Annotated in this window: 53 protein-coding genes (2 of these 53 running past the window's edge); 23 read left to right on the forward strand and 30 right to left on the reverse strand. The window is 71.5% G+C overall.

What is annotated here, in order from left to right; all coding sequences use genetic code 11:
- Positions 1-635 carry the 5' portion of a D-alanyl-D-alanine carboxypeptidase family protein gene (locus tag F7R91_RS06580; RefSeq protein ID WP_150945420.1) on the reverse strand. It extends 268 nt beyond the left edge of the window, so 635 of the gene's 903 nt are visible here — the first part of the coding sequence; the start codon lies at positions 633-635; its stop codon lies off the left edge, out of view.
- Between the two features lie 233 nt (positions 636-868).
- On the opposite strand from F7R91_RS06580, the gene F7R91_RS06585 reads away from it, so the two are divergent.
- Both F7R91_RS06585 and F7R91_RS06590 read left to right on the forward strand, forming a co-directional pair.
- Positions 869-1,531 (forward strand): GntR family transcriptional regulator, encoded by a 663-nt coding sequence (locus tag F7R91_RS06585; protein ID WP_150945422.1) that lies wholly within the window; start codon positions 869-871, stop codon positions 1,529-1,531.
- Positions 1,528-2,832 (forward strand): MFS transporter, encoded by a 1,305-nt coding sequence (locus F7R91_RS06590; protein ID WP_150945424.1) that lies wholly within the window; start codon positions 1,528-1,530, stop codon positions 2,830-2,832. The genes F7R91_RS06585 and F7R91_RS06590 overlap by 4 nt, the downstream gene beginning before the upstream one ends.
- A 244-nt stretch (positions 2,833-3,076) precedes the next feature.
- On the opposite strand, the gene F7R91_RS06595 is transcribed toward F7R91_RS06590, so the two are convergent.
- On the reverse strand, positions 3,077-3,901 hold the full coding sequence (locus F7R91_RS06595; RefSeq protein WP_150945426.1) for a maleylpyruvate isomerase family mycothiol-dependent enzyme: 825 nt from the start codon (positions 3,899-3,901) through the stop codon (positions 3,077-3,079).
- A gap of 182 nt (positions 3,902-4,083) precedes the next feature.
- On the opposite strand from F7R91_RS06595, the gene F7R91_RS06600 reads away from it, so the two are divergent.
- The gene (locus F7R91_RS06600) at positions 4,084-4,857 is read left to right on the forward strand and encodes a carbon-nitrogen family hydrolase (protein WP_150945428.1); all 774 of its coding nucleotides are present in this window, start codon (positions 4,084-4,086) and stop codon (positions 4,855-4,857) included.
- 59 nt (positions 4,858-4,916) lie between these two features.
- Here F7R91_RS06600 and F7R91_RS06605 read toward each other — a convergent pair whose 3' ends face one another.
- Positions 4,917-5,414 carry an LURP-one-related/scramblase family protein gene (locus tag F7R91_RS06605; protein WP_150945430.1) on the reverse strand — a complete coding sequence of 166 codons (498 nt, stop codon included), beginning with the start codon at positions 5,412-5,414 and terminating at the stop codon, positions 4,917-4,919.
- Positions 5,415-5,540: 126 nt separating this feature from the next.
- Between F7R91_RS06605 and F7R91_RS06610 the strand changes: the two genes are divergently transcribed.
- Positions 5,541-7,379 (forward strand): NHL domain-containing thioredoxin family protein, encoded by a 1,839-nt coding sequence (locus F7R91_RS06610; RefSeq protein ID WP_150945432.1) that lies wholly within the window; start codon positions 5,541-5,543, stop codon positions 7,377-7,379.
- A gap of 12 nt (positions 7,380-7,391) precedes the next feature.
- On the opposite strand, the gene F7R91_RS06615 is transcribed toward F7R91_RS06610, so the two are convergent.
- The 3 genes from F7R91_RS06615 to F7R91_RS06625 form a co-directional block, all read right to left on the reverse strand.
- Complete coding sequence (locus F7R91_RS06615) at positions 7,392-7,643, reverse strand: DUF6458 family protein (RefSeq protein ID WP_150945434.1); 252 nt, start codon at positions 7,641-7,643, stop codon at positions 7,392-7,394.
- An 86-nt stretch (positions 7,644-7,729) separates the two neighbouring features.
- Positions 7,730-9,025, reverse strand: coding sequence for a M18 family aminopeptidase (locus tag F7R91_RS06620; RefSeq protein ID WP_150945436.1), 1,296 nt, complete (start codon positions 9,023-9,025; stop codon positions 7,730-7,732).
- Positions 9,026-9,134: 109 nt separating this feature from the next.
- Positions 9,135-10,961 (reverse strand): acyl-CoA dehydrogenase, encoded by a 1,827-nt coding sequence (locus F7R91_RS06625; protein WP_150945438.1) that lies wholly within the window; start codon positions 10,959-10,961, stop codon positions 9,135-9,137.
- 249 nt (positions 10,962-11,210) lie between these two features.
- On the opposite strand from F7R91_RS06625, the gene F7R91_RS06630 reads away from it, so the two are divergent.
- The 3 genes from F7R91_RS06630 (at position 11,211) to F7R91_RS06640 (ending at position 13,992) form a co-directional block, all read left to right on the forward strand.
- Positions 11,211-11,684, forward strand: coding sequence for an SseB family protein (locus tag F7R91_RS06630; protein WP_150945440.1), 474 nt, complete (start codon positions 11,211-11,213; stop codon positions 11,682-11,684).
- Positions 11,685-11,852: 168 nt separating this feature from the next.
- Entirely contained in the window at positions 11,853-12,824 is a 972-nt protein-coding gene (locus F7R91_RS06635; RefSeq protein ID WP_150945442.1) for a pirin family protein, read from the forward strand.
- Between the two features lie 121 nt (positions 12,825-12,945).
- Positions 12,946-13,992 carry an AI-2E family transporter gene (locus F7R91_RS06640; RefSeq protein WP_150945444.1) on the forward strand — a complete coding sequence of 349 codons (1,047 nt, stop codon included), beginning with the start codon at positions 12,946-12,948 and terminating at the stop codon, positions 13,990-13,992.
- Here the strand turns inward: F7R91_RS06640 and F7R91_RS06645 are convergent.
- Complete coding sequence (locus F7R91_RS06645; protein WP_150945446.1) at positions 13,962-16,097, reverse strand: SpoIIE family protein phosphatase; 2,136 nt, start codon at positions 16,095-16,097, stop codon at positions 13,962-13,964. The two genes, F7R91_RS06640 and F7R91_RS06645, sit on opposite strands and share 31 nt — an antisense overlap.
- Before the next feature lie 175 nt (positions 16,098-16,272).
- Here F7R91_RS06645 and aspS point away from each other — a divergent pair, with 175 nt between their 5' ends.
- Entirely contained in the window at positions 16,273-18,036 is a 1,764-nt protein-coding gene (aspS, locus tag F7R91_RS06650; protein ID WP_150945448.1) for an aspartate--tRNA ligase, read from the forward strand.
- A 74-nt stretch (positions 18,037-18,110) separates the two neighbouring features.
- Here the strand turns inward: aspS and F7R91_RS06655 are convergent, their stop codons facing one another.
- From F7R91_RS06655 to F7R91_RS06670, 4 genes are all read right to left on the reverse strand, one after another.
- A complete protein-coding gene (locus F7R91_RS06655; RefSeq protein ID WP_150945612.1) occupies positions 18,111-19,256 on the reverse strand; it encodes an RNA polymerase sigma factor in 1,146 nt (381 codons plus the stop codon).
- A gap of 8 nt (positions 19,257-19,264) precedes the next feature.
- Positions 19,265-19,672: a YciI family protein gene (locus F7R91_RS06660; RefSeq protein WP_150945450.1), complete on the reverse strand. Its 408-nt coding sequence runs from the start codon at positions 19,670-19,672 to the stop codon at positions 19,265-19,267.
- Positions 19,673-19,793: 121 nt separating this feature from the next.
- Entirely contained in the window at positions 19,794-21,512 is a 1,719-nt protein-coding gene (gene metG, locus F7R91_RS06665) for a methionine--tRNA ligase (protein ID WP_150945452.1), read from the reverse strand.
- 185 nt (positions 21,513-21,697) lie between these two features.
- A complete protein-coding gene (locus tag F7R91_RS06670) occupies positions 21,698-23,293 on the reverse strand; it encodes a VWA domain-containing protein (RefSeq protein ID WP_150945454.1) in 1,596 nt (531 codons plus the stop codon).
- Positions 23,294-23,524: 231 nt separating this feature from the next.
- On the opposite strand from F7R91_RS06670, the gene F7R91_RS06675 reads away from it, so the two are divergent.
- Positions 23,525-25,615, forward strand: coding sequence for a PhoX family protein (locus F7R91_RS06675; protein WP_150945614.1), 2,091 nt, complete (start codon positions 23,525-23,527; stop codon positions 25,613-25,615).
- 140 nt (positions 25,616-25,755) lie between these two features.
- Here the strand turns inward: F7R91_RS06675 and F7R91_RS06680 are convergent, their stop codons facing one another.
- From F7R91_RS06680 to F7R91_RS06690, 3 genes are read right to left on the reverse strand one after another with little or no spacing between them, the layout of a single operon-like run.
- Positions 25,756-27,714 (reverse strand): FUSC family protein, encoded by a 1,959-nt coding sequence (locus F7R91_RS06680; RefSeq protein ID WP_150945457.1) that lies wholly within the window; start codon positions 27,712-27,714, stop codon positions 25,756-25,758.
- A gap of 39 nt (positions 27,715-27,753) precedes the next feature.
- On the reverse strand, positions 27,754-28,749 hold the full coding sequence (locus F7R91_RS06685) for an endonuclease/exonuclease/phosphatase family protein (RefSeq protein ID WP_150945459.1): 996 nt from the start codon (positions 28,747-28,749) through the stop codon (positions 27,754-27,756).
- A gap of 41 nt (positions 28,750-28,790) precedes the next feature.
- Positions 28,791-29,726, reverse strand: a complete 936-nt coding sequence (locus tag F7R91_RS06690) for a hypothetical protein (RefSeq protein WP_150945461.1) — start codon at positions 29,724-29,726, stop codon at positions 28,791-28,793.
- 178 nt (positions 29,727-29,904) lie between these two features.
- Here F7R91_RS06690 and F7R91_RS06695 point away from each other — a divergent pair, with 178 nt between their 5' ends.
- Positions 29,905-30,402, forward strand: coding sequence for an SH3 domain-containing protein (locus F7R91_RS06695; RefSeq protein ID WP_150945463.1), 498 nt, complete (start codon positions 29,905-29,907; stop codon positions 30,400-30,402).
- Between the two features lie 128 nt (positions 30,403-30,530).
- On the opposite strand, the gene F7R91_RS06700 is transcribed toward F7R91_RS06695, so the two are convergent.
- Entirely contained in the window at positions 30,531-30,968 is a 438-nt protein-coding gene (locus F7R91_RS06700) for a hypothetical protein (RefSeq protein WP_150945465.1), read from the reverse strand.
- Positions 30,969-31,191: 223 nt separating this feature from the next.
- On the opposite strand from F7R91_RS06700, the gene F7R91_RS06705 reads away from it, so the two are divergent.
- Positions 31,192-32,310, forward strand: a complete 1,119-nt coding sequence (locus F7R91_RS06705; RefSeq protein WP_150945616.1) for a PP2C family protein-serine/threonine phosphatase — start codon at positions 31,192-31,194, stop codon at positions 32,308-32,310.
- A gap of 69 nt (positions 32,311-32,379) precedes the next feature.
- Entirely contained in the window at positions 32,380-33,480 is a 1,101-nt protein-coding gene (locus F7R91_RS06710; protein ID WP_150945467.1) for a hypothetical protein, read from the forward strand.
- 13 nt (positions 33,481-33,493) lie between these two features.
- On the opposite strand, the gene F7R91_RS06715 is transcribed toward F7R91_RS06710, so the two are convergent.
- The 3 genes from F7R91_RS06715 to F7R91_RS41880 form a co-directional block, all read right to left on the reverse strand.
- Positions 33,494-35,485: an Ig-like domain repeat protein gene (locus tag F7R91_RS06715; RefSeq protein WP_150945469.1), complete on the reverse strand. Its 1,992-nt coding sequence runs from the start codon at positions 35,483-35,485 to the stop codon at positions 33,494-33,496.
- A gap of 99 nt (positions 35,486-35,584) precedes the next feature.
- A complete protein-coding gene (locus F7R91_RS06720) occupies positions 35,585-36,826 on the reverse strand; it encodes an amidohydrolase (RefSeq protein ID WP_150945471.1) in 1,242 nt (413 codons plus the stop codon).
- Between the two features lie 40 nt (positions 36,827-36,866).
- Positions 36,867-37,043 (reverse strand): hypothetical protein, encoded by a 177-nt coding sequence (locus F7R91_RS41880; protein WP_191971374.1) that lies wholly within the window; start codon positions 37,041-37,043, stop codon positions 36,867-36,869.
- A gap of 117 nt (positions 37,044-37,160) precedes the next feature.
- Here F7R91_RS41880 and F7R91_RS06725 point away from each other — a divergent pair, with 117 nt between their 5' ends.
- Complete coding sequence (locus tag F7R91_RS06725; RefSeq protein WP_150945473.1) at positions 37,161-38,504, forward strand: helix-turn-helix domain-containing protein; 1,344 nt, start codon at positions 37,161-37,163, stop codon at positions 38,502-38,504.
- Positions 38,505-38,573: 69 nt separating this feature from the next.
- Positions 38,574-38,849, forward strand: coding sequence for a hypothetical protein (locus tag F7R91_RS06730; RefSeq protein ID WP_150945474.1), 276 nt, complete (start codon positions 38,574-38,576; stop codon positions 38,847-38,849).
- A gap of 15 nt (positions 38,850-38,864) precedes the next feature.
- Here F7R91_RS06730 and F7R91_RS06735 read toward each other — a convergent pair whose 3' ends face one another.
- Positions 38,865-39,638, reverse strand: coding sequence for a hypothetical protein (locus tag F7R91_RS06735; protein ID WP_150945476.1), 774 nt, complete (start codon positions 39,636-39,638; stop codon positions 38,865-38,867).
- A gap of 613 nt (positions 39,639-40,251) precedes the next feature.
- On the opposite strand from F7R91_RS06735, the gene F7R91_RS06740 reads away from it, so the two are divergent.
- Positions 40,252-41,229: a nucleoside hydrolase gene (locus F7R91_RS06740; RefSeq protein WP_150945478.1), complete on the forward strand. Its 978-nt coding sequence runs from the start codon at positions 40,252-40,254 to the stop codon at positions 41,227-41,229.
- Between the two features lie 479 nt (positions 41,230-41,708).
- Here the strand turns inward: F7R91_RS06740 and F7R91_RS06750 are convergent, their stop codons facing one another.
- The 3 genes from F7R91_RS06750 to F7R91_RS06760 all read right to left on the reverse strand — a co-directional run bounded on the left by F7R91_RS06750 (position 41,709) and on the right by F7R91_RS06760 (position 44,210).
- Positions 41,709-42,413 (reverse strand): DUF4142 domain-containing protein, encoded by a 705-nt coding sequence (locus F7R91_RS06750; RefSeq protein WP_150945483.1) that lies wholly within the window; start codon positions 42,411-42,413, stop codon positions 41,709-41,711.
- A gap of 187 nt (positions 42,414-42,600) precedes the next feature.
- Positions 42,601-43,725, reverse strand: a complete 1,125-nt coding sequence (locus tag F7R91_RS06755; protein ID WP_150945484.1) for an aminopeptidase P family protein — start codon at positions 43,723-43,725, stop codon at positions 42,601-42,603.
- Positions 43,726-43,736: 11 nt separating this feature from the next.
- Positions 43,737-44,210: an FxLYD domain-containing protein gene (locus F7R91_RS06760; RefSeq protein ID WP_150945486.1), complete on the reverse strand. Its 474-nt coding sequence runs from the start codon at positions 44,208-44,210 to the stop codon at positions 43,737-43,739.
- A gap of 266 nt (positions 44,211-44,476) precedes the next feature.
- Between F7R91_RS06760 and F7R91_RS06765 the strand changes: the two genes are divergently transcribed.
- The gene (locus F7R91_RS06765) at positions 44,477-45,016 is read left to right on the forward strand and encodes a DUF7144 family membrane protein (protein ID WP_150945488.1); all 540 of its coding nucleotides are present in this window, start codon (positions 44,477-44,479) and stop codon (positions 45,014-45,016) included.
- Positions 45,017-45,018: 2 nt separating this feature from the next.
- Here the strand turns inward: F7R91_RS06765 and F7R91_RS06770 are convergent, their stop codons facing one another.
- Entirely contained in the window at positions 45,019-45,207 is a 189-nt protein-coding gene (locus F7R91_RS06770; RefSeq protein ID WP_191971375.1) for a hypothetical protein, read from the reverse strand.
- An 82-nt stretch (positions 45,208-45,289) separates the two neighbouring features.
- Positions 45,290-45,661: a DUF6479 family protein gene (locus F7R91_RS06775; protein ID WP_150945491.1), complete on the reverse strand. Its 372-nt coding sequence runs from the start codon at positions 45,659-45,661 to the stop codon at positions 45,290-45,292.
- A 145-nt stretch (positions 45,662-45,806) separates the two neighbouring features.
- On the opposite strand from F7R91_RS06775, the gene F7R91_RS06780 reads away from it, so the two are divergent.
- Positions 45,807-46,406 carry a TIGR03086 family metal-binding protein gene (locus F7R91_RS06780; RefSeq protein ID WP_150945493.1) on the forward strand — a complete coding sequence of 200 codons (600 nt, stop codon included), beginning with the start codon at positions 45,807-45,809 and terminating at the stop codon, positions 46,404-46,406.
- A gap of 90 nt (positions 46,407-46,496) precedes the next feature.
- On the opposite strand, the gene F7R91_RS06785 is transcribed toward F7R91_RS06780, so the two are convergent.
- On the reverse strand, positions 46,497-46,895 hold the full coding sequence (locus F7R91_RS06785) for a luciferase domain-containing protein (protein ID WP_150945501.1): 399 nt from the start codon (positions 46,893-46,895) through the stop codon (positions 46,497-46,499).
- Between the two features lie 209 nt (positions 46,896-47,104).
- Between F7R91_RS06785 and F7R91_RS06790 the strand changes: the two genes are divergently transcribed.
- Positions 47,105-48,019, forward strand: coding sequence for a hypothetical protein (locus F7R91_RS06790; protein ID WP_225320543.1), 915 nt, complete (start codon positions 47,105-47,107; stop codon positions 48,017-48,019).
- Positions 48,020-48,091: 72 nt separating this feature from the next.
- Here F7R91_RS06790 and F7R91_RS06795 read toward each other — a convergent pair whose 3' ends face one another.
- Complete coding sequence (locus tag F7R91_RS06795) at positions 48,092-48,808, reverse strand: hypothetical protein (protein ID WP_150945503.1); 717 nt, start codon at positions 48,806-48,808, stop codon at positions 48,092-48,094.
- A 226-nt stretch (positions 48,809-49,034) separates the two neighbouring features.
- Here F7R91_RS06795 and F7R91_RS06800 point away from each other — a divergent pair, with 226 nt between their 5' ends.
- Positions 49,035-49,871, forward strand: a complete 837-nt coding sequence (locus F7R91_RS06800) for a hypothetical protein (protein ID WP_150945505.1) — start codon at positions 49,035-49,037, stop codon at positions 49,869-49,871.
- Positions 49,872-49,968: 97 nt separating this feature from the next.
- On the opposite strand, the gene F7R91_RS06805 is transcribed toward F7R91_RS06800, so the two are convergent.
- The gene (locus F7R91_RS06805; protein WP_150945507.1) at positions 49,969-50,400 is read right to left on the reverse strand and encodes a tautomerase family protein; all 432 of its coding nucleotides are present in this window, start codon (positions 50,398-50,400) and stop codon (positions 49,969-49,971) included.
- 122 nt (positions 50,401-50,522) lie between these two features.
- Between F7R91_RS06805 and F7R91_RS06810 the strand changes: the two genes are divergently transcribed.
- The 4 genes from F7R91_RS06810 to F7R91_RS06825 all read left to right on the forward strand — a co-directional run bounded on the left by F7R91_RS06810 (position 50,523) and on the right by F7R91_RS06825 (position 54,160).
- Complete coding sequence (locus tag F7R91_RS06810; RefSeq protein WP_225320544.1) at positions 50,523-51,110, forward strand: TetR/AcrR family transcriptional regulator; 588 nt, start codon at positions 50,523-50,525, stop codon at positions 51,108-51,110.
- Positions 51,111-51,272: 162 nt separating this feature from the next.
- Positions 51,273-52,115, forward strand: a complete 843-nt coding sequence (locus tag F7R91_RS06815; RefSeq protein WP_150945509.1) for a PP2C family protein-serine/threonine phosphatase — start codon at positions 51,273-51,275, stop codon at positions 52,113-52,115.
- Complete coding sequence (locus F7R91_RS06820; protein ID WP_150945624.1) at positions 52,112-53,128, forward strand: MASE1 domain-containing protein; 1,017 nt, start codon at positions 52,112-52,114, stop codon at positions 53,126-53,128. The genes F7R91_RS06815 and F7R91_RS06820 overlap by 4 nt, the downstream gene beginning before the upstream one ends.
- 255 nt (positions 53,129-53,383) lie before the next feature.
- On the forward strand, positions 53,384-54,160 hold the full coding sequence (locus tag F7R91_RS06825) for a DUF5707 domain-containing protein (protein WP_150945512.1): 777 nt from the start codon (positions 53,384-53,386) through the stop codon (positions 54,158-54,160).
- 24 nt (positions 54,161-54,184) lie between these two features.
- Here F7R91_RS06825 and F7R91_RS06830 read toward each other — a convergent pair whose 3' ends face one another.
- From F7R91_RS06830 to F7R91_RS06840, 3 genes are all read right to left on the reverse strand, one after another.
- Positions 54,185-54,910: a hypothetical protein gene (locus tag F7R91_RS06830; RefSeq protein WP_150945514.1), complete on the reverse strand. Its 726-nt coding sequence runs from the start codon at positions 54,908-54,910 to the stop codon at positions 54,185-54,187.
- Positions 54,907-55,452 (reverse strand): RNA polymerase sigma factor, encoded by a 546-nt coding sequence (locus tag F7R91_RS06835; protein ID WP_150945526.1) that lies wholly within the window; start codon positions 55,450-55,452, stop codon positions 54,907-54,909. Before F7R91_RS06835 ends, F7R91_RS06830 begins: the two co-directional genes overlap by 4 nt.
- Positions 55,453-55,701: 249 nt before the next feature.
- Positions 55,702-55,805 carry the 3' portion of a hypothetical protein gene (locus tag F7R91_RS06840; RefSeq protein ID WP_150945527.1) on the reverse strand. Its footprint extends 253 nt past the window's final position, so only the last 104 of its 357 coding nucleotides appear in the window; the start codon falls outside the window, past its right edge — the gene reads right to left on this strand; it ends in the stop codon at positions 55,702-55,704.

A 55,805-nucleotide genomic window follows, 5' to 3' on the forward strand; every position in this document is an offset into this window, starting at 1 on the left:
TTCACGACGGACCTGAACGTGGAGCTCTTCATCGTGCTGCGGGCGAGCAGCGTCAGGTCCTTCGCGGACGAGTAGTTGGAGCCGTTGCTGATGCCGTCGAACGAGTCGAAGTGCGTGTTCGTCATGCCGAGCTGCTGGGCCTTGGCGTTCATCTTGCCGATGAAGTTCTTGGTGCGCGCCGAGACCGTCGAGCCGGAACCGAACTTGTCGGCGAGGGTCATCGCGGCGTCGCAGCCGGACGGCAGCATCATCCCGTACAGCAGCTGACGGACCGTGACCTTGTCGCCGACGATCAAGTGGGCCGACGAGGGGTAGCCCTTGGCGACCATGTAGTCGCTGACCGCTTTCTTGATCGTGACCTTGGTGTCCAGGTTCAGGTTCGACTGCGCGAGCACGACCTTCGCGGTCATGATCTTTGTGGTGGACGCGGTGAGCCGATGGGTGTTCTCGGACTTCTTGAAGAGGGTCGCGCCGGTGGCACTGTTCATCAGGAACCCGCTCTTGGCGGTGATGGTGGGCGTGGTGACGGCCTGCGCCGGTGCCGCGGTGAGAGCCCCGGTGGCGAGCACTGCGCCGGTCGTGACGGCGACGGCTGCGGCTCTGCGGATACGGGTGCCCTTGATGCCGGTTATCAACTGAAATACCCCGATTTGGTCGAATGCCCCTGATGTGCGGCCGAGTTGGAGGGGGAAGCAGAGGGGCCGCACATGTGTGACACGTGTGTAGCACGTTTGGTTGTGCGCCAACTGGGGTGGGGCTGTGTTCTTTTCCGGGAGACGGTCCGGCGCGACGGTCCGGCGCGGACACCGCGAGGTCCGCATCCTGGACGGCCGCCCTGATGCGTACGCGTTGTATCTAAGATGTGTTCATGCCGTCAGCCGCGCCCGTCTCCCTCAAGCAGCCCCCCGCCGCCGACCGTGTCTACACCCACGTCAAACAGGGCGTTCTGGACCGCCGTTACGAGGGCGGGACCCTCCTCACCGAGGGCGAGCTCGCCGAGGCCGTCGGGGTCTCGCGCACCCCCGTGCGTGAAGCGCTGCTGCGCCTGGAGGTGGAGGGGCTGATCAAGCTCTACCCGAAGAAGGGCGCCCTGGTCCTGCCCGTCTCCGCGCAGGAGATCGCGGACGTGGTGGAGACACGGCTGCTGGTCGAGGAACACGCCGCCCGCAAGGCCGTACCCGCGCCCGCCGGCCTCATCGAGCGCCTGGAGGACCTGCTCGCCCGGCAGAAGGAGCAGGCCGCCGCAGGGGACTTGGCGGCGGTCGCCGTCACCGACCGCTGCTTTCACGCCGAGATCGTCCGCAGCGGCGGCAACGAGATCCTGTCGCGGCTGTACGACCAGCTCCGCGACCGCCAGCTGCGGATGGGCGTCGCCGTCATGCACTCCCACCCCGACCGGATCGCCAAGACGCTCACCGAGCACGAGGAGATCCTCCAGGCACTGCGCTCCGGGGACGCGGAGGCGGCGGTCGCGCTCGTCCACCGGCACGTGGGCTGGTTCTCCCACCTGGCGCGGGGCGAGGTCCGATGAGCGGCTCCCCGTCCGCCGCACTGCCGGGCGATCCCCCGGGCGGACGGCGCGCCGTCGCCGTCTGGGGCATCGGCGTCTCGGTCTACTTCGTCGCCGTCATCTTCCGTACGTCGCTGGGAGTCGCCGGCCTCGACGCGGCCGACCGCTTCCACGTCGGCGCCTCCGCGCTGTCCACCTTCTCGATCCTTCAGCTGCTCGTCTACGCCGGCATGCAGATACCCGTCGGCCTGCTGGTGGACCGGCTCGGCACCAAGAAGGTGCTGGGCATCGGGGTCGTCCTCTTCACCACCGGGCAACTCGGCTTCGCCCTCTCCCCCTCCTACGGCATGGCCCTCGCCTCGCGCGCACTGCTCGGCTGCGGCGACGCGATGACGTTCATCAGCGTGCTGCGGCTCGGCACACGCTGGTTCCCGGCCCGGCGCGGACCGCTGGTCGCGCAGCTCGCGGGGCTCGCGGGCATGGCGGGGAACCTCGTCTCCACACTGGTGCTGGCCCGGCTGCTGCACGGGGTCGGCTGGACGGCGGCGTTCGCGGGCAGCGCGCTCGCGGGGGCCGTCGTGTTCGTCCTGCTCCTGCTGTTCCTGAAGGACCACCCCGAGGGACACGAGCCGGAGCCCTTCCCTCACCAGGGCGCCGCGTACATACGCCGGCAGATCGCCGCGTCCTGGCGGGAGCCCGGGACCCGGCTCGGGCTGTGGGTGCACTTCACCACCCAGTTCCCGGCGATGGTGTTCCTGCTGCTGTGGGGCCTGCCGTTCCTGGTCGAGGCGCAGGGGCTGTCCCGCGCCGCGGCGGGCGAACTGCTCACGCTCGTCGTGCTGTCCAACATGGTGGTCGGGCTGGTCTACGGCCAGATCATCGCCCGGCACCACGCGGCACGGCTGCCGCTCGCGCTGTCCACCGTGGGGGCCACGGCGGTGACATGGGCGGTGACGCTGGCGTATCCCGGGGACCGGGCGCCTGTGTGGCTGCTGGTCGTGCTGTGCACGGTGCTCGGAGCGTGCGGGCCCGCCTCGATGATCGGCTTCGACTTCGCGCGGCCGGCGAATCCGCCGGAGCGGCAGGGGACGGCGTCCGGGATCACGAACATGGGTGGGTTCGTGGCCTCCATGACCACGCTGTTCGCGGTCGGGGTGCTGCTGGATGCGACCGGGGACGACTACGCGGTCGCATTCTCGGCGGTGTTCGTGCTGCAGGCGGTCGGGGTCAGCCAGATCCTGCGGTTGCGGCGGCGGGCGGCTCGGCGGGAGCGGGAACGGCAGGTGGCCAGTCGGGTGGAGACGGTGCACGTACCCGCCTAAGCGCTCCGCTGGAAGTGCCGCGATGCGTCGTCGGCCGTCTGCGGCGCCATCGTGGCTGGTCGCGCAGTTCCCCGCGCCCCTTCAGGGCGCTGCCGAACCGCAGCGAACTCAGCCCGACCTGCTGAGGCAGCCGGACCTGGTGCGGGGGTGGGGCGCGACCCGGCCCTGACCGGGTGCCGCCTGCGCCCACCTGTGCCGCCCCAGCGGCACGACTGCCCGCAGGCTGCGCGCCGCACGCAAGGAGTTACTGCGTCACCGTGAAGTTCCGCAGGATCGCCTCCGCCAGGTCCGGATCGCCCTCCGCCTTCACCCGGTCCGCCGCCGCCTCCCGGGTCACGCGGCCGCAGGCGAGGCGGACGTAGGTCTCCCAGTCGAGGGTGAGCATCGCGGCCGGGCCGAGCGCGGGGGCCGTTTCCAGGGTGCCGCGGCCCTGGATGTCCACGCGGACCGTGCGCAGGAACTCGACCGGGCCGTGGACGTCGAAGACGATCGCCGAACTGCGGGGCGCGCCCGCGCCCTGCGCCACCACGCCGGGGAGCTCGGCGAGCAGCACATCACGGGCGATGTGCGCCCCGGGGGAGTCGAGGTTGCCGGGGCGGCCGAGCGCGGCGCGCAGATCCTGCTCGTGCACCCAGACATTGAACGCGTGGCTGCGCATCGACTCTTCGAGGGTGAGCTCGGTGCCGAGCGGACCGCGCACCTTGGTGCCCGGCTCGCGCGACTCGTTGCGCAGCTGGCGGTTGCGGCGGATGACCGTGTACTCCAGCTCGGAGGTCATCTCCGGAGAGGTGTGGTGACGGCGGACGTCGACCTGCATCTCCGTGTACCGCTGGGCGTCGTTGGTGACGTGGTACAGGTCGCGCGGGAGCGTGTGGATGGGGCGCGGGTCGCCGAGCATCTCGCAGTCCATCCCGATCACATGGGAGACGATGTCGCGGACCGACCAGCCGGGCAAGGGGGTGCGGCGGTTCCATTCGCCCTCCACGAGCGGCTGCACCAGCTCGGTTATCGCTTCGATGGAGTGGGTCCAGGCGTCGGCGTAGGACTGGAGGGTGGGATGCAGACTCACGGAACGGGACCCCTCGGCGGTCGGTACACGGGCGGGTTGTGGCGGCGCTGCCAGTGGGAGGTGGCTGCTGTCGGCGGGTGTCTTGGAACGCTAAGTTACGCTGCTGTGAGGCACCCCGGCAGTGCTTTCGTGTGACGATCGTAGGCCCGTATGGACGGCTCGAATGCCAGGACGGTGGTAGTGTGCGCGCCTCATTGATCCAGATTGCCGTGGACGAGGACGAATCGGTCACGTCGCGGCGGCAGCGGGTGGCCTCGCTGGTACGGGATCAGGCGGGGGCCGACCTCGTGATACTGCCGGAGCTGTGGACCACCGGCGCCTTCGCCTACGAGGACTTCGCGCGGGAGGCCGAGCCGCTCGAAGGGCCGACGTACGAGGTGATGGCCAAGGCGGCGAGCGACGCGGGCGTGTGGCTGCACGCGGGCTCGATCCCCGAACGGGACCCTGAAGGCCCCCTCTACAACACGTCTCTCGTCTTCTCCCCCTCCGGCGACCTGGCCGCCGCCTATCGCAAGATCCACCGCTTCGGCTTCGACAAGGGCGAGGCCGTGATGATGAGTGCGGGGCGCGAACTGGTGACGGTGCGTCTGCCCGGGACGACGCTCGGCGTGGCCACCTGCTACGACCTCCGTTTCCCCGAACTCTTCCGCGGTCTCGTCGACGCCGGCGCCGAGACCCTGGTCGTCCCGGCGGGCTGGCCGGAGCGCCGCCGGTCGCACTGGACGCTGCTGGCCCAGGCGCGGGCGGTGGAGAACCAGGCGTTCGTGCTCGCGTGCGGAACGGCCGGGACGCATGCGCGAGTTCCGCAGGCGGGTCACTCGATCGTGGTGGATCCCTGGGGCGAGGTGCTGGCCGAGGCGGGGGCGGAGGAACAGGTGCTCACGGTGGACTTCGACCCCGGAAGGGTCGCGACGACCAGGGAACTCTTCCCGGCCCTCAAGGACAGGGTGCTGTAGGACGGCGTGCTCCAGGACGGGGTCCTGCAGGGAAGGGTGCCGCTATTGGGGGAGTCCCCTCAGTCCTCCCCCCGCTCCTTCTCCGCCAGGTGGATCACGCACACCGCCACCGCGATCAGCAGGGCCGGGTCCGCGTCCTCCCGTACGACGTCGATGCCGTACGTCTCCCGGATGTGCAGCCAGCGGCGCGAGACCACCGCGAGGAGTTCGCCGTCGTACTCGACGGCGAACTCCCGGTCGAGGATCTTGCCGCTGACGTCCAGCTCGGTGCGGCCGTCCGCCAGGGACACCCGGTAGTGGTTGCGCAGCAGCGACAGCCGTTTGCGCCGGATCGTCGCGAGCGGCTCGCCGCCCCGCTCGATGACCATCGTGTCCCGCAGGGCGAACATCTTCTGGCGGATGTCGATCAGAACCCGCCCCTGGGTGTCCTTCAGCTCGAAGGTGTCCCGCAGCCGCATCGCCTTGCCGTCGACGAGGAACACCTTGGCGCCGCGGTCGTCCTCGATCCAGTAGTCTTCGCCGATTCCGAGGAGCCGGTCGCGTACGAGGAATCTCATACCCTCACCGCTTCCCCGCCGACCGCTTCGAAACGCTGCCGATGGGCCGACGGGCCGAGTCCGGTCTCCCGCCGCGGACGCGCCCTCCACGGAATGGCGCGGTGCACGCGTGTGGTTGGCTGAGGCATGGCCAAGCGCATACGTGTCCGTGCCCCCGAGCTGATCGGGAAGGGCGGCTGGATCAACACAGGTGACAGGGAGCCCGGTCTTGCGGAGCTTCGAGGGCGCATCGTAATTGTTGATTTCTGGACATTTTGTTGCGTGAACTGCCTGCATGTCCTCGACGAGCTGCGGGAGCTGGAGGAGAAGCACCAGGACACCGTCGTCGTCATCGGTGTGCACTCGCCCAAGTTCGTGCACGAGGCCGAGCATCAGGCGGTCGTCGATGCCGTCGAGCGGTACGGCGTGGCGCATCCGGTACTCGACGATCCCGAGCTCGCCACCTGGAAGCAGTACGCCGTGCGGGCGTGGCCGACGCTCGTCGTCATCGACCCCGAGGGGTATGTCGTTGCGCAGCACGCCGGTGAGGGGCATGTGCATGCGATCGAGCGGCTGGTGACGGAGCTGGAGGCCGAGCACGAGGCGAAGGGCACGCTGCGGCGCGGCGACGGGCCGTATGTGGCGCCGGAGCCCGAGCCGACCGACCTGCGCTTCCCGGGCAAGGCGCTCGTGCTGCCGGGCGGGACCTTCCTGGTCAGCGACACCACCCGGCATCAGCTGGTCGAGCTGGCCGCCGACGGCGAGAGCGTGGTGCGCCGCATCGGCTCCGGCGCGCGCGGCTTCGGCGACGGTACGGCGGCGACGGCCGCGTTCAACGAGCCGCAGGGGCTGGCTCTTCTGGAGGACGGCTCCGTCGTCGTCGCCGACACGGTCAACCATGCCCTGCGCCGCCTCCACCTCGGCTCCGGTGAGGTCACCACCCTGGCCGGTACCGGACGCCAGTGGTGGCAGGGTTCGCCCACCGCAGGGCCCGCCCGGGAGATCGACCTCTCCTCCCCGTGGGACGTGGCGCTGTTCGGCGGCCAGGTGTGGATCGCGATGGCCGGAGTGCACCAGCTGTGGGTGTACGACCCGGTCGAGGAGGCCGTGGCCGTCGCGGCCGGGACCACCAACGAGGGGCTGGTGGACGGGCCCGGCGCCGAGGCCTGGTTCGCGCAGCCGTCCGGGCTCGCGGCCACCGCCGACCGGCTGTGGCTCGCCGACTCCGAGACGAGCGCCCTGCGCTGGGTGGACCTCGACGGCGCCGTGCACACCGCCGTCGGAACCGGGCTGTTCGACTTCGGGCACCGCGACGGCGCCGCCGACGAGGCCCTGTTCCAGCACCCGCTGGGCGTCACGGCCCTGCCCGACGGCTCGGTCGCCGTCAGCGACACCTACAACCACGCCCTGCGCCGCTACGACCCGGCAACGGGTGAGGTCACCACCCTTGCCACGGACCTGCGGGAGCCGAGCGACGCGGTGCTCGTGGGCGAGGACATCGTGGTCGTCGAGTCGGCCCGGCACCGGCTGACCCGGCTGAAGCTGCCGGAGGAAGCCGTCAAGGTGGCCTCGGTCGCCCATCGCACCCAGCGTGCCGCCACCGAGGTCGCGCCCGGCGAACTCCGGCTCGACGTGATCTTCCAGGCGCCCGCGGGCCAGAAACTCGACACCCGCTACGGCCCCTCGACCCGCCTGCTGGTCTCCTCCACCCCGCCCGAGCTGCTGCTGTCGGGGGGCGGCGCGGACAGCGACCTGTCCCGCACCCTGCACCTCGACGCGGCGGTCGAGGAGGGCGTCCTGCATGTCTCCGCGATGGCCGCCTCCTGCGACGACGACCCCGCGAACGCATACCCCGCCTGCCATGTCCACCAGCAGGACTGGGGCGTGCCCGTCCGCCTCACCGCCGAAGGGACGGACCGGCTGCCCCTGGTCCTGGCCGGCATGGACGACGCCGGCAGGGACGACGCCGACGGGGACGACGCCTGACCGGATCCGGGATCACACCCCGTACCCGTCGCTGTAGCCGTCGCGTGTGTGGTGGTGCCGCTCGTCCTCGACGACCGTCGTCGTGGGCGGCACCATGACCCGCCTGCGCCGGGCGATGCTGCTGAACGTCGTGACGCCGATCAGCCCGACGATCATCAGGATGATGCCGACGAGGTCGAGGTTGACGCCCTTCATCTCCCAGTCGGTCGCGAACGCGAGGATGGCTCCCGCGGCGATGAGGATGATGCATCCGCCGAGGCCCATGACTTTGCCTCCTGCCCGGGCCGGTCGTTCCGGTCCGGGACGGCGGGTACCCCGGTGGTCAACCCCCATGCCGCGGCAGGCCGTTCTCACCCCTCCAGAAACGCCACCAGCGCGTTGGCCAGCAGATACGGGTCGTCGGATCCGCACAACTCCCGCGCGCTGTGCATCGACAGGATCGCCACGCCGATGTCGACGGTCCTGATGCCGTGCCGGGCCGCGGTGATCGGGCCGATGGTGGTGCCGCACGGCATGGAGTTGTTGGAGACGAAGGACTGGAAGGGCACGTTCGCCCTCTCGCAGGCGGCGGCGAACACCGCGCGGCCCGAACCGTCCGTCGCATAGCGGTTGTTGACGTTCACCTTGAGGATGGGGCCGCCGTTGACGCGCGGGTGGTGCGTCGGGTCGTGCCGCTCCGCGTAGTTGGGGTGGACGGCGTGCCCGGTGTCGGAGGACAGGCAGACGGTGCCGGCGAAGGCCCTGGCCCGGTCCTCGTACGACCCTCCGCGCGCGAACACCGAACGCTCCAGCACGCTGCCCAGCAGCGGCCCGTCCGCGCCCGTGTCCGACTGCGAGCCGTTCTCCTCGTGGTCGAAGGCGGCGAGGACGGGGATGTACGACAGCCGGGAGTCCGCCGCGACGGCGGTCAGCGCGGCGACACCGCCGTGCACGGACAGCAGGTTGTCCATCCGGGGACCGGCGACCAGTTCCTCGTCGCGGCCCAGATAGGCGGGCGGCTCCACGGAGTGGACCATCAGGTCCCAGCCGGTGACCTCGCCCGGGGCGAGCCCGGTCTCCTCCTCCAGGAAGGCGATCAGATCGCCGTCGCGCACATCGTTGCCGAGGCCCCACACGGGCTGGAGGTGACGCTGCTTGTCCAGCTTGAGTCCCTCCGCGCTCACCGAACGGTCCAGGTGGATGGCGAGCTGGGGCACGCGCAGCAGCGGCCGGGCCACGTTCACCAGCCGCGCCGAACCGTCCCGCAGGGTCAGCCGGCCCGCCAGGCCCAGATCGCGGTCGAGCCACGAGTTGAGCAGCGGTCCGCCGTAGATCTCCACGGCGACCTGGCGCCAGCCGTGCGCCCCGGTGTCGGGCAGCGGCTTGACCCGCAGGTTCGGCGAGTCGGTGTGCGCCCCGACGATCCGGAACGGTGTGTGCGGCGCGGTGCCCTCGGGGACGTACCAGGCGACGATCGCCCCGCCGCGCAGCACGTACTTCCCGCCGCTCGACCCGTCCCACGCGTCGGTCTCCGCGACCTGCCGGAAGCCGGCCTTCTCCAGCCGCTCGGCGGCGTTCGCCACGGCGTGGTACGGCGACGGGCTCGCCGCCAGGAAGGACATGAGGTCGTCGGTGTGCCCGCGGTCGAAGCGGGAGGGTTCGCTCATGGATTCACCTTAACGACGTACGAGGGCCCGCTCCCGGTGATGGAAGCGGGCCCTCGTGGGACCGGTGTGGGGTTTGCGGTAGCTGTGACCGAGTTGACCGGGGCCTGTCCTAGAAGGCGGCCTCGTCCAGCTCCATGAGGTCCAGCTCGACGCCCTCGGCGATCTTGCGGGACAGGGTGACGCCGGGCAGGACGTTGGCCGCGAAGAACTTCGCCGCGGCGATCTTGCCGGTGTAGAACGCCTTGTCCTTGGCGGAGGCGGTCTCCAGCTTCTCGGCGGCGACGGCCGCGCCCTTGAGGAGCAGGTAGCCGACGACCACGTCACCGGAGGCCAGCAGCAGGCGGGTGGTGTTGAGGCCCACCTTGTAGATGTTCTTGACGTCCTGCTCGGTGGCCGCGAGGTCGGTGAGCATCAGACCGACGATGGCCTCCAGCTCGACGGCCGCCTTGGCCAGGTGCTCACGGGCGCCCGCGAGGTCCTCGCCGCCGGTGCCCAGCGCCAGGAACTTCTTGATGTCCTCGGCGAGGGTGTTGAGGGCGGCGCCCTGGTTGCGGACGATCTTCCGGAAGAAGTAGTCCTGGCCCTGGATCGCGGTCGTGCCCTCGTAGAGGGTGTCGATCTTGGCGTCGCGGATGTACTGCTCGATCGGGTACTCCTGCAGGAAGCCGGAGCCGCCGAAGGTCTGCAGGGACTGGGCGAGCTGCTCGTAGCCCTTCTCGGAGCCGTAGCCCTTGACGATCGGCAGGAGCAGGTCGTTGAGGGCGTGGTCGGCGGAGACGTCCTCGCCGTTCGCCTCCTTGACCGCGATCGTGTCCTGGACCGACGCCGTGTACAGGACGAGGGCGCGCATGCCCTCCGCGTACGCCTTCTGCGTCATCAGCGAGCGGCGCACGTCGGGGTGGTGCGTGATGGTGACCTTGGGCGCGGTCTTGTCCATGAAGTTCGCGAGGTCGGGACCCTGGACGCGCTCCTTGGCGTACTCCAGCGCGTTGAGGTAGCCCGTCGACAGCGTGGAGATCGCCTTCGTGCCGACCATCATGCGGGCGAACTCGATGATCCGGAACATCTGGCGGATGCCGTCGTGCTTGTCGCCGATCAGCCAGCCCTTGGCGGGGTGGCGGTCGCCGAAGGTCATCTCGCAGGTGTTGGAGGCCTTGAGGCCCATCTTGTGCTCGACGTTGGTCGCGTACACGCCGTTGCGCTCGCCCAGCTCGCCGGTCTCGAAGTCGAACAGGTACTTCGGGACGAGGAAGAGGGACAGGCCCTTGGTGCCGGGGCCGGCGCCCTCGGGGCGGGCGAGGACGTAGTGGAGGATGTTCTCCTCCATGTCGTGCTCACCGGACGTGATGAAGCGCTTGACGCCCTCGATGTGCCAGGAGCCGTCCTCCTGCTGGACCGCCTTGGTGCGGCCGGCGCCCACGTCGGAGCCCGCGTCGGGCTCGGTGAGCACCATGGTCGAACCCCAGGTCCGGTCCACGGCGATCTGCGCGATCTTCTTCTGTACGTCGTTGCCCTCGTCGTAGAGGATCCCGGCGAACGCCGGACCGGAGGAGTACATCCACACGGCCGGGTTCGAGCCGAGGATCAGCTCCGCGTACGACCAGATCAGGGACGGGGGAGCCGTCGTGCCGCCGATCCCCTCGGGCAGGCCGAGCCGCCAGTACTCGGAGTCCATGAAGGCCTTGTAGCTCTTCTTGAAGGACGCCGGGACCGGGGCGGTGTTCGTCTCCGGGTCGAAGACCGGCGGGTTGCGGTCGGCGTCGGTGAAGGACTCGGCGAGCTCGTTCTCCGCGAGGCGGGTCAGCTCCTCGAGGATGCTCTTCGCGGTGTCCGTGTCCATCTCGGCGAACGGGCCGGTGCCGTACAGCTTGTCGCGCCCGAGTACTTCGAAGAGGTTGAATTCGATGTCGCGGAGATTCGACTTGTAGTGCCCCATGGCGACGGCTCCCGGCTCCGTAGAGAGATCGGCGAGGCACTGGATCCTCGCGCTAGTTCACGTACCAACAAGTAGCTACGATGATGCTACCCGTCGGTAATAAGAAGCAACCCCGATCGGTCATCTGTGACGTGCGACGCCCCGGGGATCGCTCTTCGTGCTCGGACCAGCACGAAGAGTGCCTCCTTGAGCAATCCGGCCGAGAGGTACCGGTCCGCCCGCCCCGGTCCCCTCGGTACGCTTGCGTCCATGTACGGCTACGACCAGAACGTCGGCGCACAGCAGCAGTACGCCCCGCCGCAGCAGCCCATGCCCGGCGGCGTCGGAGGGTACGGCCAGCAGCCGCCGCTCTACCCCGAGCCGTCCCCGCCCTCGCTGGCCGACGCCGTGCGGGCCTTCACCACCGGGCAGCTGACCGCCGAGGACTTCCAGCAGATCTTCGCGACGTCGAAGGTCTACTGCCCGCGCGGTGACAACCCCGGATTCCTCGCCCTGCACAACACCCAGCAGCCGGTGATCCCCATGTTCACCTCGCTCAAGGAGCTGCGCCGGTACGCGGGCAAGGAGTCCAAGTACTTCGTGATCACCGGTGCCGAGGTCATCGACCTGCTCCCGACCGGCTACGGCTTCGTCCTCGACATGGAGGGCGAGCACCGCATGGTCTTCGACGCGAAGTCCGTGGAGCAGATGGTCGAGTTCGCGATGCGCCGGATGTACGGCTGAGCAACTCGCCGCGTGATCGCTTCGGGTCCTCTTGGATGAAGGCCGGTGCCCTGTGTACGGGGCGCCGGCCTTCTGTCTGCCCGGAGGGAATGTCCTCCGGGTTCTCGCGGTTGAGGGTGGCAGGAAGTTCAATGCTCAACTAAACTCGGAGCACAAGGAGGTACCGACATGCCTGCAGTGACCGTCGAGAACCCGCTGACGCTGCCGCGCGTCGCCGCGTCCGCCGACGCCGTGGCCCGTCCCGTGCTCGCCGTCACGACCGCGCCGAGCGGCTTCGAGGGTGAGGGCTTCCCGGTGCGCCGGGCGTTCGCCGGGATCAACTACCGCCACCTGGACCCGTTCATCATGATGGACCAGATGGGCGAGGTGGACTACGCACCCGGCGAGCCCAAGGGCACCCCCTGGCATCCCCACCGCGGCTTCGAGACCGTCACGTACATCATCGACGGGATCTTCGACCACCAGGACTCCAACGGCGGCGGGGGAACCATCACCAACGGGGACACCCAGTGGATGACCGCGGGCGGGGGCATCCTCCACATCGAGGCGCCGCCCGAGCACCTGGTCATGTCCGGTGGTCTCTTCCACGGCCTCCAGCTGTGGGTGAACCTCCCGGCCAAGGACAAGATGATGGCGCCGCGCTACCAGGACATCCGCGGCGGCAACGTCCAGCTGCTCACCTCCCCCGACGGCGGCGCGCTGCTGCGGGTCATCGCCGGTGAGCTGGACGGCCACCAGGGTCCCGGTATCACGCACACGCCGATCACGATGCTCCACGCGACGCTGGCGCCGGGTGCGGAGATCACGCTTCCGTGGCGCGAGGACTTCAACGCCCTTGCCTACGTCCTCGCCGGGCGCGGCTCCGTCGGCACGGAGCATCGGCCGGTACACCTGGGGCAGACGGCGGTCTTCGGCGCGGGCTCGTCGCTGACGCTGCGAGCGGACGAGAAGCAGGATGCGCACGCGCCGGACCTCGAGGTCGTCCTCCTGGGCGGCCGCCCGATCCGCGAACCGATGGCCCACTACGGCCCGTTCGTCATGAACACCCGCGAGGAACTCCAACTGGCGTTCGAGGACTTCCAGAAGGGCCGCCTCGGCACGATCCCGGCGGTGCACGGGATGTCCGAGGGCGGGATGTAGTTCCCGGGTACGGCACGAGAAGGCCCGGAGCCGCAACGTCCGCGGCTCCGGGCCTGTCTCCCGATCCCCCTTTCGCTCCGCCCAGGGCGCCGCCCCGACTGACGCATGGTCGGCTGAAGGCGTGCAGCTGCTTCCCGAACCCGTCCGGCGGCTGGCCGCATGGTGTGCGGTCGCGTTGCTCGTCTCCGGGGTCGTCTACATCGGGATCCGGCTCTGTGTGGAGTTCAGGACCGCCGTGACGCCGGTGTTGCTCGCTCTGCTGGGGACCGCCTTGTTGCGGCCCTTCTACCGGCGGCTCGTCAATGCCCGGGTCAATCGGTCCGTCGCCGCCGGGCTCACCTGTGTCGCCGTCGTGGCCGTGGTCGGCGGGGCCGTCTACATCGTCGTGGCCGCGCTGATCGACACGGGGGACGAGATCGTCGCCTCGCTCCGGGACGCGGCGGGGGGAGTCGCCGAGCACTTCGGGGCGGCCGGGACCTCGCTGGAGGATCTCGCGTCCAACTCGAGGGAGCTGCTGACCAGGTTCGGGGGGACCGCCGCCTCCAATGTGATCAGCGGGGTCAGTGTCGTCGGCGAGTCCATCGCCATGGCCGTCCTCGCCCTGCTGCTCGTCTTCTTCTTTCTGCGTGACTCGCACCGGGCGGTCACCACCCTGCGGTCCGTCGCGCCGCGCGGCACCGCGGACGCCCTGGAGGCGATGGCCCGGCGGGCCTTCCGGGCCGTCGAGGGGTTCATGCGCGGGACCACGCTCATCGCGTTCATCGACGCGACCTGCATCACCGTCGGGCTGCTCATCCTCCGCGTCCCGGGGGCGGCAGGGCTGGGCGCGCTCGTCTTCGTCGGCGCCTACATTCCCTATCTGGGTGCCTTCATCTCCGGCGCCGTGGCCGTCCTGGTCGCGCTCGCCGACCGTGGGTTCGTCATCGCGCTGTGGGCGCTCGGGGTGGTGCTCGCCGTGCAGATGCTGGAGGGGCATGTGCTTCAGCCGGCGATCCAGAGCCGGACCGTGCAGATGCATCCCGCGGTGGTCATGCTCACTATCACCGCGGGCGCGTCCGTGGCCGGAATCGTCGGAATGCTGCTGGCGGTACCGCTGACCGCGGCGGCCTTCGGGGTCGCCCACGAGCTGCGCGAGCGTTACGCGCCGTCCTTGCCCTCCGACTCGTAGAGCTCGAACCAGAGGCTCTTGCCCTGGCCCCGTGGGTCCACTCCCCACCCGTCCGCGAGGATCTCCATCAGCAGCAGGCCCCGCCCCGAGGACGCCAGTTCGCCCGGGCGGCGCCGGTGGGGGAGGTCGTCGCTGGTGTCGGTGACCTCGATGCGCATCCGGCGGTCGCCGGGGTCGCCGCTGACCTCGGCGAGTAACAGTGCGTCCGCGTCGGTGTGGACGAGGACGTTGGTGAGCGACTCGGACAGCAGCAGAACCGCAGAGTCCACCTGCTCCTGGGAGGACCAGTCGTGCAGCAGCTCCCGCAGCTGGTGCCGGGCCACCGCCACCCGCTCGGGCTCGGCCTGCGCGACCGTCAGCATGGTGCGCCGGACCGCGGGCCGGGCCGGGAGCGTGTCGCCGTGCCCAGGGCCCTCGGCCTGCCGGCACAGCAGCAGGACCGCTATGTCGTCCTCGCGCCGGTCGACGAGCGGGCCGGTGGTGTGGTGCGAGGAGGGCCCGTGCACGCCCTGCACCAGGGCGTCGGCGAGGGCTTCCAGATCGCCGTCGTGCTCCTCGAGTATCGTACGGATGCGCTTCCAGCCGGTGTCCAGGTCGTGGCCGCCGGTCTCGATCAGGCCGTCCGTGCAGATCAGCATCGTCTCGCCGGGTTCGAGGGCGATCCGGGTGGTCGGGTAGTCGGCGTCGGGGTCGATGCCCAGCGGCAGCCCGCCGGCCGTGGGCCGTGTCAGCACCGTGCCGTCCGCCATACGGATCGCCGGGTCCGGGTGGCCGGCGCGGGCGACGTCCAGCGTCCCGGTCGTGGGGTCGACCTCGATATAGAGGCAGGTCGCGAAGCGGAGGTCGGTGGTGGCCCCTTCGTCGGTGTCCCCGTAGGTCATACCGTGCAGAAAGCGGGAGGCGCGGGAGAGGACCGCGTCGGGGCGGTGGCCCTCGGAGGCGTAGGCCCTGAGCGCGATCCGCAGCTGGCCCATCAGCCCGGCCGCCCGTACGTCATGGCCCTGGACGTCACCGATGACCAGGGCGAAACGGCTGCCGGGCAGCGGGATCATGTCGTACCAGTCGCCGCCGACCTGGAGGCCGCCGCCAGTGGGCACATAGCGTGCGGCGACACTCATGCCCGGTATCTGAGGGCCGAGCGTGGGGAGCATGGAGCGCTGGAGGCCGTCGGTGAGCTCCCGCTCGGACTCGGCGGTACCGGCCCGGGACAGGGCCTGGGCGAGCATGCGTGCCACGGTCGTCAGGACCGAGCGTTCGTCGGGTGTGAAAGCGACGGGGTAGGAGAAGCCCGCCATCCACGCGCCCATCGTGCGGCCGGCCACGGTCAGCGGCAGGAACGCCCAGGACTGGCGGCCGAAGCGCTCGGCGAGCGGCCAGGTGGCCGGGTAGCGCTGTTTGTAGTGCTCGGGGGAGGAGAGATAGACGGCCCGGCCGCCTCGGACCACTTCGGCGGCCGGGTAGTCCGTCTGCACGGACATGTGTAAGAAGGGGCTCTCGTCGCCCGCCTGGTGCCCGTGGTGGCCGATGATCGTCAGCCGGTCGCCCTCGACCCCGAAGACCGCGAGCCCGTCGGGTGAGAAGCCCGGCATCGACAGTCCGGCCGCGACCCGCAGCACCTCCTCCGTGGACCGTGCCTCGGCCAGCGCCCGGCCCGCGTCCAGCAGGAACGCCTCCCGGGAGCGGCGCCAGTCGCCGGTGACCGCGGTGCGCCCGGCGGGCGTGCCCGGCACGGGCTCGGTGACCTCCTGGAGGGTGCCGACGACCCGGAACCTGCGGTCCTCGGGGTCGTAGGACGGCTTGGAGCGGCTGCGTACGGTACGGATCACCCGGCCCCGCTCGTCCATGATCCGGACCCGCACCTCGGCGAGCGTGCCTTCGGCGATGGCGAGCTGGACGACCCCGGTGATCTCGTTCCAGTCGACGGGGTGGAGCCGGGCGCGGGTCTGCGCCTCCGTGAGTCTGGTCTGCTCGGCGGGCAGCCCGAGCAGCCGTGCCGCCTCCTCGTCCAGGGTGACCGTCCCGACAGCCGTGTCCCAGTACCAGACGCCGGTCGCGAGGGCGGTGAGGACATCCCCCACGGTGGGCATGGGCTCACCAGTGCGCATTGACCCACTTTATGAAGAGGTGATCGAGGACTGCCACCGATTGCGCGAGACGCCGGGGTGAGGCGATCTTGAGCCGGCCCCCTCAACTGGTGGGGAGGCGATCTTTGGGCGGCCGGTACCCTTGGGAGAGTTTCACGTGAAACAACCCCGATCTGCGAAGGCTGGATGAACGACGATGCATCGGTACAGGTCCCACACCTGCGGCGAGCTCCGCGCCTCTGACGTCGGCACCGACGTCCGGCTGAGTGGCTGGCTGCACAATCGGCGCGACCTGGGCGGCATCCTCTTCATCGATCTGCGCGACCACTACGGCATCACGCAGCTCGTCGCCCGTCCCGGCACCGCTGCCTACGAGGCCCTCGACAAGCTCTCCAAGGAGTCGACGGTCCGGGTCGACGGCGGGGTCGTCTCCCGCGGCGCCGAGAACGTGAACCCGGACCTGCCCACCGGCGAGATCGAGGTCGAGGTCGGCGAGGTCGAGCTGCTCGGCGCCGCCGCCCCGCTCCCCTTCACGATCAACACCGAGGACGGGGTCAACGAGGAGCGGCGTCTGGAGTACCGCTTCCTGGACCTGCGCCGTGAGCGCATGCACCGCAACATCCTGCTGCGTACAGCGGTCATCTCCGCGATCCGGCACAAGATGACGGCGCTGGGCTTCAACGAGATGGCCACACCGATCCTCAGCGCCACCTCCCCCGAGGGCGCCCGCGACTTCGTCGTGCCCTCCCGGCTGAACCCGGGCAAGTTCTACGCGCTCCCGCAGGCCCCGCAGCAGTTCAAGCAGCTGCTGATGATCTCGGGCTTCGACCGCTACTTCCAGATCGCGCCCTGCTTCCGTGACGAGGACGCCCGCGCCGACCGTTCGCCGGGCGAGTTCTACCAGCTCGACATCGAGATGTCCTTCGTCGAGCAGGAGGACGTCTTCCAGCCGGTCGAGAAGCTGATGACGGAGCTCTTCGAGGAGTTCGGCAACGGCCGTCATGTGACGTCCCCCTTCCCCCGTATCCCCTTCCGTGAGGCGATGCTGAAGTACGGCTCCGACAAGCCGGACCTGCGGGCCCAGCTGGAGCTGGTGGACATCACCGACATCTTCGAGGGCTCGGAGTTCAAGGCCTTCGCGGGCAAGCACGTCCGTGCGCTGCCGGTGCCGGACGTCTCGGCGCAGCCCCGCAAGTTCTTCGACCAGCTCGGCGACTACGCCGTGACGCTGGGCGCGAAGGGCCTCGCCTGGGTCCGGGTCACCGAGGACGGCTCGCTGACCGGCCCGATCGCGAAGTTCCTGACCGAGGAGAACGTCGCCGAGCTGACCAAGCGGCTGTCGCTGGCGGCCGGTCACGCCGTGTTCTTCGGCGCCGGCGAGTTCGACGAGGTGTCGAAGATCATGGGCGCGGTGCGGGTCGAGGCCGCCCAGCGCGCCGGGCACTTCGAGGAGGGCGTCTTCCGGTTCTGCTGGATCGTCGACTTCCCGATGTACGAGAAGGACGAGGACACCGGCGCGATCGACTTCTCGCACAACCCGTTCTCCATGCCGCAGGGCGGTCTGAAGGCCCTGGAGACCCAGGACCCGCTGGACATCCTGGGCTGGCAGTACGACATCGTCTGCAACGGTGTCGAGCTGTCCTCCGGTGCGATCCGGAACCACGAGCCGGAGATCATGCTCAAGGCGTTCGAGATCGCGGGCTACGACCGGGAGACCGTCGAGGAGAAGTTCGCGGGCATGCTGCGTGCCTTCCGCTTCGGCGCCCCGCCGCACGGTGGGATCGCCCCCGGCGTCGATCGCATCGTCATGCTGCTGGCCGACGAGCCCAACATCCGCGAGACCATCGCCTTCCCGCTCAACGGCAACGCCCAGGACCTGATGATGGGGGCGCCGACGGAGCTGGAGGAGGCGCGGCTCAAGGAGCTGCACCTGTCGGTGCGCAAGCCGCAGCCGAAGTAGGGCAAGCCTCTCAAGAGGCTTTTCCGCAGAGGGACTTGAAATCGCCCGTCGATTTCAGGTCCCGGCGCGACCCGTCAGCGACTTCGGTCGGTGTTGAGCCGGGCGGCCCGGCGGGTCAGGTGGTCGCGCTCGGCGAGGTTGGGTGCCTTGAGGGCCGCCTCGGCGTACAGCCGTGCCGCGGTCTCCAGGTCGCCGTCGCGTTCGTGGAGGTATGCCGCCACCGCGGCGTGGCGGGGCAGCGAGGTGTCCAGCTCGGCGAGTGCCGCCAGGCCGGCGCGCGGTCCGTCGGCCTCCCCGACGGCGACCGCGCGGTTGAGCCGGGCGACGGGGCTGTCGGTCAGGCGCGTGAGCTCGTCGTACCACTCGACGATCTGGACCCAGTCGGTCTCGCCGGCGGTGGGGGCGTCGGCGTGGAGCGCCGCGATGGCGGCCTGGGCCTGGAACTCGCCCAGCCGGTCGCGGGCGAGGGCCGCCTGGAGGACGCCGACGCCCTCGGCGATCAGGTGCGTGTCCCATCGGCCGCGATCCTGCTCGGCGAGCGGCACGAGGCTGCCGTCGGGCGCGGTCCGGGCGGCGCGCCGGGCATGGTGGAGCAGCATGAGGGCGAGCAGCCCGGCCACCTCGGGGTGGTCGATGCGGGCCGCGAGCTGCCGGGTGAGCCGGATGGCCTCGGCGGCGAGGTCGACATCGCCGGAGTAGCCCTCGTTGAAGACGAGGTAGAGAACGCGCAGCACGGTGGCGACGTCGCCGGGCCGGTCGAACCGCACGCCGGAGACGGTGCGCTTGGCCCGGCTGATGCGCTGCGCCATGGTCGCCTCGGGCACCAGGTAGGCCTCGGCGATCTGGCGGGTGGTCAGCCCGCCGACGGCGCGCAGCGTGAGCGCGACCGCCGATGCCGGGGTCAGCGACGGGTGGGCGCACAGGAAGTAGAGCTGGAGCGTGTCGTCCACCGCGGGCGCCGGCCCTGGCGCCGGCTCGTCCTCTACGCGGTCCTCACGCCGGCGGCGGGCGGCATCGGCCCGCGTCGCGTCGAGGAACTTGCGCCAGGCCACGGTGACCAGCCAGCCCTTGGCATCGCGCGGCGGGTCGGCCGCCCAGACCCGGAGCGCCTCGACCAGAGCGTCCTGCACGGCGTCCTCGGCCGCCGCGAAGTCGGCTCCGCGGCGGACGAGGACGGTGAGCACGCTCGGCGTGAGGCTCCTGAGCAGGAGCTCGTCCATCGGTGATGTCACTCCGTGATGGTGGGCGGCGCGGCCAGGAACGGGCGCACCTCCAGCCACTCGTGGATCGCCTTGCCGCCCGCTCCAGGGGCGGCCGACAGCTCCCCGGCCAGCTCGACGGCGCGTTCGTAGCTGTCGACGTCGATGATCATCCAGCCGGCGATCAGGTCCTTGGTCTCCGCGAACGGTCCGTCGGTGACCGGCGGGCGTCCCTCACCGTCGTAGCGGACCCACGCTCCCTCGGGGGCGAGCGCCTGACCGTCGACGAACTCGCCGGTCTTCTCCAGCCGGGCCGCGAAGTCGTTCATGTACTGCACATGAGCCGAGATCTCCTCCGGGCTCCACTGGTCCATCGGCACGTCGTTGACCGAAGCCGGAGCGCCGCGGTAGTGCTTCAGCAGCAGGTACTTGGCCATCGTGGTTCTCCTCGGTGCTGGTGCGACCCATTGTGGTCGCGTTCACCCCGGGGACGGAGCCGGACGCGGGTTCTCGACATCGCCCGGGAAACGTGTCGTTTCCCGGGCCCCTCCGCCGCGTCTACTCGGCGGACTCGCCGCCGAAGCGCTCCTTGTACGCCGTCAGGTCCTCGTCCGTGAGCTTGGCGAACAGAACCGGCGGGACCGTGAACGGGGTGCCGGCCGGGACCGCGGTCAGGGACTTCGCCTCCGCGGACGTCACCCACGTCGCCGTGTCGTCCGCGAGGGAGAACGCCTGGCGCATCGCCGCCGCCGTGGCCGGAATGAACGGCTCGGAGACCACCGCGTACAGGTGGATCAGGTTCATCGCCGTACGGAGCGTGAGGGCCGCGGCGTCCTTGTCCGTCTTGATCTCCAGCCAGGGAGCCTTCTCCTCCAGGTAGGAGTTGCCCGCCGACCACAGCGCGCGCAGCGCCGCGGCCGCCTTGCGGAACTGGAGCGCCTCCATGTGCTCCTCGTACTCGGCGAGCAGCCGCGCGATCTCCTCGCCCAGCCTCGCCTCCGCCTCGCCCGGAGCGCCGCCCGCCGGGACGTCGTCGCCGAAACGCTTGCGGGAGAAGGACAGGACGCGGTTGACGAAGTTGCCCAGGGTGTCGGCGAGATCCTTGTTCACCGTGGCCGTGAAGTGCTCCCAGGTGAAGGACGAGTCGTCCGACTCGGGCGCGTTGGCGATCAGGAAGTAGCGCCAGTAGTCCGCGGGGAGGATCTCCAGGGCCTGGTCGGTGAAGACGCCGCGCTTCTGGGAGGTCGAGAACTTACCGCCGTAGTACGTCAGCCAGTTGAACGCCTTGACGAAGTCGACCTTCTTCCACGGCTCGCGCACGCCCAGCTCGGTGGCCGGGAACATCACCGTGTGGAAGGGGACGTTGTCCTTCGCCATGAACTGCGTGTAGCGGACGGTGTCGTCCACCTCGTACCACCACGATTTCCAGTCGCGGTTCTCCGGGTCCTTGTCGGACCACTCCTTCGTCGAACCGAGGTACTCGATCGGGGCGTCGAACCAGACGTAGAAGACCTTGCCCTCCGCCGCCAGCTCCGGCCAGGTGTCCGCCGGGACCGGGACGCCCCAGTCCAGGTCACGGGTGATGGCACGGTCGTGCAGACCCTCGGTCAGCCACTTGCGGGCGATCGACGACGCCAGCTGCGGCCAGACCGCCTCGTGGCGGGCGACCCACTCCTCGACCTCGTTCTGGAGCTTCGACTGGAGCAGGAAGAGATGCTTGGTCTCGCGGACCTCCAGGTCGGTGGAGCCGGAGATCGCGGAGCGCGGGTTGATCAGGTCGGTGGGGTCGAGCACCCGGGTGCAGTTCTCGCACTGGTCGCCGCGGGCCTTGTCGTAGCCGCAGTGGGGGCAGGTGCCCTCGACATAGCGGTCCGGGAGGAAACGGCCGTCGGCCGGGCTGTAGACCTGGCGGATCGCGCGCTCCTCGATGAAGCCGTTCTCGTTCAGGCGGCGGGCGAAGTGCTGGGTGATCTCGACGTTCTGCGGGCTGGAGCTGCGGCCGAAGTAGTCGAAGGCGAGGGCGAAGCCGTCGTAGACCGCCTTCTGCGCGTCGTGCGCCTGCGCGCAGAACTCGTCGACCGGCAGGCCCTGCTCCTTCGCCGCCAGCTCGGCCGGGGTGCCGTGCTCGTCCGTCGCGCAGATGTACAGCACGTCGTGGCCGCGCTGGCGCAGGTAGCGGGAGTACACGTCCGCCGGGAGCATGGACCCCACCATGTTGCCCAGGTGCTTGATCCCGTTGATGTACGGAAGGGCGCTGGTGATGAGGTGTCGAGCCATCGGGGGCTGCTCCCAGGTCGGGTTGTTGTACGAACCTTGAAATCGTAGCCGACATGTGTATGCCGCCCGCTTCCCGTTTTACGGGGTGAGAAGCGGGCGGCAGCGGGGAGTGCGGGAGGGTTACGAGGGGTTATGGGCGCTTACGGCACTTGACGTGCGTACGGCACCTGTGGCGCTTACGGCACCTACGGGCGCCAGTTCGCCAGTACGCCCTCGTAGAGCTCCGCGTCCGTGAGCTCACGCGGGGTCGGGCCCGCGTGGAAGAAGGACGTGTTGTCGGTCTTCAGTTTGCGGAGGTAGTCGAACGCCTTGTTGTCGTGCGCGCCGAACGCGACGAAGGAGAAGAACACGGAGGGGTGGCTCTGCGCGGCGTCGGTGAGGGACTGGGTGGCGGGGGTCTTGGCGTCCGGGGCGCCGTCCGTCTGGAAGACCACCAGGGCGGGGGACGTGGGGTCGCCCGACTTCTCGCGGTGCGTGATCACTTCCTGTACGGCGGCGTGGTAGCTGGTACGGCCCATGCGGCCGAGGGAGGCGTGCAGGTCGTCGATCTTGTTCTCGTGGTCGGTGAGGGTCAGCTCGCCGGTGCCGTCGAGTTCCGTCGAGAAGAAGACGACGTGGACCTTGGACTCGGGGGCCAGGTGGGCGGCGAGAGCGAGGGTCTGCTCGCCGAGGGCCTGGGCGGAGCCGTCCTTGTAGTACGGGCGCATGGACGCGGAGCGGTCGAGGACGAGGTAGACGTCGGCTCGGGTGTGGGTGAGGTCGGCGTTCGCGAGGGCGGTTGCGGCGGCGTTGTAGGCGGTGGTGAGGCCCTGTGGGAGGGGGGTGACGTCGACGGCCTCGGCTCCGCCTTCGGCCCTGTTGTTCCCACCCGCACCACCCGTGCGGGTTTCGTTGTCGGCTGCGGGTGGCCCCTGTGGGGCGTCCTCGCCGTCGGCGGCGATCGGCTCGTCCGCCTCGGCGGCCTCGGGCTCGTCGGGCTCCTCGGGCTCGTCGGGCTCCTCGGGCTCCTCGGGCTCCTCGGACTCGTCGGTCGTCTCCGGCTCCGGTGCGGCCTGTGTGTCCTCGGCGGCGGCCACCGGCTCGGGCTCCGTGACCGGCTCCGGGGTCGGCTCCTCGGTCACCGGCTCAGGCTGCGGCTCGGCGGCCGCCTCCGGCTCGGGTTCGATGGCCGGCTCGGCCTCGGCCGCCGGCTCCGGTTCGATGACGGGCTCGCTGGAGGCTTCAGCTGTCGGCTCCGGCTCGGGCGCGGCCTCGGGCGTCGGCTCGGGCTCCGGTTCGGCGAGCGTCTCCACCTCCGGAGCGGCCTCCGTAACCGCCTCCGGCTCCGGTGCGGGCTCTGTAACCACCTCCGCCTCCGGCGCGGCCTCCGTCACTGCCTCCGGCTCCGGAACGGCCTCCGTCGGAGTCTCCGGGGTCGGCTCCTCAGCCGTGGTCACGGGCTCCTCGGCCACCGCAACCGGCTCCTCCGTGACCGTCGGCTCATCCGCCGTGGCCACCGGCTCCTCGGCGGTAGCCGTCGGCTCCTCCGCGACCGCCGACTCCCCCGCGGCCGTCGGCTCCTCTGCCGTAGCCGGCCGGTCCGGGATCGTTACGTTGTCGAAGGCCGCCGAGACCAGATCGTGTTCGTCGTCCTGTGCGGACGAGTGGGGCTCGGGGACGCGGGGGGAGGGGACCGTCGGCCGGGGCTCCTGCGAAGGAGTCCGTTCCGCACCCTCTGCCTCGGCGGCACGCGCCTTGCGTGACCTGCCGAACGCGTTCCGCAGGAGAGTGAGAATGCCCATGTGCGCAACCCTTCGATGAGTTGAAGCCCGTCAATCCCTGGCCAGGACGGACACGTAAGGTTAGCCGCCCCGATTGGTGATCTTCGGCAGGGGCAAGGGGAAGTGAGGGCCCGCTGTCAACACCCCTGAGGACCCCGGCAGTTCACCTTCGGTTCACCGCGCGGCAGCGCTCCCGCACAGACATGCCCCTACCGTCACGCTCACACCGTGGGCACGCAAGGGGAGAGCAAAGTGCGCAAGCTGCTGCCGCTGACAGTAACGTCGTCCAGTTCGCATCCGGGCGGCCGATCCGCCATGACCTGCCGCTTCCGCTGTGGGGACGCCTGCTTCCACGAGGTGCCCAACACCAGCGACAACGAGTACGCCGGCGACGTCATCGCCGGCGCGATCGGGCGCCGCTCGATGATGCGGGCCGCCGCCATCGTGACCGTGGCCGCCGCGGCCGGTTCGGCCACGGTCGTGGGCGCCCGTCCGGCGCAGGCCGCACAGGCCTCACAGGCCGCGACCGGAGAGACCGCCGCGAAGCCGGCGTTCGGGACGAAGGGGGCGCGTGGTCTGCGCTTCACCCCCGTCGCCCCGAACACCACCGACGCCGTCGTCGCTCCCGACGGCTACGGGCAGAACGTCGTCATCCGCTGGGGCGAGCCCATCCTGCGCGGCGCTCCCGCGTTCGACCCGGAGAACCAGACCGCCGCCGCCCAGGCCGGGCAGTTCGGCTACAACAACGACTTCCTCGCGCTGCTGCCGCTGCCCGGTGAGCGGCACCGACAGCTGCTCGTCGCCAACCACGAGTACACCGACGAGATCCTCATGTTCCGCGGGTACGACCCCGCCAACCCGACCCGGCAGCAGGTCGAGGTCGCCTGGGCCGCCCACGGGCTGGCCGCCGTCGTGGTCGAGGAGGACCGCAGGACCGGCAAGCTGACCCCCGTCTCCCGGCACCCACTCAACCGGCGCGTCACCGCCACCACCGAGTTCCGGCTCACCGGGCCCGCCGCCGGGTCCGACCTGCTGAAGACGTCCGTGGACCCGACCGGTACGAAGGTGCTCGGCACCCTCAACAACTGCTCCGGCGGGACCACGCCGTGGGGCACGACCCTGCACGGCGAGGAGAACTTCAACCAGTACTTCGCCAACGCGAGCCGCGCCACCGACAAGCGGTACGGCATCGGGACCACCGCCACCGAGCGCAAGTGGGAGCGCTTCGACAAGCGGTTCGACATCGCCCAGGAGCCGAACGAGGTGCACCGGTTCGGGTACGTGGTGGAGTTCGACCCGTACGACCCGACCTCCACGCCGCGCAAGCACACCGCCCTCGGCCGGTTCAAGCACGAGGCGGCGACCGTGCGGCTGACGGCGGACGGCCGTCCGGTCGTGTACTCCGGCGACGACGAGCGGTTCGACTACTTCTACAAGTTCGTCAGCAGCAAGCGGGTCAAGAAGGGCTCGTCCCGCGCCGTGCGTGAGCACAACCTGTCGCTGCTCGACGAAGGGACCCTGTACGTCGCCAAGCTCACCGGCGACTCCCCCGCCATCGAGATCGACGGCAGCGGCACGCTTCCGTCGGACGGCGAGTTCGATGGCAGCGGTCAGTGGATCCCGCTGGCGACCGCGACCGCCGACGGTGCCGTGTCGCATGTCGAGGGCATGACCGCGGACGAGGTGTTCGTCTTCACGCGGCTCGCCGGGGACAAGGTGGGCGCCACGAAGATGGACCGGCCCGAGGACATCCAGCCCTCCCCGGTCAGCGGTCGGGTGTACGTCGTCCTCACCAACAACTCCAACCGCGGCAAGACGGGCTCCGCCGCCGCCGACGAGGCCAACCCGCGCAACAGCAACAAGCACGGGCACATCCTGGAGCTGACCGAGCGCTGGAACCGGCCGGAGAGCACGCGGTTCGCCTGGTCGCTCTTCCTGGTCGCCGGTGACCCGGACGACCCGGCGACGTACTTCGCCGGCTTCCCGAAGGACGACGTCAGCCCGATCTCCTGCCCGGACAACGTGGCGTTCGACCCGTACGGAAACCTGTGGATCTCCACGGACGGCAATCAGCTCGGGTCGCACGACGGGCTGTTCGGTGTCGCGACGCGTGGGGAGCGGCGGGGTGAGCTGAAGCAGTTCCTGACGGTGCCGACGGGGGCGGAGACCTGTGGGCCGATCATTCAGGATCGGCGTGTGCTGGTGGCTGTGCAGCACCCGGGTGAGATCGACGGGGCGTCCGTGGAGAAGCCGGCGAGTGTCTGGCCCGACGGGCCCGGGAAGATCGTGCGGCCTGCGGTGGTGGCCGTGTGGCGCAAGGACGGGTGCGACATCGGCATGTAGCCGGCCGGTGCTGGTGGGGACGGGTGGGTCGTGCGCCCGGCGCTGCCGGGGTGCCGCTGCGCCCACCCTCCCCCATCGCCCCAGCGGCACGACTGCCCGCAGCCGAGCCGACAGCGGGCTGCCGCTGCGACCGCCTCCCCCTACGTGTGCGGGGACGCTATTGCTCTCGCCGTCGCCACCTCCTGTCTCACCGGTTCCAGGACGCTGCCCGACGGGCCCGTGAGGTCTGTGCGGACCGATTGCAGGGTTTCTGCCTCGCGTACGCCTTCCGCCAGTTCGCGTAGTTGCAGGGTGATCTGGCCCACCTCGGCCGGGGACGGCGGCGGGGCGCCGTGTTTGACGCGGACCCTCGCCGCCGTCGTCGCGTCGACGATGCGTTCCACGGCGACGACCAGCGGCCACCAGGCCGCGGCCCGGCGACCCGTGGGCGGGGGCTCCGTGAGGGCGCGCTGGAACTCCGTGCGGATGACGGACAGGTCGCGGTAGAGGCGGCGCCGCATCCGCGCCCGGGCGGCCGGTGCGCCCGGCTCCGCTCCCGGCGCGCCGAAGGCGGCTTCCACATAGCGCGCGGTGTCGGCGACGGCGTCGGCGAGGCGGTCGCCGACCCGGGTGTGCCAGCTCTCCGGCCAGAGCAGATAGCCCGCCACGAGGGCGATCGTGCAGCCCATCAGGGAGTCCACCAGACGGGGCAGCAGCAGGGCGGTGCCCTGGCGGTTCAGTACGTCCGACAGCAGAAGGATCACCGGGGTGATGGCCGCGGTCTGGTAGCCGTATCCGCGGGGTGTGAGCAGCGGGATCAGCGGCGCGAGCAGCAGCATCACCGGGACGTCCCACCAGCCGCGCGGCACCTCCGCGAGGACCGCCGCCGCGACGACGAGGCCGGCGACCGTGCCGAGGGCGCGCAGCAGCGCCCGGGAGAAGACGGAGCCGAAGTCGGGCTTCATGACGAAGGTGACGGTCAGCGCCACCCAGTACGAGCGCGGCACCGGGATGATCGACACGAGTACCTGGGCAAGGCCGATGCACAGGGCCAGGCGCAGCCCGTAGCGCCAGGAGGCGGCGGAGAGGGCGACGTTCCGGGCGGCCCGGGCGGCGCGGACGCCGAGGGCGGCAGGGCGGCCGAGGCGGTCGTCGATGCCGCGCGGGTCCACGTCCGGGGCGGTGACGACATCGGCGGCGTGGCGCAGGGCGTGGTCGACGGCGCGGGCGGTCTCCGTGGTCGGGAGGGGGAGCCGCAGGCCCAGGGGACCCGTGCGGCCGGTCTCGACCGCACGGGCGAGGTGCCGTGCCGCCTCCGGGACCTCGGGCGGGAGGCGGCCGCCGGAGAGGTGGGCGGCGGGGGCGGCCTCCATGACCGGGGTGATCGCGTTCAACTGGGCGAGCAGCCGGGTCGGTTCGGGGCTGCGCCCGTGCTGGCGGGCGCGGTGCCCGAGGACGAGGTCGTACGACTGGTTGAGGGACTGGGTGACGGCATGGCGGACGTCCTCGTACTCCCCGACCCGCGGGCTGCCGCAGGCGGCGAGCAGGCCGGCCACCGTCCGGTAGGTGTCCGCGACCGCCGCCCGCTCCGGCACTCCCGACCGCAGCGGCCAGGCGAGCAGCGCGAGGGCCAGGACGAGCAGCCCGCCGCCGGTCATCAGCAGGGGCGCCGCCCACCACTCGCCGGGCATGGCCAGGCCCGCGCCGACCACCGAGTTCAGCAACAGCAGCAGTCCCGACACGGAGGCGACCGCGCCGATCGTCGAGATCATCCCGGAGACCAGCGCGACGCCGGTGACGGTGGCGACCGCGAGCCAGCCGTGGCCGTGGACGAGGGTGCCGAGGGTGATCCCGACGGCGCCGAAGAGCTGGGGGACCGCGATGTTGAGCAGCCGCATGCGGTAGGCGTCGGCGGTGTCGCCGATGACGCCGGAGAGGGCGCCCATGGCGGCGAGGGCGCCGTAGGCGGGTTCGCCGGCCGCGAGCCCGGCCGCCAGCGGGAGGGCCATCGCCACGGCGGCACGGACGAGGGCGGCCCGGTTGACGGGGGCATGCTGTGGTCGGAGGTTCCGCACCAGCCAGTCGGGAGGGGTGAGGCCGATGGGGAACTCTCGCGACATGGGGTCATTATGAGCACCGCGGTCCGGGGGGATCCCAGGTCATCCGCGCCCGTGCAGGGTGAGATCCACGACCAGCGCGCGGTGGTCGGAGCCGGAGATGCCGAGGAAGCGGGCGTCGCGTGCGGAGAACTCCGGGGAGACGAGGACGTGGTCGATCTGGACGCCGAGCGGAGCGGTCCGGGAAGGCCAGCTGGGCGTGCGGTCGGAGCCGGTGAGGCGGGCGGCGTCGCGCAGGCCGGTGTCGAGGATGTGGCGGAAGGCCGCGTGGTCCTGGGAGGCGTTGAAGTCCCCGGCCAGGACGGTGGGGGTGTCCGAGCTGTCGGCGGCGAAGTCGCGCAGTGCGCCGAGTTCGCTGCGCCACAGGCCGATCTGGCGGGGCAACGGCGGCATGGGGTGCGCGAGTTGCAGCCGTACGGTGTGCCCGTCCACGTCGGCGACGGCGCCGGGCATGCCCATGGTGCCGGGCACGCCGGCGGTGCCCTTGAGCGGGAAGCGGCTGAGGATGACGGAGCCCTCGGAGCCGCCGCCCTCGACGGCCCGCCGGTGGGGGTAGTCCTTGGTGAGGGCCTGCTTCAGCTGCGCGTCGCACTCGTAGTCGCACTCCTCCACGAAGACGACGTCCGGTTTCTCCCGGCGGACGGCGTCGACGAGCGCGGAGGTGCCCTGCCCGAACTTGACGTTGGACGTCAGCACCCGCATCTCGGCGACGGCGGGCCCCGCGGGCTCGCCGCTCTTGCCGTACGGCTCGATGAACCACGCCAGCAGTGCGAGCAGGACGACGCCCCACACCAGACCGGTCCACCAGCGGGCGAGCAGCGAGAACAGCAGCCCGAACCCGGCGGGCACGAGCAGCCACGGCAGAAAGGCGAGCAACTGGGGGACGGGGGTGACCCCGTCGATGTCGGCGACCCGGCATCCGACGACCACGCTCACCCCGGCGAACAGCAGCCCCGCGCACCAGGCCGCGAGCCGGCGTCCGGCCCGTCGTCCCGGCTCGTCCTGGCGAGCCGTCCACCGGGCGGTCGCAGTGTCCACGTCCTGGCCCTCCGCTCACGGTGCGATGACCGAATTCTCCCTCAAAGACGGGGCGGCGGGGCGGATGGTTGCCGGGACAGGGCCGCCGACGGGGCCGCGGTGACAGGGCGTGACCGCCGGCGTCGTACGAGATGTCCGTACCGGTCGGTGAGCCGGGCGAGCAGGGCCACCGTCAGGCCCAGGGCGACCAGCAGCCAGGAGACGGTGCGCAACGTGGCGGTGAGGGCGTCGTAGACCGCGCCCACGGCGGGACGGCGGGTCTCGTCGGGCAGGTCGGCGAGGGTGAGACGGCGGCCGACTGCGACGGCGAGGGCGAGCAGGGCGCCGCCCAGGGCCGTGCCGAGCGCGGTCGCCGTGACGGCGCGGCGGCGGCAGGTCGCGACGGCGATCCCGGCGGTGGCGAGCACGGCGGTGGCGAGCGGGAGCCAGAGTCCGGCGACGTCGAGCACGTGGTATCCCTTCCGGAGCCGGGCCAGGTCCTGGGCCGGGAGCACGGCGACCTCGATGTGCTCGACGGGGATGCGGCCTGCCAACGGCATGTGGTCGTGGGTGAGTTGGGCCTTGACCTGGGCGGTCACGGGGGCCAGGTCGACGGTCACCTCGCGGCGGTGGCCGTCGTCGCGCAGCGCGCGCAGTACGGCGCCGTGGACGGCCCGGTTTCCCTCGTCCCACGCCGTGCGGAAGGCCTCGGTCCGGGTGAACGACCGCACCGCGTCCCGTACGAAGGGGCGCACGGTGCCCGGCAGCGGCCGTACGTCCGTCCTGTCGTCCACCTCGTGCAGGAGCCCGGCGCCGACGGTGTCCACGACGGCGTCCCGCACGCCGGGGTCGGCGGACAGCGGCGCCATCGTGGCGACGTACCGGCCCGTGTCGGCGAGCCCGTACACCGCCCAGCCCGCCAGGGCGCCGAACGGCACGAGGAGGCAGGCCAGGGCGATCAGTGCGGCCGACAGGGCGCTCCGGAGACGGGGAGGCACCCTTTCAGGCAACGGTCCGGGCGCGGGGCGGGCGAGCCGGGCGCCTGCATTCGGGCGCATGGGTCAAGCCGAACGGGCGGGCCCGGGCGCGGACCCTTGGCATGACCGGGGACTCCGCTCTCCGGTGGAGGGTTCACCCGAACGGGTGTTTCCTGGTTCTGGGGAGAGGAGGCCGATCATGCGCACCACTCCGGCTCTGCGGATCCTGGCCGCGGCCCTGCTGACCGGCGGTACGTTCCTCACCGCGGCGGTGGGCACCACGGCGGCGGCCGCGACCCCGCCGGCCTACGCCGACGGACACGGCAGCGGTGGATCCGGCCGTCCGATCCCGGGCATCGTCGTCTCCGGCAGCGCGCTCAACGTGAGGGCCGCGCCCACCACCCATTCGTCCGCCGTCGACCGGCTCCCGCCCGGCACCAAGATCCGTATCGAGTGCATGGTCCGCGGGCAGAGCGTCAACGGCAACCCGGACTGGTTCTGGCTCCCCGACTTCCAGGGCTGGGTGAGCGCCGCGTTCGTCGACACCGGCGGCCACTGGGTGCCGACCTGCGCGGACCCCTGTCCGCGATGGAAGAGCGGCCACTGGGACAACGCCGACTGGAACGACCCGGCGTGGAAGGAGACCTGGGCCGTCTCGGTCACCGTCTCCTTCAGCGTCTCGGGCTCGTGGGGCTGAGAGGCGTCCGGATCCTCGTCGGGTGACCGGTATTGGCTCCCGGTCGTCCGGTGAGTGGAGGGATGAGGGAAGTATGGGCCCCGGCGCTCGTGCCGGGGCCCATACGCTGCCGCTGCGAACCCCCTGAGTCAGCGGATGCGGTTTCCCACCGCGTCCTCGCGCGTGTAGTAGCGGTAGAAGAACACGACGAAGATGGCTGCCGCGACCACCAGTCCGAGCACCGCGGAACTGAAGACGCTCTCGCCGGTCTGGCTGTACAGGAAACCGATGCAGGCCCCGGCGAAGCCGGACTTCACGATGGCGTGCAGTTCGCGCTTGAGCAGCGGGGCCCAGGTCGCCACGGCGAGGCAGAGCACGATGAACACGATCGTGGTGACGAAGCCGAACAGGAGGTTCCAGCCGGTGATGGGCCCGCCGTCGCGCCGGTTGGCCGCGCACCAGTAGCCGTAGACGAGCCCGAGCGCGACGGGTATGCCGATCCTTGCGATCTGGTGGGCCCGCTGGTCGAAGACGTCGGGCGTGCGGGCCGGGATCATTCGGCGGGTCACGGGTGCAGCATGAGCCATGAGAGCGCTCCTCTCTCTCCTCGCCCCCGCCTACCAGAGCACACCTGCGAACAGGCCGTGGCAAGTCGACGGAACACACCGTTTCCGCCGTCGGCGCACTCGGCGCGATCGGGTTTCCGCCCGGTTCCGCCCGGGTGCGGGCCGTGACCCCCCGTGGTTCGCTGACCTCGTGGAACTGCTGTCGCCGGGCGGGGACGAGGACGCCCTGCTGCGGCGCCGGCGGATGCTGCGGATCCGTGGCCGGAGCGTCGCCTGGGTGCCGCCGCTGGTGCTGCTCGGCGCCATCGCACTGCTGGACGTCTACACTGGCGCCGACTTCCGGATCATCTCCTGGATGGTGCTGGTGCCCGGCATCGCCGCCGCGATCTGCGGGGTGCGGGGCACGGCCGCGTTCGCCGTGCTCGCGCTGGTCACCTATGCCCTCGCCGACACCGCCTGGCCGGAGGAGTACCAGACGGGGCTGCCCGACTTCGTCCTGCTCGCCGTCGGCGGCGTCCTGGCCGTCCTCGCGTGCGCGGTCCGGGTGCGGGACGAACGCCGGCTGCTGCACATCCAGGACGTCGCCGAGACCACCCGCCGTACCGTGCTGCGCCCCCTTCCGTCCGGCTGGGGCGGTCTCGACCACGCGGCCGTCTACCTCGCCGCCGACAGCGAGGCCCGCGTCGGCGGCGACTTCTACGACATCCAGCCCGGCCCGCACGGCACCCGCGTCCTCCTCGGCGACGTCCAGGGCAAGGGGCTGGGCGCGGTCGAGGCGGCCGCCGCGCTGCTGGGCACCTTCCGCGAGGCCGCCTACCACGAGGCGGACCTGTCGGCCGTCGCCCGGCGCCTGGAGACCCGGATGCTGCGCCACCGCGTCCACACGGTCTCGCTCGGCCATGCCGACGGCGACCGTTTTGCCACCGCGGTGCTGCTCGGCTTCCCGGAGCCGGGCGGTCTGGAACTCGTCGCCTTCGGCCATGAGCCCCCGCTGCTGGTCGGCCCCGACGGTGTACGCGCCCTGCCGCCGGGCGACGGCCTTCCGCTGGGCCTCGGCGAACTCGCCGCCGACGGGCCTCCCCCCGTGCGCCGGATGCCTCTCGCCCCGGGCACGACCCTCCTCCTGACCACCGACGGTGTGTCCGAAGCCCGCGACGGCGACGGCGAGTTCTACCCGCTCGCCGACGAGGTGGCCCGCGCCGTCGCCGCCGACCCGGGTGTCGCCGACCCCGGCAGCCTGGTCGCCTTCGTACGGGACGGCACGCTCCGCCACTGCGGCGGACATCTGGCCGACGACACCACGATCTTCGCCGTACGGCAGACCGCCACCGGTGACACGGTGCCCGGACGTTTGCGGCCATGACACCCCCCTTTGCAGCCGCACCGGTTACGGTGCTGCCATACGTGATCGACGGGGGATGGGGAGGGACCGATGCCCGGAACCGTGCTGCTGCTCGCCGCCTCACCGGCCGGCAAGGGGTGCCTGGTGGACGCGGCGTCCGTGCTTCCCGTCCTCGCGGCGGTTCCGCCCGCCGTGCTGTCCGGCACCGACACCGCGAACGTCGTCGAACTCGCCGACCCGCTGGAGCCGCAGGCCGTGCTGACCCGGCTGCGTGCCGCCGCGGCGGCCCCCGGGCCGCTCACCGTCTTCGTCACCGGCCAGCTCCAGCTCGACCGCCGCCAGCATCTGCCCCATCTGGCGCTGGCCCGCACGACACCCGCCTCGCTCCGCTACACCGCCCTGCCCTGGCACTGGATCCGGGAGGAACTGCGGCTGCGCGCCCCGGGCACCACGACCCTGCTCCTCGACCTGCACGCCGACCCGGAGACCTGGGAGCGGCTGCGCACCCAGCCCCTCGACTCGGGCCGCAACAACGCGGTGTACGGGCGGATCGCACCGCCGCCGGGACGCCGTACGGTGGCCGTGCCGGCGTACATGAAGGCGGTCGCGACGATTCTGCGCAGTGGACGGCGTCCGCCGGTGGAGCAGTTGCATCAGCAGGCGTTGGCCCGGCTGGGCAGCGAGGCGTATGCGGACATCGTTTTCTCGGCGCCGGGGGTTGGGGTGAATGTACGTGGGGGGCCCGTGGATGCCGGCCGGCGCCCGGACGGTGATCCGCACGCTGTCATCTCCGCCCTGGTCGCCGTCGGCCGGCACTCCGAGGCCGACGCGCTCGCCGCAACGCACGAACAGGCCGCCGCCCACGCCCACGGGGCCGGTTCCGAAGCGGCACTGCACTGGACCGAAGTCCGTGCGGATCTCGCGATGTTCGCCGGGGACCCGGTCCGCAGCTGCCGTACCTGGCTGGCGGTGGCCGCCGCGCGGCTGTCCGCGGGGCAGGCGCCGGACGCGCCCGGCGTGGAGACGGCTGTGGACCGGGCTCACCACCAGTGGGGCCGGATCGCCGATCCGGCGCAGGCACGTGAACTGGGGGCTGCGCTGGCCGAGTTGCGTGCCCGGGTGCCAGGGCGCCGGCAGGGCGCCCTGGACCATGTGCACCGGCAGCTGCGTCAGCTCCAGACACAGAGCTGACGCAGGCCGGCCGTCAGTTGGTGAAGTAGAAGTACTTCCAGGCCCCGTGCGTCGTGGAGTTCACGTTGTCGCCCGAAGTGGAGTCGATGTACGAGGAGCGGACGCGGAAGCGCCAGCCGGTGTCGTGGGTGCCGGTGAGCTCCACCTTGGACACGCCCGCGGAGCTCAGCGGGAAGTACTTGGAGCCGCCGTCGTACCAGGTGCCCTGGTAGTAGACCTGGAACTGCAGCCGCTGCTCACGGTGCGGGTAGGCCGTCATCGTGGTGGTGAACAGCGGGTTCCTGGACTTGTGGAAGTAGTAGTAGGTGTGGCCCCACGTGTTCCGGGTCGTGTAGTGGCGGCCGACCGCCGTGGAGACCTTCACGCGGGTGCCGACCGTGCTGGACACCGACCGCGGCCGGTAGCGGGCGTCGCCCGCGAACTTCGCGGTGACCTTGGTGTCCCGCCGCAGGTCGAGGGTGACGGACAGGTTGCCGTTCGAGTTGACCCGGCCGGACTTCACCAGCTTCTTCGGCTTGTCCGGGCCGAACGGGTCCGCCCAGATCTCGACCGTGCGGTTCTTGTACGTCGTCCCGAGGTGGGCGGTGAACCTCGCGTCCGCGCCGTACGCGTACTTCTTGCCGTTGTTGTTGAGCGTGAGCGCGGGCTTGGCACGCGAGACGGCGACGGTGTCCGCGGCGGATGCGGGGGTGTGCGTGGCGTCACCGGCGTACGTCACCTTGTACTTGACCTTGCCGCCGGCCGGGGGCTTGTCGGTGAAGGAGAACTTGCCGCCCGAACCGAGGGACTTGGTGCCCAGGGACTTGCCGTCCGGTGACTCCAGGTCGAAGCGGGTGACGTCCAGGGGCGTCCCGGCGGGCAGCGGAAGCGTCGCGGTGAGCGTGCCCTTGACGGTGAGCGTCCTGGCGCGGGCGGCGCTGGCGGGCGCGTCGACCGTGAGGACCGGCTTGGACCTGGGGGCGTCGGTGAGGACGCGGAGGGTGTACTCGCTCTCGTGGTTGTGGGTCACCGCGAACAGACGGCCCGCCGTCTCGCCGGGCTCCCAGGCCAGGTTGGCGTCGCCCAGCTCGTCGTAGCCGCTGATGGTGTCCGTGTCGGGCCAGGTGTAGGTGCGGACCGCGGTCGTGGTGCCCGGGTTGAAGATGAACAGCGACGGGTCGTACGGGGCGTCCGTGCCGGCGGCGAGCGTGCCGTCCGCGGCGATCGCGACCGAGCTCGGGTGGTGCTGGGTGGTGTAGGTGCTCACCTGGGTGAGGTCCGAGGTCTGCCACACGCGGTGTTGGTTGCCCGGGTTGGCCGTGATGAGCCGGCTGCCGTCCGGGGTGAACGCGAGGTCGGAGGTCGAGCCGAGGTCGGAGCCCGAGCCGCCGGCGCGCGCGGTGCGGGTCGCGGTGCCGCTCGTGACGTCGTACACCCCGAGCCAGGAGCCGTAGTACTCCGGTGCCGCGGCGGCCAGGGTGTTCGGGGCGCCGGGCGTCGAGGCGAGCAGCGGGGCGCCCGGGTAGGTGGTGTCCGGGTCCTGGTCCAGCGCCACCACCGGTTCGGTGCCCGACACGTCCAGGGAGCCGATGTAGCCGTGCTCCTTGGTGCCGTAGCCGAACCACAGCTTGCCGCCCGCCAGGGCGAGATGGGCCGGGTCGGTGCCCTCGCCCGTGGCGTAGCGCTCGGTCTCCTGGACCAAGGCCGTGTCGACGGCCACGATCGCGTCGGCGCCCGGCGAGGCCGCGTAGACCGTGCCCGAGTCGGCGGACAGCTGAAGGCCGTCGACGCCCGGGAGCGAGGTCACCGAGCCGACGACGGTTCCGCGGTAGTCCGTGGCGACGATCTTGCCCTGGTACGGGTCGCTGATGAAGATCCGCTGGTGTGCCCCGTCCACCACGACATCGCCCGCCGACTTGATCGGCAGGAGCTTGGCGGAGTCCGCGGACGCCGGTGCGGCGAGCAGGACCACCGAGCTGAAGAGGACGGCCAGAGATGTGGCCGCCGTGAGAGTGCGTCTGCGCACGCTGATTCGAACCCCCCGGATCGAAAAGCAAGTTGGCGCCACCGGGCGGCCGTCGTGTGGAACCCGTGAGCCGCGCGTGGCGAGTGAGTGAAGACTAAGTCATGTCACCGACAACACCGTCAGGGCCCCCGACACCAGCGTCCGTACGCCCGGTGCCACGGTCGACAGATCCGGGGCGAAACGGGGACTGTGGTTGCCGGGCACGGCCGCCAGCTTCTGCGGCAGCTCGTCGCCGGGCGCCGCGTCCCACACGCCGTGCGGAGTGGTCGTCACGAACCAGTAGGCGTACGGCAGTCCGTCCGGGGCCAGATGCGGGAAGTCCTCGCTGGCCATCGCCGGGCCCGGGTCGAGGACGCTCGCCGCGCCGAAGACCTCGCCGTGCACGGCGGCCACCCGCCGGTCGGTCTCCGCGTCGTTGACGGTGAGCGGGAAGGACTCGCCGACGACGACCTCGGGCTCGCGCGGGCAGCCGGCCGCCGCGCACTCCCCGGCCGCGATGCGCCCCACCGCCGCGATCATCCGCTCCCGGACCGGCTCCGACTGGGTGCGGAGGTTGAGGGAGATCCGGGCCTCGGCGGGGATGATGTTGGCCCGGGTGCCCGCCTCGATCCGCCCGACGGTCAGCACGGCCGCCTCGCGCCCGGCGACCTCGCGCGAGACGACGGTCTGCAGCCGGGTCACCAGGAACGCCGCCGTCACCACCGGGTCGACGGCCGACTCCGGCCGTGAGCCGTGCCCGCCCACACCGTGCACCACGATGTCGATGTCCGTGGAGGCGGAGAGGATCAGGCCCGGGGTGTGGCCGTACAGCCCGGCGGGCCCCGGGACCGCGTGCTGGGCGAGCAGCACGTCCGGGCGCGGGAAACGTTCGTACAGGCCGTCGGCCACCATGCGGGCGGCGCCCATCCCCGTCTCCTCGGCGGGCTGCCCCACCACCAGCAGCGTCCCCGACCAGGCGTCCCGCCCGGCGGCCAGGGCGTCCGCCGCGCCCGCCAGCCAGGTCACATGCAGATCGTGCCCGCAGGCGTGCATCAGCCCCGGTGTCCCGGAGGCGTACGGCAGCCCGGTCTCCTCCTGCACCGGCAGCGCGTCCATGTCGGCGCGCAGCAGCACGACCGGTCCGTCGCCGTTGCGCAGCAGCCCGGCGACACCGGTGCCGCCGATGCCGTCCACGGTCTCGTAACCGGCCTTGCGCAGCCGGTCGCCGAGCTTTCCGGCCGTGCGGTGCTCGCGCAGCGACAGTTCGGGGTGGCGGTGCAGGTCCCGGTAGAAGTCCTCCAGGTCGGGGACCGGGAGACCGGCGGTGAGGTCCAGCGCGGCGCGGGCGGCGGGAGAGGTCACGCAGGCAGCGTACGCACAGCTGCGGCCGAGGGAGGGGGATTCACCAGCCGTGGCCGTCCGGCAGTACGGGGGACTCGACCTGCTCCCCCTGGAGGGGCGGTCCCTCCGCGGCCTTCGCCGGGCCCGAGTTGGATGCCAGGATCAGGGCCGCGACGGCGACGACCGCGGCGGCGAAGCCTCTGGTGTAACGCCCGATGGTGCTGGTGCGTTCGAGCACGGCAACCTCGCAGTAACGGCAGCAACAACAGCAAGGGTGTGTTAAGCACGTTTAATACGCCGTTTAACCTAGGGGCAGCCGAACCCGAACGGCAAGACCCACAGGGGGAGTTGGCCCATGTCCGACCGTGACGACCCGGTGACGATCGGGCACCGGGTGCAGCAGCTGCGGGTCGCACGGGGACTGACACAGAAGCAGCTGGCCGAACCCGCCTACACGCCCGCCTACGTCTCCACGCTGGAGTCCGGCCGGGTGCGGCCCTCCGACGACGCGCTGCGGCACCTCGCCGAGCGGCTGGGGGTGGCCTTCGAGGAGCTGACGACCGGGCGGCCCGCCCACCTCGTCACCGGTCTGCGGCTGCGGCTGACCGAGGCCCAGCGGACCCACGCCACCGGCGAGGCCGAGGAGGCGGCACAGCAGTACACCGCGCTGCTCGCCGAGGCGGAGGCGCACGACCTCGTCGAGGTGCAGGCCACCGCGCTGCTCGGGCTCGGCGAGTGCGGACTGGACACGGGCGAGCTCACGGCGGCACGGCGGTACTTCGAGCGGGCCGAGCGGGCGCTCGCCGAGGCGCCGCTGCCGGCCCGTGTCCCGGCCCTGCGCGGACGCGCCGTCTCCCACTACCTGGCCGGCGAACTCCGGTACGCCGTCTATCTGCTGGAGTCCACCCTGGACGAGCTGAACCGCGGCGGCCTGCACGACCCGGACGCGCTGCTTCTGCTCTACACCGGCGTCATCGGGCCGTACATGGACATGGGCGCGCACGCCCGGGCGGCGCAGGCCGCCGAGTTCGCCCTCGCGCTCGCTCCGCAGTCCGGTGACCCGGCGCTGGTCGCCCGTATGCACCGGTCCGTCGCCCGGACGCTGATCGCCGAGGGCCGCGTCGCCGAGGCCGACGCCTCGCTCGCCAAGGCCGCCGAGCTCTACCGCCAGCTCCAGCTCCGTACCGAGCTCGCCAACTGTCACTGGATGCGCGGGTACGTGTCTGCGCAGAACGGCGAACTTGAGCGTGCCGAAGGCGAGTTGAGGAAGGCGCTCACCATGCTCACCGCCCGGCGGGCCGCCCTGTACTCCAGTCAGGTCGCCGTCGAGCTGGCCGACGTACTGCACCGGCTGGGCAGATCCGAGGAGGCCGCCGGGCTGCTGCGCCAGGTGCTCAGCGACCTCAGTCCCGAGCGCGGCGCCCTGCACTCCGCCGCCGCGCACCGGCTCCTCGGCATCATCGCCGAGGACGCCCGGGACACCGAGGCCGCCGAGGAGCACTACGTACGCGCGCTGAGTCTGCTGGAGCGCGCCGGAGCCGCCGGTGATCTGGCCGATCTGTGCCGGATGCTGGGGGATCTGCTGCGGCGCACCGGCCGGGTGGAGGCGGCGCTGGACGCGTACCGGACGGGGCTCGGACACCGCACGGCACCCGGCACGACCACCCTCGGGCCCGCACCCGCGCAGCCTCCTGTGTGAGGCGTCCCGACGGCGCGTCCGTAAGGCGTCCGGACGCCGCGGGCGCCGTCGCCCCTATGCTCTTGGGCCATGGACATACTGGCGGCCTTCGTGGGTCTCGCGGTGCTCGTGGGCATCGTCGGCCTCGACAGCAGGATCTCCCGCGTCAAGCGGCAGGCGGATCGCGTCGAACGCAAACTCGACCTGGTCCTCGACCACTTGGGACTGAGCCTGCAGTACCCGAGGATGGACGAGGTGGCCGCGCTGGCACGGGACGGCAGGACGATCGAGGCGGTCAAGATGTACCGGGAGGTCACCGGGGCGGGCCTGAAGGAGGCCAAGGAGGCCGTCGACAAGCTGGGCTGACGGCCGCCCGGCGGCTCAGACCTGGACCCTCCCCTGCTTGCGGACCTCCTCCAGGCGCCTGGCCCCGAGGTGTGCGGCCAGCTGCGTCACGTCCGACGCGACATGGCCGAGGCCGCCGTTGGTGAGGGCGATCGCGTCGTCGCCGACGCGGACGGCGGCGACATCCACCGTGAGCTCCGTGAGCTCGCCGTCCTCGGTCTCTCCGGTCAGGGTGATCCGCAGGCCCTGTCGCGCGTCGCCCACCGCCGGCAGCGTCGCCTCGGCGACCTCGACGGACTGCACATAGCCCCCGGTGGCCATGGCCGTGAACTGCCCGCACTTCTCGGGCAGTGTCTTCAGCCAGGCCAGCGTGCGGTCCACGGCCGGACCGGCGGTGAGGATCTGGTAGCGCAGCTGGGCCCCGTCCAGTCCGTCGTCGAGGCCGGTCGCCGCGCGGGTCCGGGCGCCCGCGCCGAACAGCTCCTCGGTGTACACCGCGTCGAGCAGCCCCTGGCAGCCGGGGTTGTCCGACGCCGCCTTGAGCAGGCCGTCCCGCCAGGTCGCGGCACCCTGCGTCGGTACCCACGGGTCCCCCAGATCGGCCGGGGTGATGAGCGCGGCCTGCGCCTGCGCCTCGGTGAGCTTCGGGGCGCCGGCCGGGGAGGCGGCGGGGTCGGACGGCCCGCCCGTCGGGGAGTCGGCCGTCGGGCGCTCGGCGAAGGCGCCCAGGGAACAGCCGGAGGCGGCGGCCAGCAGCGCGGTGAGGGAGAGCACCGAGACGAGGACGGTGCGGGTCGGGGACGGGGTCAAGGTGGCCTCCGTGGAGAGAGACTGCTCAAGATCGAGTACGTGCTCCAACGGCACCACCGGGCGGGGCCGGCCACCAGCGAGACGGGCCGTCCGGGTTACCGGCACCTCCGCGGACGACGGGAGATCCGGTCGCGGGCCCGTCCGTGCCGTTGTCACGGGCGGAGCGTTCCCGGCCTGGCTCGCGCCCGTGCAGCCGGTCCTGCTGCCCGTGTCGGAGGAGCAACGGGAGCGGGCGGAGGCGCTGGTGCGGCAGGCGGCTGCGCCCGCCGCCTCCGGCCCCTCGGCCTGCACCGTGCCGCGGACGCTCGCCGGCGCGTGCGGGCGCATCCGGGCACGGGCTGCGGGCCGAGCTCGCCAGGCCGGGGCGCGGCAGCCTCGGTGCCCGGGTCTGGGCGGGGGGCTTGGTGCCGTTCCGCGCGGTCATCGGTGATCCGTGATCGGTATCGGTGAGCGGGAGCACGGTGAGCCTGACCGCCGTGGACCCTCTGCGGCGTATCTCGGCCTCTGTCCAGGCGCGCGGCGCCGGACTCCGGCCGGATGCGTAAGGTCGCTTGCACAGCGCGTCGTCCGCGTCGCGCGGCGCCCGTGCAGCGCCCAGCGAGAGGAGTCCGCCGTGACCGGTCGGCCCATCCCGGTGATCATCGACTGCGACACCGGCGTCGACGACGCCCTGGCCCTGCTGTTCGCCGTCCGCCACCCGGCGCTCGACCTGCGCGCGGTCACCTGCGCGGCGGGCAACACCGATGTGGACGGGGTCGTCCGCAACACCCTGACCGTGCTGGAGCAGGCCGGTGCCCCGCCCGTCCCGGTCGCCCGGGGTGCCGAGCGCCCGCTGGTCGAGCCCGCGCGCGCGCCCCGGCATGTGCACGGAGAGGACGGCATGGGCGACCTCGGCCTGCCCGCGCCCGCCCGCACCCCGGCCGACGTGGACGCGGTGACGCTGCTGCGGCGCGAGATCCTCGCCTCCCCGCGTCCGGTCACGCTGATTCCCACGGCTCCGCCGACGAACATCGCGCTGCTGCTCAGGACTCACCCGGAGGTGGTGCGGAACATCGAGCGGATCGTGTTCATGGGCGGCGCGGTGGCGACCGGAAACGCCACGCCGGTCGCCGAGTTCAACGTGTGGCACGACCCGGAGGCCGCCGCGATCATGCTCACCGCGGGGGTGCCGATCACCATGTACGGCCTGGATGTGTTCCAGCGGGTCGTCGTGCCGGGCACGGACGTACGGCGGCTGCGCGCGAGCGGGGATCCGGCCGTCCGGCTGGCCGGTGAGCTGCTGGCCCACCGGCCCTCCGCACCCGAGTCCGACGGCGACGACCCGGCCGGCGGGCTCGGCGACGCGGGCGCGGTGTGCGCGGTGGCCGACCCCGCCGGCATCAGCACCCGGCTGCTGCCCGTCGAGGTGAACCTCGCTCCCGGCCCGGGGCGCGGCCAGACGATCGTCGACCGCAGGGCGCGCCCCGGCGGGTCCGGGATCCACGCCGGCGAACGCGAACAGGCCCTCGTGGACGTGGCGTTGGACGTGGACGTGCAACGTTTCGCGAAGCTGTACCTGACGACGGTGGAGGGGATACCGGGGCCGGTCTAGGACCACCCGTCAGGAGCGGATCGCGCGTCGACACCCCGATCACCGCGCCGCCCGCGAGGAACGCTGCCGCGGCGATCGCGATCGGGCCGGTGCTGCCGCTCCCGCCGGTCTCCGCGAGATCGCCGCCACTGCCGTGCGGCGTGGGGGCCGGGGCGGAGGTCGATGCGGAGGCGGACGGGAGCGGGGTGCTCGTCGACGGCATCTCAGCTCTACAGCCTGCCCCGCAGGGCCGTCGCCGAGGCCGCGGTTCCCTGGGCGCCCCGCGCGCTGTACGCCCGGCAGGACCAGCTCGGCCGGGCCCGCGACTTCGAGTGCGCCGGGCTGCTGGGCGGCGACCACGCCCCCGCCGCCCAAGCGGTGGCCGACGGTGTGTCACTGATCCGCTGGGCAAGTCGTGCCGCCGTCGTCCAGAGACGTGCTGAGCAGCGGGCCGCCGGGCGGAGCCGGGTGCCAACGGGTGGCTCGGCTCGTGACCGCCCTCAGCCCTGGTTCGGACCCGTCGACAGGGTCGGGCTTTCCGTGCTGTTGGGGGGTGGGGTGAGGATCACCTGGGGCTGACCGGCTGCCGGGGGCGGTGGGGTCATGTCGTCCTGGGGCAGCTTCGGCGGGGTGGTCTGCTGGAAGAGCGCCTGGTCGAAGTCGACCAGGCCGGTCTTCTCCATGACCGTGATGTGGTCCAGGACCGTGTTGTTGGCCTGGTCGGCCAGCTGACGCACCAGCGAGTTCTTGGTGGTGGAGCGGACCTTCGCGACCGTGTTGAAGATCGAACCGTGCGTGATGCGCAGGATGTTGGCGAAGTCCCGGTCGAACTGCTCCCCCTTGGCGCCCGAGTTCAGCGTCGAGACGAACCCCTGCTGCTGCGGGCTCGCCAGGTTGGGCAGGGTGATGTTGAGCATCGGGGCGATCTTGCGGCAGGTCGTGTCGAGCGCGGCGTGTCCGTCGACCAGGTGCTGGGACGCGATCTTGACCTCCTTCGAGGTGCCCTTCTGCAGCCCCATCTGGCCCACGGGGTACTCCCACAGCCCGGCCGCGCGCACCTTGACCACGAAGTCCCGGTCCGCCTCCGTCAGCGGCCCCCACTGGGTCTGGGAGATGACCCGGTCGGGGGAGTTGGAGACGACGTTGACGCCGAGCATCGAGGGGTAGGCCAGTGCGACGAGAGTCATGCTGAGGGCTCCGCCCACGAAGAGAGTTCCCGTCGCGTTCCGCGAAAAGCGCACCGTGTCTCCTGCCCGGTCGAGGGTCCCGCCGGCAGGCGGGGTCGGACGTACAGAAGTACGGACGAGGTAGCGCCGGAAACCTTTTGATTTGGTAAAAAGTGATCTGGACGGTGGAGACACTGCGCCGCTGTGCCGCCGTGCCGTACCTGCCTCAGCTCACGATCGCCATCTCGTGCGGGGTGTTGTTGAGACGGCGCCCGCCGTGCTCGGTGCACGTCACGATGTCCTCGATGCGCACCCCGAAGCGGCCCGGGAGGTAGATGCCGGGCTCGATGGAGAAGCACATCCCGGGGACGAGAGGCTGTTCCTCGCCCTCCACCAGGTACGGCGGTTCGTGCGTGGTGACCCCGATGCCGTGGCCGGTGCGGTGCACGAAGTACGCGCCGTACCCGGCGTCGGCGATCACCGCGCGGGCCACCCGGTCGATCTCCTGGCAGGTCACTCCGGGGCGCACGGCCTCGAAGGCGGCCTGCTGGGCCGAGCGCACGAGGTCGTGGACGGCGCGCTCCTCCTTGCTCGGCTCGCCGACATGGACGGTGCGGGTGGTGTCGGAGCCGTAGCCCTCGCGCAGTCCGCCGAAGTCCAGGACCACCATGTCGCCGTCCCCGATGGTGCGTTCGCCCGCGTCGTGGTGCGGGTCGGCGCCGTTGGGCCCGGAGCCGACCAGGGTGAAGTCGACCTGGCTGTGGCCGTGTTCGCGCAAGAGCCGGTCCAGGTCGGCGGCCACGTCCCGCTCACGGCGCCCGGCGAATCGTACGGACAGGATCTCCTCGTACGCCGCGTCCGCCGCCGCACCCGCCGCCGCGAGCCTCGCCAGCTCGTGCTCGTCCTTGACCGCGCGCAGCATCGGCAGCGCGACGGTCAGCGGCCGGTACGTGGTCAGCGGCAGCGCCTCCTGAAGGCCGAGCAGGTGCAGCGCCCAGGTGGAGTCGGAGACGCCGTAGTGACCGTGCGGGCGGAGCAGGCCCGCGGCCGCGGCGTACGGGTCCTGGCCGTCCCTCCAGGCGGAGATGCGCAGGGCGCCCGCCCCGGGTGCGGCCTCCGCGTCCGGGCGCTCCAGGACCGGTACCAGCAGCCGGGGTTCGGCGTCGAGGGCCAGCACCAGCAGGGTGAGGCGCTCGGTGACCGCCGTGGGCCGGTAGCCGCACAGCCACAGCAGGTCCGGGCCGGGGGTGACCAGGAGCCCGGTGAGCCCGGCGGCGGCCGCGTCGCGGGCGGCACGGGCCATACGGGCCGCGTGGTCCTGCTCGGTGAAGGCCGCGGGAGTGTCGGTCATGGTCTGGCCTCTCAGTACCGCACCGCCCGTGCCACCTCCGCCTTCACCTCGCCGGACAGGGTGCGGTTGCTGCGGGCGGTGGCCTTGCCGGAGCCGTCGGCCGGTACGTCGGACACTGTGAGGACGGCGACGTCGAGGAGCTTGCCGTTCTGGTCGGTGAAGTTGACCTGGACCGTGAAGGACTTCGCCGAGTCGGTGGTGTTCTCGGCGGTGACCTGCACCGTCGTACGTCCGCCGCTGTCGGTGTCCGGGCTGCCGAGCGTGATGGAGCCCTTCGCGTCGACACCGCCCTTGATGTCGTCGAGCTTCTGCCCCGCCTCCGCCGTCGCCGACGCGATCGCCTCCGAGGCCTCGGACGCGAGCGAGGACGCGGCGGCGGTCGCCTCCCCGCCCACCGACCGGGCCGCGGACTCGGCCCTGCTCACCACGCTCGACGGACTCTCGCCGTCGGAACAGCCGGCCAGCGCGAGGGCCGCGGCCGCCATGGCCGCAGTCAGTGCGCCGACCGATGCCCGGCGCGGAATCGGGTAGGGAGTCCGGCGTGGACGATGACCCGTCATCTCGCCTCCAGTGTTTCTTGAGTCGTCCCCGTCCCAGTGAAGATCGGCAGCGGTGGGGCCGCATGCCGGGCGTCACCCGAACGGCCCCGCCCCCGTGGTGGCCGTACGCGACCGGCCGGATGGTCGAAGCACCGACGACACTCGGGCGGACGGGGTTCACGACCGCCCGCCCCGGGAGAATGGGGTACGGCATGACCCAGCAGCCGCACGCTACGCAGCCGCCGACCGGCCAGGGCCAACGGCAGACCGCCCAGGGCCAACGGCAGACCGCCCAGGAGACCGAGGCCGGCCTCTACGGCCCGGAGACGGCCGAGAGCGGCTGGGCCTCGGGAGGCACCGTCTTCGCCGGTGTCCTGCTGCTGATGAACGGCATCCTGGCGATCTTCCAGGGCATCTCCGCGATCGCCGAGGACGACGTGTACGCCGGTGTCGGCGACTACGTCTACGAGATCAACCTCACCGGCTGGGGTGTGATCCTCCTCGTTCTGGGCGTCGTGGCCGCGGCCTCGGGCGCCGGCATCCTCATGGGCGCTCCCTGGGCCCGCGTCACCGGCATCTTCATGGCGTCCCTGGGCATGATCATGCAGTTCCTGTTCCTGCCGTACGCGCCCGTCTGGTCGGTGATCATGATCGCCGTCTACGTCTTCGTGATCTGGGCGCTGGCGCATCACCGCCCGCCGGCGGCCATGCCCACCAGCTCCACGCCTCGGGGCCCGTCGCACAGGGCGTAGCCCTACCGCTTCAGCGCCCGGTACCGCTTGAGCTGGGCCGAGATCCGCGCCGGGTCCGCCTTGCCGTTGAGCTCGGCCAGCAGGTCGTCCGGGCACAGCTCGTAGAGGTCGCCCCACCAGCGGCGCCCATGGTTGTCCCAGATGCGGTAGCCGCCGGGCACGCCTCTGGCCACGTAACGCCGTCTGCCCACCGCGCAGGTCCCCCCTCGATCAGGTGCCGTACAGCGTGCCATCGGGGGCGGGCCCGTCGCCCGGATTTTCCGGGGCCGGGGGTTACGTGTGCCCGATCCCGCCGCTGCCGAAGGATCCGCTGGATCCGGGCAGCCAGCGCCGTCGGTGCTGGTCCTTCCCTCGCTTGGATCCCGAATGGTGGAGCTGGTACGGCATGAGCCGTTCCGTCTCGTCCGCCGCGACCGGGACGTCGTCCGGTTCGCGTATCTCCCGGATCTCGTGGACCGCGCCGGTCTCGGGCAGCCTGGGCTGCTCGTCCGGGTTGGGGCGCGGAAGTTCCTCGTCGCGGACCTTCATGCCCAGGCTCACGGCCCAGACGAGTGCACCTGCGATGAACAGGCCACCGAGAAAGGCGCCTACCACGTTGAGTACGTCGCTCGACGTGGCCGCTAGTTCAAACGTCGCGGTACTCATAGTCCGATTATCGTCCGATCGGGTGGAATGGCGAGTGCCCCGTCGGACTCTCGGATTCCGCACCTTCCTGGGTGTCGCGTTTCTTCAAGAGACATCGCCGGCGGCCTGCCTACCGTGGCCTGACGAGCAGCGGGGAAGTGATGACATGGAGCTGAGATCCCTGATGGTCCGGGCCTCGGACACGGCCGTGGACGTCGTGCGCGCCGTCGGACCGGACGACTTCGACGCGCCCACTCCGTGCCCCGCGATGACGGTCGGGGCACTCGTGAACCACCTGATCTTCCAGACCGTCGTACGGGGATACGCCGCGGGACTCAAGCAGTCCTCGCAGGACCTGCCGGACCAGGTGGCGGAAGGCCATGACTTCACGGCGGAGCCGGGCTGGGCCGAGGCGTACGCCGCGCGGTCGGCTGCCGTCGCCGCCCTCTGGAGCGAGCCGCGGGCCTGGCAGGGCGAGACGTCGATGACCGGCGGCGGACGGACGATGCCGGCGCCCTTCATCGGCGGGATCGTCCTGGGCGAGTGGCTGCTGCACGGCTGGGACCTGGCGGTCGCCACCGGACAGACGCTGCACCTGGACGACGAACTCGCCGCGGCGCTGTACGAGGACGTCGCAGGGCGGGCGGACATGGCCAGGAAGTACGGGGTATACGGCCCCGAGGTCGCCGTAGCCCCCACGGCCCCGCTGTTTCACCGCGCCCTCGGCCTCGCGGGCCGCGACCCGTCGTGGAGGCGCCCGCTCTGACGGCCCTGAAGGGGCGCGGGGAACTGCGCGACCGGCCACGATGGCGCCGCAGACGGCCGACGACGCATCGCGGCACTTCCGGCGGAGCGCTCAGCCGTGCTCGTCCGCGTGGTCGCGCGGCATCACCGTGACCCGGTGGAAGTTGCACGAGGCGAGGTGCGGCCCCTCGCCGGGCCCCTGTGCCAGGTGGGCCTTGAGGGCCACGCTGACCAGGCTCATCAGCAGGTCCACGTCCGCGTCGCAGTCGAGATGGATGGTGACCCACCGGGACCCCGGTACCAGCCGTACCGCGGTCGACGCCACGAGGTCGGCGTGGAACCGCTCTATGGCCGGGACGGTGAGATGCAGGTCGACGTCCCGACCGGAGTGGAAGTGGACGATCTCACTGTGGACGGAGCGAAGAGCCCGCCCGGCACCGCAACTGGACGGGCCCGCACTGAGGTCGGGCCAGACTTCCAGTCGCTCCAAGGCACGCTCGGCCAGAGTCATGGCCCCATACTCACCTGCTCATCGCCCCGCAACCAGAGGTTGAGGGAAATGTAACCAGGGCGTTCGGCGTGCCACCCCTGTCGCCCCGCCCTCGGGGCTGTGGCCGGAGGCCCTTCCGCTCCCTGACAACTTCCTCATATCCGGGCGCCAGGCTGGGCCGCCGTCCCACGACCGGGTGGGACGTGCCGCTCGACGCGTACGGAGACCTCATGCAACGGCTGGACCATGCCGTGGGACCGGTGGAAGGCGGGTTCCGCCACGTGATGATCACGGCTCCCTCGGCCCGTCGCCCGCTCAGCCGGCCCGCCCGGCTGCTGACAGCGGCCGCCGTCCTCGCCCTCACCGTCACGCTCGCCGGATGCGTGGGAACGGGGACGGGCGTGCGGACGTCCGACGACGACATCCTTCCACCGGCAGTTGCGTCGCCGGGCGTCGGCACGACACAGGCCAGACCCCCGCAGCCCCCCACGGACACCGCGACGCCCACTGCGACGCCCACCGCGATGTCCACCGCGAGGTCCACGGCGCGGGTCCTCCCGGAGCGGTTGCCCGGGCTGGGTCCACGGACCCTGGCGAAGATCCCCGCGGACGCCCGCCAGGTCGTCCTGGTCACCGGAGAGGGCAGGAACTCCTCGACTTTGCGGACCGTGCTGTACCGGCGTACCGGTGACGGCTGGGAGGCGGGACCGATCTGGCCCGCCCACAACGCCCGCGAGGGCTGGACCGACGACCACCACGCGGGCGATCTCCGCTCCCCCATCGGCGTGTTCACGCTCACCGACGCCGGCGGGCTCCTCCCCGACCCCGGCACCGAGCTGCCGTACGACCGCTCGGGCGGCTTCACGATCGGCGGTACCGGCTTCGCCGAAGAACCGCTCGCGGGCTCCTTCGACCACGTCGTGGCGATCGACTACAACCGCAAGCCCGGAACCTCACCCCTCGACCGGACCCGCCCGCTCGGCGCGGGCAGGGGCGGAGGCATCCGGCTGCACATCGATCACGGCGGACCCACGCACGGCTGTGTGAGCCTGCAGCGGAACCACATACGACACCTCCTGCGCGCGCTCGACCCCGACCGGCACCCGGTGATCGTCATGGGGGACGCCGAGTCCCTGGCACGGTGACGGGGGCGGGAGGCCGGTCGAAGGCGTGCAGGCGCCACCTCCTCAGGCGCCCCTTCTTCAGGCGCCACCTCCTCAGGCCGCCCGACGTGAGGCAGGGCCGGGATCGGTCGACGGTGTGACCGTGTAGGTGAAGCGTCCCCAGCCGCCGGTCCTGTGCAGGGCCAGTCCGAGGCGGGCGAGGTGCGGGTCCAGCCTCGACATCCGCGCACGCAGCGCGGCCCTGGTCAGCGGCTGCTCGGCGGAGCCCAGCAGCAGGGTCAGCTCATGACAGCACCAGGGCCGGGGGTCGGCGAGGATGAGGCTCAACAGGACTCTCTGCGAAGCCTGCTGAGGCAGTGGTTCGGGTCCCCGCAGCCGTGAGGTGTGCGGTTCGTTCCGTGCGGCCCATCGCTGATCCGCCGTCAGCCGGGCGGCCAGTTCCTCGATCGGCATACCGCGGTCCAGGACGTTGGTGGCACCGGCTTCGAGCAGCGTCGCGGGACAGGTGCCCTCGGGCGCGAGAACCGTCAGGGGCGCCAGCCGCCCTAGAATGCAGACCCGCTGGGCCAGTTCCTGCGCGCACCCCTCGTCCGGCACGTCCAGGACCGCCAGCGGGCGCGGCCGCCGGGTCAGCAGCTGTCCATAGGCGTGCAGCGTGCCCCAGGAGTTGACCACCGGTGGCAGCAGCTGTGTGCGGCGCGCGGCCCTCAGCAGCCGACGGCTTCGTACGCGGTCCAGGGAGATCACCACACAGGGCGGCTCGTCCTGGACGGCCGGCAGCAGGGTGATCGTCCGCGTGGATGGCTTCACGAGGTCTCCGAGCTCTCGTATCTCTCTCCCGTGTGAACGAGAGGCTCCGAGATCGGGTCGCCGTGAAACGGTTCCTCTTCATGTCACCGGACGGTGACGGCGCTGTCCCGGGTCGAAGACCGAGGCATCCGCGCGGGTTCCCGCCCCCCTCCTCCTGATCGACCGAGCACCAGGGCGCCGGACCCGCCGCCGCCTCAACAAGCCGACCAATTAGGGGACTTGACCCATGATCCGCAACCGTCGCAAGGCCTTCATCGTCTCCGCCGCGCTCGTGGGCGGCGCCATGCTGATGACCGCGTGCGGCCAGGGCGACAGCGCCGGTGCCGGCAAGGCCTCCAACGCTGTTGACGCGACCGCCGCGGCGAAGAAGGCCGGGGCCAAGGGGGTCAGCGGCACCTTCGCGGGCGGGACGGTGGAGTACCTCGCGCAGGGCACGTACGTCGTCAGTGTGCCCGGCAAGCAGGACCAGCAGTTCTGGATCGCGGACGACACCAAGATCTACGGTGCGGGCACCATCTGCGGCGACGCCGCCTCGAAGGCGGACGCCCCGTGCACGGAGGCGAACCTCGAGGCCGCCACCAAGGGCGGCCGCTCGGTCGAGGCGGACGTGGTGATGAAGGACGGCACCGCGACCCAGGTCACGGAGCGGCGTGCCTCCGCGGGCTCCTCCGGCTCCACGGGCACTTCGGACTCCGGGAACGGGTCGGGCTCCGGCGCCGGCTCCGGTAAGGCGTCCGGCTCCGGAGAGACGGTCGTGGAGGGCATCGACAAGGGCAAGGGTGTCAACGGCACCTGGTACGGCATCGTGAAGTACATGGCGCCCGGCAAGTACGAGGTCTCCGGTGCGTCGGCCAACGGTTCCGGAGGCGAGGCGCAGGTCTTCTACGTCGCCGAGGACACCGTGATCCTGGGCGGCGGCGAGATCTGCGGCGAAGCGGGCTCGAAGGTGGACGCCCCGTGCGAGGAGGCCGACCTGCAGGCGTCCGCCAAGTCCGGTGTCGAGGCCGAAGTGGTGGTCAAGAACGGCATCGCTACCAAGATCACCGACGGCGAACTGCTCTGACCGCTCAGGGCGGTGACAGGCCGGCCCGCAGCTCGTGACCGAGCTTCGGGCCGGGGTCTCGCGCCACTCGACGGTGTGCCTGGCGACTTACGTCGGTTCACGCATCGGCCCGCTGCTCCTGCGCCAGGGCGGCCAGATCGGCGTACCGGACGACGGAGCCGCCCGCGCCCCACGTGCCGTCGGGCTGCTCGTGGACCAGCACCCACACCCGCAGCGCGTCCTGGGGGGACAGCCCGGCGGCCGTCAGGACGGTCCTGGTCGCGTCCTCGACCAGTCCGGCCCTGCGGCGCTCGGACAGGGCACCCTCGGGCACGGTGACCTCCACGAGGAAGCGGGGTGCCTCGTCCTCGGCGGTGGTCTGGGCCCCTTCGGGCAGCTCGACGAGGTAGCTCCACGCCTGGGCGCGGAAGAAGGGGGTGTCGGGCGCGCCCTCCCAGCGCAGCAGTACGGCGGCCAGCTCGCGCTGAACTGTCGTACGGCCCTCCTCGGTCAGGGCACCGTTCGGGACGGTCAGGCGGATCATCGGCACGGCGGCTCCTTCGGTTCGGCGACGACGTCGCACTATGACGATCGTTATAGACAGGAGTCACGGTAGACTATGACGATCGTTATAGCCAGCGGTCGAGAGTCGAGCGTCGAGAGCGAGCACAGGTGTCCAGCAGCAACAGCACGCCGTCCCGCGAGCGGATCGTGGCCGGAGCGGCCGACATGATCAGTCGGCGCGGGCTGAGCGCCACGAGCATCAGGGAGATGGCCAAGCACGCCAAGGCGCCGCTGGGTTCGACGTACCACTACTTCCCCGAGGGCAAGCAGCAGCTGGCCACGGAGGCCGTCCGCCACACCGGCGAGTGGGTCGCCCGCAGCCTGCGCAGAGAACTCGAGGCGGGCCCGGTCGCCGGACTGCGCGCCTTCCTCACCCTGTGGCGGAAGATCGTCGTCGACAGCGACTTCCACGCCGGCTGCCCGGTACTGGCGGTCTCCATCGAGGAGCCGCCGGCCGACGAGATCCCGCCCGCCCTGGCGGCCGCGGCCGAGGTCTTCGCCCAGTGGGAGACCCTGCTGGCGGCATCCCTCCGGGACCACGGCGCCGACCCCCGGCGGGCCGACCAGCTCGCGACGCTGGTCGTCGCGGCGGTCGAAGGTGCGTTGGCGATGTGCCGCGCCAAGCGCACGACGGAGCCCCTGGACCGTGCGGCGCAGCAGCTCCAGGCGCTGATCGCGGACGCGATCGAGGGGTGACGGGGCGAGGACGGCTGCCGGGGTGCACCCGGGTGCCCCTTGCACGGTTCTATGACGGGTGTCATAAGCACGCTTGCGTCATCCGATCGGCTGTTCATGGCCGGGCTGCCGTGAGAATGTGACATTTGGCGCAACTCCGACAGCGCCCGGAGTGGTGATGCCATGTCCCGACGCCGCCCCTCCCCGGCCAGTGACGCCGGTGAGCTCCTGGACACCCTTGCCCAGCTCAGTGGCCAGATACTGGACCGGATCAAGTTCCAGCAGGCCCGAGTGGAGCTCGCCGCCGCCCTGCAGCGCCATGTGCTCCGCGCCGAACTGCCGGTCCTGCCCTCCCTCCAGGCGGCCGGCCGCTACGCACCCGCGCGGGCCGGACTGGACATCGGCGGCGACTGGTACGACGGCTTCCCCATGGCGGACGACTCGGTGGGCTTCGTGATCGGGGACGTACAGGGCCACGACGTCGAGGCAGCCGCCTTCATGGGCCAGGTCCGCACCTGTCTGCGCGCCGTCGCGATCGCCACCACCGACCCGGCGGAAATACTCCGGCGCACCAACGACCTGCTGGTCGCCATGGACCTGGAACTCTTCGTGACCTGCTCGTTCCTGCGCTACGACCCGGCCACGGGCGAGCTGGCCGACGCCCGCGCCGGGCACGTCCCGGCCGTCTGGGCCCGGGCCGACGGCCGCTGCGACATCATCCTGAACGACGGCGGTCTGCCGCTGGGCATCCGCGCCGGAGAGCGCTACCCGTCGACCCGCCGGCTGCTGACCGGCGTGGGCGCGTTCGTGCTGCTCACCGACGGCGTCGTGGAAGGCCCCAGCTACCCCATCGAGGAGGGCCTCAAGCGGGTGGCGGACCTGGCCGGCGACGTCTGCCGCACCGGCCCGGACGAACTGGCCGCCGAGGTGATCAAGGTGGCCGATCTCACCGGCCACAGCGACGACGCCGCGGTCCTCGTCCTTCGTCACGGAGGGCTTCAGGAGCAGCGGCGGTGCGAGGTATGACCGACGCGGCGCACGGTCAGTTGCTCGGGCGGTACGCCACCGAGGGCCTCCGGCTCGCTGCCGTCGCGGCCGTCTACTACGGCAGCGGCAAGCTCGGGCTGCTGCAGGAGCTCGTACGGGGCCAGGTCACGCCGCTCTGGCCGCCCACCGGCATCGCTCTCGTCGTCCTGCTGCTGTGGGGCGTTCGCATGTGGCCGGGGATCGCACTCGGCGCGTTCCTGGTGAACGTGACGCTCGGGCCGTCGATCCTCCCCGTGCTCGTCATCACGGCCGGCAACACCCTCGCCCCCGTCTGCGCCTGCCTCCTCCTGCGGCGGGTGGGATTCCGTCCCGCCCTCGACCGGCTCCAGGACGCTCTGGCGCTGGTCTTCCTGGGCGCCCTGGGCGGGATGCTGATCAGCGCGACGGTCGGAGTCAGCGCCCTGGTGGCGTCCGGTGCGCTCACGGCGGACGATTTCTGGCCGACCTGGTCGGTGTGGTGGACGGGCGACGCGATGGGTGTGCTGGTCATCGCCCCGTGCCTGCTCGTCCTGCGCTTCGCCCGATGGCCCCGCGATGTGCCGGCCCTGCGCTGGGCCGAGGCGGTGGCCCTGCTGGCCGGCACGGCGGCGGTCACCGTGGTGGCCACCCACAGCTCGGTCAGTCTCCTCTTCGTCGTCATCCCCTTCATCGTCTGGGCGAGCCTCCGCTTCCAGCTGGCCGGTGCCGCGCCGTGTGTACTGACCGCCTCCGTGATCGCCATCACCGCGGGCGCCGAGGGGGCGGGTCCGTTCGACGGCCACGACCTCCTCGCCCAGATGGTCATCCTGCAGACCTTCAACGGCACCGTGTCCCTGACCGCCCTGCTGCTCTCGGCGATCATCACCGAGCGGGACCGCACCTTCGAGGAGATCGAAGAGGTCTGCGAACGCCTGACGGAGGCACTGTCCCGGCTGGAGGCGGACGTCACACTCGACGAGTGGCCGGTCCCCCGCCCGGACGGAAGCGAACACCGGGCCGGCCCAGGTCCGTGAACTGCACCCGCGGTACTCCTCGTACTCCGCGCGGCTGCCCGTCCTGACGGTGCGTCGGCACGCCGGCGCGGCCGGGCAAAGCCCTCCCCGTGTCCGCACAGCGCGACCGTGGACCGGCCGCTGCGATGGATGTCGGGACATGACGGAGATCGCCGTCCGCTTGAGACCGGTCGGTGTGCTCATTACGGTGGGCCCCTTCATCCGCCCGCCCTGGGGTCCTTCGGCGGGCGGGTCTTCACCGTGCAAGGGAGATCCATGCGCAAGCGCGCACTGTTCGCCGTGCCTGCCGCCGTCGCCGCGTTGGGCGGAGCCATCGGCCCGGCCGCGTACGCGGATGAGGTCGTCGGGGACATACAGATCACCGATGTCCTGGTCAACGGCGGCAAGAACATCGTCGTCGGCACCGCCGACAAGACGGTCACCGTGTCGGTGACCGCCACCGATCCGTCGGGCATCTGGGACGCGGACTTCCATCTGTGGCGTGGGACCGACCCCGACAACCCCGACGGCCACATCGTCCCGAACGAGGACACCACCCCCGCGGACTGCGTGGCCTCCAGCGCCACCACCTCCACCTGCTCGAAGACGTTCACCTTCGAACCGGACTCGTGGCTCACCAGCGCCGACGCGGGAACCTGGAAGGTCGGGGTCGACGTGTGGGCCAATGACGACAGCCGGATCCAGCGGGACGCCCACACCACCACCCGGCTCCAGCGGCTCTCCAAACTGACCGCGAACGCGAGCCCGGAGCCGGTCGCCAAGGGGAAGACGCTGACGGTCACCGGCAAGCTCTCCCGCGCCAACTGGGACACGCTCGACTACCGCGGCTACGGCAACCAGCCGGTCAAGCTGCAGTTCCGCAAGGCGGGCACCAGCACGTACACCACGGTCAAGACCGTGAACTCCTCCAGCACCGGCGGCCTGACGACGACGGTCACCGCGTCCGTGGACGGCTACTGGCGCTGGTACTTCGCCGGCACCTCCACCACACCGGCGGCCACGGCGACCGGTGACTTCGTGGACGCGCGGTAACCGTTCGCGATCGACGGCGCCCGGTCAGGACCCCGTCGACGGCTTGGCCTTCGCGGTCGGCTCGGCGTGGCGCTGCGTCGGCCTGACCTGGCCCTGCCCGCTGTTCCCGTTCTTGTTCCCGTTCGTCCCGGCCGGCGACGGAGTGGCCTCGGCCGCCGCGCCGGTGAACCGGGCGCAGTAGACAGGCACCTGCTGTTCACCGCCCGCCGCCCGGACGAGACGCTGCCATGCCGTGGACTTGAGCGCGTGGCCCTGGTCCTTGATGTGCTCGTAGGCGCGGCAGTGCGCCGCGACGTCCTTGGCCGTGCCGGGGCGTTGCCGGGGTTCGGTCGGTGCCGTGCCGGGCCCGGCAGGAGGGCTCTGTTCGCGGGGCGGGTCCGCCGGTGGCCGGTGGGTGCTGTGGCTGGTGCCGGGATCGGCGGTGTCGTGCCGCTGGGTGTCCGCCACGCGGATGGAGGCGAAGGCGATACCGCCGAGCAGCGCGCTCGTCACCAGGGCGACCGCTCCTGAGCGCACCCATCGGTGCCGCTGGGTCCTCGGACGCCAGTCGTCCCCGCGCCGGGTGCGCGGGGCCCGGCCGCCCGCTGCACGCGCGCTTCGGAACGCGGCGACGGCGGCCTGCTCCGCCGCGTCGTCCACGGGCCGGCGGCGCAGCGCCTCACCGATCCGTTCGGCCGTCCGCTCCAGGGCCCACGCGTCGTCGAGGTCGGTCGTGCCGTCGGCTTCGGGTGTGTTCCGATCGGTGCTCATCCCGGTTCCCCCAGCGTCCGCGCGACATCGTGCGTCACCTCGTCAGTGCCGAGGAGACGGGCCAGGCTTCGCAGGCCGCGGCGGGCCAGGACCCGTACGACGGGCCGGGGCCTGCGCATCACCCGGGCCACCGCGGGCTCCTCCAGGCGTACGGCGTGACGCAGGAGCACCGCCTCGGCCTGGGCGCGGGGCAGCCGGGCGACCAGCGCCTCGGGTGAGTGTCCGGGCGGGCGGGCGGATGCGCCGCTACGTCTCGGACGGCCGAGCGCGTGACGCCGGGCGATGCCCGCCGTCCAGCCCCGGAACCCGCGCCCGTCACCGCGGAATCGTGGCAGCTCGCGGGCGATCTCCCGCCATGCGGCGGCGGCGATGTCCTCGGCCTCCTCGCCCGCGATCCCACGCAGATAGCCGAGCAGGCCCGGATGAACGAGCCGGTACACCGCGGCGAACGCGGTCTCGTCACCGTCCTGGGCCCGGGCGACGGCCGTGTCCAGCGCAGGATCGCCGGTCGGCACACGATGAGCGTGCCCTCGTCGTCCCAATGTCCGTCCCCCCAATGGCCGGCCAACGCCGAGGAGCGTACGGCACGTCACACCGGCCTCCCAAATGGTCGGTGGGTGTTGCACGCACCCTGTGAGGAGGGGTGGTCCTTCGGCACGAGGGGCGGGCAGACGACGGGGGGACTGCGTCTGCCCGCCCCTGCGTGCGTGTCCGCCCGATGGGGGAGTGAGCGGACTTCAGGGACCGTGGGGGCCGGTCCATCCCGTACAGCGCAGCGGGCTCCGCCGACGTCACACGGCCCGGTTGAGGCGGGCGGCGATTCCGTGTCCGATCAGCAAATACATAATCGCGGGAAGGCCGTAATTAAGGAGAACGCGCAACCCTTCCGTGTCCA

This window comes from Streptomyces luteolifulvus (genome assembly GCF_008806595.1).
In the GTDB taxonomy this organism is placed as follows: domain Bacteria; phylum Actinomycetota; class Actinomycetes; order Streptomycetales; family Streptomycetaceae; genus Streptomyces; species Streptomyces luteolifulvus.

Bases quoted from the DNA above. Each gene is read 5' to 3' on its own strand.
- F7R91_RS06730 (WP_150945474.1), top strand. From the start codon at position 38,574: ATGGACATACTGGCGGCCTTCGTGGGTCTCGCGGTGCTCGTGGGCATC.
- F7R91_RS06680 (WP_150945457.1), bottom strand. From the start codon at position 27,714: ATGTCGCGAGAGTTCCCCATCGGCCTCACCCCTCCCGACTGGCTGGTG.
- F7R91_RS06630 (WP_150945440.1), top strand. From the start codon at position 11,211: ATGTACGGCTACGACCAGAACGTCGGCGCACAGCAGCAGTACGCCCCG.
- F7R91_RS06725 (WP_150945473.1), top strand. From the start codon at position 37,161: ATGTCCGACCGTGACGACCCGGTGACGATCGGGCACCGGGTGCAGCAG.
- F7R91_RS06635 (WP_150945442.1), top strand. From the start codon at position 11,853: ATGCCTGCAGTGACCGTCGAGAACCCGCTGACGCTGCCGCGCGTCGCC.
- F7R91_RS06710 (WP_150945467.1), top strand. From the start codon at position 32,380: ATGCCCGGAACCGTGCTGCTGCTCGCCGCCTCACCGGCCGGCAAGGGG.
- F7R91_RS06590 (WP_150945424.1), top strand. From the start codon at position 1,528: ATGAGCGGCTCCCCGTCCGCCGCACTGCCGGGCGATCCCCCGGGCGGA.
- F7R91_RS06705 (WP_150945616.1), top strand. From the start codon at position 31,192: ATGCTGCGGATCCGTGGCCGGAGCGTCGCCTGGGTGCCGCCGCTGGTG.
- F7R91_RS06625 (WP_150945438.1), bottom strand. From the start codon at position 10,961: ATGGGGCACTACAAGTCGAATCTCCGCGACATCGAATTCAACCTCTTC.
- F7R91_RS06655 (WP_150945612.1), bottom strand. From the start codon at position 19,256: ATGGACGAGCTCCTGCTCAGGAGCCTCACGCCGAGCGTGCTCACCGTC.
- F7R91_RS06775 (WP_150945491.1), bottom strand. From the start codon at position 45,661: ATGAGTACCGCGACGTTTGAACTAGCGGCCACGTCGAGCGACGTACTC.
- F7R91_RS06645 (WP_150945446.1), bottom strand. From the start codon at position 16,097: ATGCGCACTGGTGAGCCCATGCCCACCGTGGGGGATGTCCTCACCGCC.
- F7R91_RS06815 (WP_150945509.1), top strand. From the start codon at position 51,273: ATGTCCCGACGCCGCCCCTCCCCGGCCAGTGACGCCGGTGAGCTCCTG.
- F7R91_RS06620 (WP_150945436.1), bottom strand. From the start codon at position 9,025: ATGAGCGAACCCTCCCGCTTCGACCGCGGGCACACCGACGACCTCATG.
- F7R91_RS06780 (WP_150945493.1), top strand. From the start codon at position 45,807: ATGGAGCTGAGATCCCTGATGGTCCGGGCCTCGGACACGGCCGTGGAC.
- aspS (WP_150945448.1), top strand. From the start codon at position 16,273: ATGCATCGGTACAGGTCCCACACCTGCGGCGAGCTCCGCGCCTCTGAC.
- F7R91_RS06615 (WP_150945434.1), bottom strand. From the start codon at position 7,643: ATGGGCCTCGGCGGATGCATCATCCTCATCGCCGCGGGAGCCATCCTC.
- F7R91_RS06585 (WP_150945422.1), top strand. From the start codon at position 869: ATGCCGTCAGCCGCGCCCGTCTCCCTCAAGCAGCCCCCCGCCGCCGAC.
- F7R91_RS06670 (WP_150945454.1), bottom strand. From the start codon at position 23,293: ATGGGCATTCTCACTCTCCTGCGGAACGCGTTCGGCAGGTCACGCAAG.
- metG (WP_150945452.1), bottom strand. From the start codon at position 21,512: ATGGCTCGACACCTCATCACCAGCGCCCTTCCGTACATCAACGGGATC.
- F7R91_RS06800 (WP_150945505.1), top strand. From the start codon at position 49,035: ATGATCCGCAACCGTCGCAAGGCCTTCATCGTCTCCGCCGCGCTCGTG.
- F7R91_RS06605 (WP_150945430.1), bottom strand. From the start codon at position 5,414: ATGAGATTCCTCGTACGCGACCGGCTCCTCGGAATCGGCGAAGACTAC.
- F7R91_RS06760 (WP_150945486.1), bottom strand. From the start codon at position 44,210: ATGGCGGCCGCGGCCCTCGCGCTGGCCGGCTGTTCCGACGGCGAGAGT.
- F7R91_RS06820 (WP_150945624.1), top strand. From the start codon at position 52,112: ATGACCGACGCGGCGCACGGTCAGTTGCTCGGGCGGTACGCCACCGAG.
- F7R91_RS06830 (WP_150945514.1), bottom strand. From the start codon at position 54,910: ATGAGCACCGATCGGAACACACCCGAAGCCGACGGCACGACCGACCTC.
- F7R91_RS06695 (WP_150945463.1), top strand. From the start codon at position 29,905: ATGCGCACCACTCCGGCTCTGCGGATCCTGGCCGCGGCCCTGCTGACC.
- F7R91_RS06700 (WP_150945465.1), bottom strand. From the start codon at position 30,968: ATGGCTCATGCTGCACCCGTGACCCGCCGAATGATCCCGGCCCGCACG.
- F7R91_RS06785 (WP_150945501.1), bottom strand. From the start codon at position 46,895: ATGACTCTGGCCGAGCGTGCCTTGGAGCGACTGGAAGTCTGGCCCGAC.
- F7R91_RS06755 (WP_150945484.1), bottom strand. From the start codon at position 43,725: ATGACCGACACTCCCGCGGCCTTCACCGAGCAGGACCACGCGGCCCGT.
- F7R91_RS06610 (WP_150945432.1), top strand. From the start codon at position 5,541: ATGGCCAAGCGCATACGTGTCCGTGCCCCCGAGCTGATCGGGAAGGGC.
- F7R91_RS06765 (WP_150945488.1), top strand. From the start codon at position 44,477: ATGACCCAGCAGCCGCACGCTACGCAGCCGCCGACCGGCCAGGGCCAA.
- F7R91_RS06790 (WP_225320543.1), top strand. From the start codon at position 47,105: ATGCAACGGCTGGACCATGCCGTGGGACCGGTGGAAGGCGGGTTCCGC.
- F7R91_RS06660 (WP_150945450.1), bottom strand. From the start codon at position 19,672: ATGGCCAAGTACCTGCTGCTGAAGCACTACCGCGGCGCTCCGGCTTCG.
- F7R91_RS06825 (WP_150945512.1), top strand. From the start codon at position 53,384: ATGCGCAAGCGCGCACTGTTCGCCGTGCCTGCCGCCGTCGCCGCGTTG.